At 66.5% G+C, this 57671-nt stretch carries 48 protein-coding genes and 1 other RNA gene (2 of these 49 running past the window's edge); 19 read left to right on the top strand and 30 right to left on the bottom strand.

Going from position 1 to position 57671, the window contains the following annotated elements; genetic code table 11:
- The 23 genes from AC5Y7V_RS11590 to hisN form a co-directional block, all read right to left on the bottom strand.
- Positions 1-2372 carry the 5' portion of an NADH-quinone oxidoreductase subunit G gene (locus AC5Y7V_RS11590; RefSeq protein WP_499880151.1) on the bottom strand. It extends 49 nt beyond the left edge of the window, so only the first 2372 of its 2421 coding nucleotides appear in the window; it begins with the start codon at positions 2370-2372; its stop codon lies beyond the left edge, outside the window.
- A 6-nt stretch (positions 2373-2378) separates the two neighbouring features.
- Positions 2379-3695 (bottom strand): NADH-quinone oxidoreductase subunit NuoF, encoded by a 1317-nt coding sequence (gene nuoF / locus AC5Y7V_RS11585; protein WP_499880150.1) that lies wholly within the window; start codon positions 3693-3695, stop codon positions 2379-2381.
- The gene (nuoE, locus tag AC5Y7V_RS11580) at positions 3692-4447 is read right to left on the bottom strand and encodes an NADH-quinone oxidoreductase subunit NuoE (RefSeq protein ID WP_499880149.1); all 756 of its coding nucleotides are present in this window, start codon (positions 4445-4447) and stop codon (positions 3692-3694) included. Before nuoE ends, nuoF begins: the two co-directional genes overlap by 4 nt.
- Positions 4444-5742: an NADH dehydrogenase (quinone) subunit D gene (nuoD, locus tag AC5Y7V_RS11575; protein ID WP_499880148.1), complete on the bottom strand. Its 1299-nt coding sequence runs from the start codon at positions 5740-5742 to the stop codon at positions 4444-4446. Before nuoD ends, nuoE begins: the two co-directional genes overlap by 4 nt.
- Positions 5742-6470 (bottom strand): NADH-quinone oxidoreductase subunit C, encoded by a 729-nt coding sequence (locus AC5Y7V_RS11570; RefSeq protein WP_499880147.1) that lies wholly within the window; start codon positions 6468-6470, stop codon positions 5742-5744. Before AC5Y7V_RS11570 ends, nuoD begins: the two co-directional genes overlap by 1 nt.
- Positions 6467-7021, bottom strand: a complete 555-nt coding sequence (locus tag AC5Y7V_RS11565; protein WP_499880146.1) for a NuoB/complex I 20 kDa subunit family protein — start codon at positions 7019-7021, stop codon at positions 6467-6469. Before AC5Y7V_RS11565 ends, AC5Y7V_RS11570 begins: the two co-directional genes overlap by 4 nt.
- Before the next feature lie 7 nt (positions 7022-7028).
- Complete coding sequence (locus AC5Y7V_RS11560) at positions 7029-7406, bottom strand: NADH-quinone oxidoreductase subunit A (RefSeq protein ID WP_499880145.1); 378 nt, start codon at positions 7404-7406, stop codon at positions 7029-7031.
- Between the two features lie 263 nt (positions 7407-7669).
- A complete protein-coding gene (locus AC5Y7V_RS11555; protein ID WP_499880144.1) occupies positions 7670-8071 on the bottom strand; it encodes an Rv3143 family two-component system response regulator in 402 nt (133 codons plus the stop codon).
- 29 nt (positions 8072-8100) lie between these two features.
- Entirely contained in the window at positions 8101-8637 is a 537-nt protein-coding gene (locus tag AC5Y7V_RS11550; RefSeq protein ID WP_499880143.1) for a YceI family protein, read from the bottom strand.
- A gap of 34 nt (positions 8638-8671) precedes the next feature.
- Positions 8672-9073: a nuclear transport factor 2 family protein gene (locus tag AC5Y7V_RS11545; RefSeq protein WP_499880142.1), complete on the bottom strand. Its 402-nt coding sequence runs from the start codon at positions 9071-9073 to the stop codon at positions 8672-8674.
- Between the two features lie 2 nt (positions 9074-9075).
- Positions 9076-9432 carry a DUF6285 domain-containing protein gene (locus AC5Y7V_RS11540; RefSeq protein ID WP_499880141.1) on the bottom strand — a complete coding sequence of 119 codons (357 nt, stop codon included), beginning with the start codon at positions 9430-9432 and terminating at the stop codon, positions 9076-9078.
- Positions 9429-10424, bottom strand: a complete 996-nt coding sequence (locus AC5Y7V_RS11535; protein WP_499880140.1) for a phosphotransferase family protein — start codon at positions 10422-10424, stop codon at positions 9429-9431. Before AC5Y7V_RS11535 ends, AC5Y7V_RS11540 begins: the two co-directional genes overlap by 4 nt.
- Positions 10421-11659 carry an acyl-CoA dehydrogenase family protein gene (locus AC5Y7V_RS11530; protein WP_499880139.1) on the bottom strand — a complete coding sequence of 413 codons (1239 nt, stop codon included), beginning with the start codon at positions 11657-11659 and terminating at the stop codon, positions 10421-10423. The genes AC5Y7V_RS11535 and AC5Y7V_RS11530 overlap by 4 nt, the downstream gene beginning before the upstream one ends.
- Before the next feature lie 9 nt (positions 11660-11668).
- Positions 11669-12280, bottom strand: a complete 612-nt coding sequence (locus AC5Y7V_RS11525) for a TetR/AcrR family transcriptional regulator (RefSeq protein WP_499880138.1) — start codon at positions 12278-12280, stop codon at positions 11669-11671.
- Positions 12280-13173, bottom strand: coding sequence for a hydroxymethylglutaryl-CoA lyase (locus tag AC5Y7V_RS11520; RefSeq protein ID WP_499880137.1), 894 nt, complete (start codon positions 13171-13173; stop codon positions 12280-12282). The genes AC5Y7V_RS11525 and AC5Y7V_RS11520 overlap by 1 nt, the downstream gene beginning before the upstream one ends.
- Positions 13170-14375 carry a CaiB/BaiF CoA transferase family protein gene (locus tag AC5Y7V_RS11515; protein WP_499880136.1) on the bottom strand — a complete coding sequence of 402 codons (1206 nt, stop codon included), beginning with the start codon at positions 14373-14375 and terminating at the stop codon, positions 13170-13172. Before AC5Y7V_RS11515 ends, AC5Y7V_RS11520 begins: the two co-directional genes overlap by 4 nt.
- Entirely contained in the window at positions 14372-15547 is a 1176-nt protein-coding gene (locus AC5Y7V_RS11510; RefSeq protein ID WP_499880135.1) for an alpha/beta hydrolase, read from the bottom strand. Before AC5Y7V_RS11510 ends, AC5Y7V_RS11515 begins: the two co-directional genes overlap by 4 nt.
- A complete protein-coding gene (locus AC5Y7V_RS11505) occupies positions 15547-16650 on the bottom strand; it encodes a homogentisate 1,2-dioxygenase (protein WP_499880134.1) in 1104 nt (367 codons plus the stop codon). Before AC5Y7V_RS11505 ends, AC5Y7V_RS11510 begins: the two co-directional genes overlap by 1 nt.
- An 80-nt stretch (positions 16651-16730) precedes the next feature.
- Positions 16731-17702 carry an NADPH:quinone oxidoreductase family protein gene (locus AC5Y7V_RS11500; protein ID WP_499880133.1) on the bottom strand — a complete coding sequence of 324 codons (972 nt, stop codon included), beginning with the start codon at positions 17700-17702 and terminating at the stop codon, positions 16731-16733.
- Between the two features lie 22 nt (positions 17703-17724).
- Positions 17725-18723 (bottom strand): acrylyl-CoA reductase family protein, encoded by a 999-nt coding sequence (locus AC5Y7V_RS11495; RefSeq protein ID WP_499880132.1) that lies wholly within the window; start codon positions 18721-18723, stop codon positions 17725-17727.
- A gap of 81 nt (positions 18724-18804) precedes the next feature.
- A complete protein-coding gene (locus AC5Y7V_RS11490) occupies positions 18805-20010 on the bottom strand; it encodes an acyl-CoA dehydrogenase family protein (protein WP_499880131.1) in 1206 nt (401 codons plus the stop codon).
- 32 nt (positions 20011-20042) lie between these two features.
- Positions 20043-21464: an acyl-CoA dehydrogenase family protein gene (locus AC5Y7V_RS11485; RefSeq protein ID WP_499880130.1), complete on the bottom strand. Its 1422-nt coding sequence runs from the start codon at positions 21462-21464 to the stop codon at positions 20043-20045.
- Between the two features lie 88 nt (positions 21465-21552).
- A complete protein-coding gene (gene hisN, locus AC5Y7V_RS11480; protein WP_499880129.1) occupies positions 21553-22332 on the bottom strand; it encodes a histidinol-phosphatase in 780 nt (259 codons plus the stop codon).
- A gap of 23 nt (positions 22333-22355) precedes the next feature.
- Between hisN and AC5Y7V_RS11475 the strand changes: the two genes are divergently transcribed.
- Positions 22356-22685 carry a hypothetical protein gene (locus tag AC5Y7V_RS11475; protein WP_499880128.1) on the top strand — a complete coding sequence of 110 codons (330 nt, stop codon included), beginning with the start codon at positions 22356-22358 and terminating at the stop codon, positions 22683-22685.
- Here the strand turns inward: AC5Y7V_RS11475 and AC5Y7V_RS11470 are convergent.
- Entirely contained in the window at positions 22682-23851 is a 1170-nt protein-coding gene (locus tag AC5Y7V_RS11470) for a PPE family protein (protein WP_499880127.1), read from the bottom strand. The genes AC5Y7V_RS11475 and AC5Y7V_RS11470 overlap by 4 nt on opposite strands.
- A gap of 361 nt (positions 23852-24212) precedes the next feature.
- On the opposite strand from AC5Y7V_RS11470, the gene AC5Y7V_RS11465 reads away from it, so the two are divergent.
- Positions 24213-25004 carry a universal stress protein gene (locus AC5Y7V_RS11465; RefSeq protein WP_499880126.1) on the top strand — a complete coding sequence of 264 codons (792 nt, stop codon included), beginning with the start codon at positions 24213-24215 and terminating at the stop codon, positions 25002-25004.
- Between the two features lie 42 nt (positions 25005-25046).
- Entirely contained in the window at positions 25047-25664 is a 618-nt protein-coding gene (locus AC5Y7V_RS11460) for a response regulator transcription factor (protein WP_499880197.1), read from the top strand.
- Positions 25665-25673: 9 nt separating this feature from the next.
- On the opposite strand, the gene AC5Y7V_RS11455 is transcribed toward AC5Y7V_RS11460, so the two are convergent.
- The gene (locus tag AC5Y7V_RS11455; RefSeq protein WP_499880125.1) at positions 25674-27044 is read right to left on the bottom strand and encodes an FAD-dependent oxidoreductase; all 1371 of its coding nucleotides are present in this window, start codon (positions 27042-27044) and stop codon (positions 25674-25676) included.
- A gap of 142 nt (positions 27045-27186) precedes the next feature.
- Between AC5Y7V_RS11455 and prfB the strand changes: the two genes are divergently transcribed.
- The 10 genes from prfB (at position 27187) to AC5Y7V_RS11405 (ending at position 35245) form a co-directional block, all read left to right on the top strand.
- Positions 27187-28293 carry a peptide chain release factor 2 gene (gene prfB / locus AC5Y7V_RS11450; protein ID WP_499880124.1) on the top strand — a complete coding sequence of 369 codons (1107 nt, stop codon included), beginning with the start codon at positions 27187-27189 and terminating at the stop codon, positions 28291-28293.
- Entirely contained in the window at positions 28283-29281 is a 999-nt protein-coding gene (locus AC5Y7V_RS11445; RefSeq protein WP_499880123.1) for a mechanosensitive ion channel family protein, read from the top strand. The genes prfB and AC5Y7V_RS11445 overlap by 11 nt, the downstream gene beginning before the upstream one ends.
- Entirely contained in the window at positions 29278-29757 is a 480-nt protein-coding gene (locus AC5Y7V_RS11440) for an Rv3103c family proline-rich protein (protein ID WP_499880122.1), read from the top strand. The genes AC5Y7V_RS11445 and AC5Y7V_RS11440 overlap by 4 nt, the downstream gene beginning before the upstream one ends.
- A 43-nt stretch (positions 29758-29800) precedes the next feature.
- The gene (gene ftsE / locus AC5Y7V_RS11435; RefSeq protein ID WP_499880196.1) at positions 29801-30490 is read left to right on the top strand and encodes a cell division ATP-binding protein FtsE; all 690 of its coding nucleotides are present in this window, start codon (positions 29801-29803) and stop codon (positions 30488-30490) included.
- Entirely contained in the window at positions 30491-31384 is an 894-nt protein-coding gene (gene ftsX / locus AC5Y7V_RS11430) for a permease-like cell division protein FtsX (protein ID WP_499880121.1), read from the top strand. It abuts the gene before it with no gap.
- A 2-nt stretch (positions 31385-31386) separates the two neighbouring features.
- On the top strand, positions 31387-31896 hold the full coding sequence (gene smpB / locus AC5Y7V_RS11425; protein WP_499880120.1) for an SsrA-binding protein SmpB: 510 nt from the start codon (positions 31387-31389) through the stop codon (positions 31894-31896).
- Positions 31893-32738: an EamA family transporter gene (locus AC5Y7V_RS11420; protein WP_499880195.1), complete on the top strand. Its 846-nt coding sequence runs from the start codon at positions 31893-31895 to the stop codon at positions 32736-32738. The genes smpB and AC5Y7V_RS11420 overlap by 4 nt, the downstream gene beginning before the upstream one ends.
- Positions 32739-32771: 33 nt before the next feature.
- Positions 32772-33617: a maleylpyruvate isomerase family mycothiol-dependent enzyme gene (locus AC5Y7V_RS11415; RefSeq protein WP_499880119.1), complete on the top strand. Its 846-nt coding sequence runs from the start codon at positions 32772-32774 to the stop codon at positions 33615-33617.
- 103 nt (positions 33618-33720) lie between these two features.
- Positions 33721-34088, top strand: a transfer-messenger RNA (tmRNA) gene (ssrA, locus tag AC5Y7V_RS11410).
- Positions 34089-34753: 665 nt separating this feature from the next.
- A complete protein-coding gene (locus tag AC5Y7V_RS11405; RefSeq protein WP_499880118.1) occupies positions 34754-35245 on the top strand; it encodes a hypothetical protein in 492 nt (163 codons plus the stop codon).
- A 1293-nt stretch (positions 35246-36538) separates the two neighbouring features.
- Here the strand turns inward: AC5Y7V_RS11405 and AC5Y7V_RS11400 are convergent.
- From AC5Y7V_RS11400 to AC5Y7V_RS11390, 3 genes are all read right to left on the bottom strand, one after another.
- Positions 36539-37732 carry a peptidoglycan-binding domain-containing protein gene (locus AC5Y7V_RS11400; RefSeq protein ID WP_499880117.1) on the bottom strand — a complete coding sequence of 398 codons (1194 nt, stop codon included), beginning with the start codon at positions 37730-37732 and terminating at the stop codon, positions 36539-36541.
- A gap of 240 nt (positions 37733-37972) precedes the next feature.
- The gene (locus AC5Y7V_RS11395; protein ID WP_499880116.1) at positions 37973-39577 is read right to left on the bottom strand and encodes a hypothetical protein; all 1605 of its coding nucleotides are present in this window, start codon (positions 39575-39577) and stop codon (positions 37973-37975) included.
- On the bottom strand, positions 39574-44739 hold the full coding sequence (locus AC5Y7V_RS11390; protein ID WP_499880115.1) for a cadherin-like domain-containing protein: 5166 nt from the start codon (positions 44737-44739) through the stop codon (positions 39574-39576). The genes AC5Y7V_RS11395 and AC5Y7V_RS11390 overlap by 4 nt, the downstream gene beginning before the upstream one ends.
- Before the next feature lie 822 nt (positions 44740-45561).
- On the opposite strand from AC5Y7V_RS11390, the gene AC5Y7V_RS11385 reads away from it, so the two are divergent.
- The gene (locus AC5Y7V_RS11385) at positions 45562-48801 is read left to right on the top strand and encodes a tetratricopeptide repeat protein (protein ID WP_499880114.1); all 3240 of its coding nucleotides are present in this window, start codon (positions 45562-45564) and stop codon (positions 48799-48801) included.
- A 228-nt stretch (positions 48802-49029) separates the two neighbouring features.
- Here AC5Y7V_RS11385 and AC5Y7V_RS11380 read toward each other — a convergent pair whose 3' ends face one another.
- A complete protein-coding gene (locus AC5Y7V_RS11380; RefSeq protein WP_499880113.1) occupies positions 49030-52173 on the bottom strand; it encodes a patatin-like protein in 3144 nt (1047 codons plus the stop codon).
- Positions 52174-52822: 649 nt separating this feature from the next.
- Here AC5Y7V_RS11380 and AC5Y7V_RS11375 point away from each other — a divergent pair.
- The gene (locus tag AC5Y7V_RS11375; protein ID WP_499880112.1) at positions 52823-53089 is read left to right on the top strand and encodes a PE family protein; all 267 of its coding nucleotides are present in this window, start codon (positions 52823-52825) and stop codon (positions 53087-53089) included.
- Between the two features lie 206 nt (positions 53090-53295).
- Here AC5Y7V_RS11375 and AC5Y7V_RS11370 read toward each other — a convergent pair whose 3' ends face one another.
- Entirely contained in the window at positions 53296-54297 is a 1002-nt protein-coding gene (locus tag AC5Y7V_RS11370; protein ID WP_499880111.1) for an NADPH:quinone oxidoreductase family protein, read from the bottom strand.
- A gap of 82 nt (positions 54298-54379) precedes the next feature.
- Here AC5Y7V_RS11370 and AC5Y7V_RS11365 point away from each other — a divergent pair, with 82 nt between their 5' ends.
- The 4 genes in view from AC5Y7V_RS11365 to AC5Y7V_RS11350 are tightly spaced (each overlapping or abutting the next) and all read left to right on the top strand, a layout consistent with a single transcriptional unit that may run on beyond the window.
- A complete protein-coding gene (locus AC5Y7V_RS11365; protein WP_499880110.1) occupies positions 54380-55681 on the top strand; it encodes an acyl-CoA dehydrogenase family protein in 1302 nt (433 codons plus the stop codon).
- Positions 55671-56261, top strand: a complete 591-nt coding sequence (locus tag AC5Y7V_RS11360; RefSeq protein ID WP_499880109.1) for a TetR family transcriptional regulator — start codon at positions 55671-55673, stop codon at positions 56259-56261. Before AC5Y7V_RS11365 ends, AC5Y7V_RS11360 begins: the two co-directional genes overlap by 11 nt.
- The gene (locus tag AC5Y7V_RS11355) at positions 56258-57289 is read left to right on the top strand and encodes a phosphotransferase family protein (RefSeq protein ID WP_499880108.1); all 1032 of its coding nucleotides are present in this window, start codon (positions 56258-56260) and stop codon (positions 57287-57289) included. Before AC5Y7V_RS11360 ends, AC5Y7V_RS11355 begins: the two co-directional genes overlap by 4 nt.
- Positions 57286-57671, top strand: the 5' portion of a protein-coding gene (locus AC5Y7V_RS11350) for a glucose 1-dehydrogenase (RefSeq protein WP_499880107.1). Its footprint extends 379 nt past the window's final position; the window shows 386 of its 765 coding nt (coding positions 1-386); it begins with the start codon at positions 57286-57288; its stop codon lies beyond the right edge, outside the window. The genes AC5Y7V_RS11355 and AC5Y7V_RS11350 overlap by 4 nt, the downstream gene beginning before the upstream one ends.

The raw sequence follows: 57671 nt of genomic DNA, 5'->3' as shown, positions 1-57671 counted from the left end.
TTCCGGTGCACCGCCGAACCCGGCGAGTTCAACGGAAGCCACACCACCCGGTCGGGCATGTCCGTGATGGCCAGCGGCAGCATGATCGAGCCGCGCGGCGTGCTGACCGTGACGTTGTCGCCGTCGGCGGCGCCGATCTCGGCGGCGGTTTCGGCCGACAGCCGGACGACGGGCTTGCGCGCGGTGCCCGCCAAATGCGGTTCACCGTCCTGCATTCGGCCCTCGTCGAGCAGCAACCGCCATCCGGCCAGCACGGCCTGTCCCTGCTCGGGGGTGGCCGGTTCCGGCGCAGCGACCTGCGGGTCGGCGGCGTGTCCGCCATCCCAGGTGCCGAGGGCGGCGAGTTCCTCGCGGGCGGACTCGACGGTGCCGGTGTTCAGGTAGATACCCATCTCGTCGGCCAGCGTGTCGAGCACCTTGTGGTCGGACTGGCCGGCCTCCCCGCTGGTGCCGCGCAGCGCGGGCGCGAACGCGCGGTAGCGGCCTTCCCAGTTGACGAAGGCGCCGGACTTCTGCGTCGTCGGCGCGACCGGGAACACCACGTCGGCGCGCTCGGTGACGGGGCTGTGCCGCAGCTCGAGGCTGACGACGAAGCCGGCGGCGTCCAGCGCGGCCAGCACCGCCTCCGGATCGGCGAAGTCGTTGGGTTCGATGCCGCCGACCAGCAGCGCCCCGAGGGACCCGTCCGCGGCGGCGGCCAGGATGCCGTCGGCGTCCCGCCCAGGCGTGGAAGGCAATTCGTCGACGTTCCACGCCGCGGCGACCTGTGCGCGGGCGGAGTCGTCGGCGACCGGGCGGCCACCCGGCAGCAGCGTCGGGAGCGCGCCGGCTTCCAGCGCGCCGCGCTCGCCGGCGCGGCGCGGCACCCACGCCAGCCGGGCGCCGGTGGCGTCGGCCAGGCGCGCCGCGGCGGACAACCCGCCGGGCACCGTGGCCAGGCGCTCGCCGACCATGATGACCGCGCCCGGTTTCGCGAGCAGTTCACCGGCCTCGCCGGTGGCCAGCCCGTCCAGCGCGGCGGCTTCGGCGCCGGGAACGGTCTTGACCAACCGGCCCGACATCTTCGTCAGCGCCCGGGTGGCGAACGGCGCGATCGCGTACACCGGCAACCGGTGCTTGCGGGCGGCCTTGCGCAACCGCAGGAACACGATGGGCGACTCGTCCTCCGGCTCGAAGCCGACCAGCACCACCACGGGCGCCGACTCCAGGTCGGAGTAGCTCACGGTCACCGGCCGGCCCGCGACGCGGGCGGCCAGGAAGTCGGCCTCCTCCGCGGAGTGCGGGCGGGCGCGGAAGTCGATGTCGTTGGTGTCCAACGTGATTCGGGCGAACTTGCCGTACGCGTAGGCGTCTTCCCAGGTCACCCGGCCCCCGACCAGCACGCCGGTGCGCCCGCGGGCAGCCTCGAGTCCCTGGGTCGCCGCCGCGATCGCGTGCGACCACGACACCGGCTGCAGCGTCCCGTCGGCGTCGCGGAGCAGGGGAGTGGTGATGACGTCCTGCTGGGTCGCGTAGTTGAACGCCCACCGGCCCTTGTCGCAGTTCCACTCCTCGTTGACCTCGGGGTCGTCGCCGGCCAGCCGGCGCAGCACCTTGCCGCGGCGGTGGTCGGTGCGCTGCGCGCAGCCCGAGGCGCAGTGCTCGCAGACGCTCGGGCTGGACACCAGGTCGAAGGGCCGGGCCCGGAAGCGGTACGCGGTCCCGGTGAGCGCGCCCACCGGGCAGATCTGCACCGCGTTGCCCGAAAAGTACGAGTCGAACGGCTCGTTGGCGTAGATGCCGACCTGCTGCAGGGCGCCGCGCTCCTGCATGTCGATGAAGGGGTCGCCGGCGATCTGCTCGGAGAACCGCGTGCAGCGGGCACACAGGATGCAGCGCTCGCGATCCAGCAGCACCTGCGAGGAGATGTTGATCGGCTTGGCGAACGTGCGCTTGACATCGGCGAAGCGGGAATCGGCCCGCCCGTTGGACATTGCCTGGTTCTGCAGCGGACATTCGCCGCCCTTGTCGCACATCGGGCAGTCCAGCGGGTGGTTGATCAGCAACAGCTCCATCACGCCGTGCTGGGCCTTGTCCGCCGCCTCGGAGGTGAGCTGGGTGCGCACCACCATGTCTTCGGTGCACACGATGGTGCACGACGCCATCGGCTTGCGTTGTCCCTCGACCTCGACCATGCACTGCCGGCACGCGCCGACCGGGTCGAGCAGCGGGTGGTCACAGAACCGCGGGATCTGGATGCCCATCAGCTCGGCTGCGCGGATCACCAGAGTTCCCTTGGGAACCGAGATCTGGTTGCCGTCGATGGTCAGGGTCACCATGTCAGGCGGCGTCGCCTCGCCGTCACCGGTCTGGGTCTTGGCCGCACTAGTCATACGACGTCACGCCTCTCCGTTCGCGTTCAGCACCGAGTCGCGCGGGTCGAACGGGCAGCCGCCCCCCTCGACGTGGGCGACGTATTCGTCGCGGAAGTACTTGATCGACGACATCACCGGGCTGGCGGCGCCATCGCCCAACGCGCAGAACGACTTTCCGAGGATCGCGTCGGAGATGTCGAGCAACTTGTCGAGATCCTCGTGAGTGCCCTTGCCGGTCTCGAGCCGGGTGTAGATCTGGTCCAGCCAGAACGTGCCCTCGCGACACGGGGTGCACTTCCCGCACGACTCGTGCTTGTAGAAGTACGTCCAGCGCTGCACGGCGCGCACCACGCAGGTGGTCTCGTCGAAGATCTCCAGCGCCTTGGTGCCCAGCATCGAGCCGGCGGCACCGACGCCCTCGTAATCCAGTGGCACGTCCAGATGTTCGTCGGTGAGCAGCGGCGTCGACGACCCGCCCGGGGTCCAGAACTTCAGGCGATGCCCGGCGCGGACCCCGCCGGCGTAGTCGAGCAATTCGCGCAGCGTGATACCGAGCGGGGCCTCGTATTGGCCCGGGCGGGTGACATGTCCGGACAGCGAATACAGCGTGAAGCCAGGCGATTTCTCGCTGCCCATCGATCGGAACCATTCGACGCCGTTGAGAATGATTGGCGGCACGCTGGCGATCGTCTCGACGTTGTTGATCACCGTGGGGCAACCGTAAAGCCCGGCCACGGCGGGGAACGGTGGCCGCAGCCGGGGCTGGCCGCGCCGGCCCTCCAGACCCTCCAGCAGCGCGGTTTCCTCGCCGCAGATGTAAGCGCCCGCACCGGCGTGCACCACCAGCTCCAGGTCGTAGCCGGATCCTTCGATGTCGCGGCCCAGATAGCCGGCGGCGTAAGCCTCGGCGACCGCGTTCTGCAGCCGGCGTATTACCGGCACCACTTCACCGCGCACGTAGATGAAGGCATGGCTGGCCCGGATCGCGTAGGAGGCGATGATGGCGCCCTCCACCAACAGGTGGGGCGTCGCCAGCATCAGCGGAATGTCTTTGCACGTACCGGGTTCGGATTCGTCAGCATTGACTACCAGGTAGTGCGGCTTGGCGGCCGGACCCGAGTCGCCCTGCGGGATGAACGACCACTTGGTTCCGGTCGAGAAGCCGGCGCCGCCGCGACCGCGCAGACCCGAGTCCTTCACGGCCCCAATCACCGCGTCGGGCTCCATCTTCAGGGCCTTCTTCAGCGCCTGGTAACCGTCGTGGCGCTGGTAGGTCTCCAGCGTGAACGACTTCGGGTCGTCCCAGTAGGCGCTGATGACCGGGGTCAGCGGGGTGGTCATGACTCGCCTCCGGGAGCCGGCGGGGCTTCCATGCCCTTCTCCTTCGCCACCTGCAGCCCGGCCAAAGTGGCTGCACCGGCGCCGCCCTGGCCTTCGTCGGGGCGCTCGTCGGGCAGGCCGGCCAGGATGCGCGAGGTTTCGCGGAACTTGCACAGCGCACCGCGGGTGGGAGCCTTGGGATTTCCGGACCGCAGCGAGTCGACGAGTTCGCGTGCCGACTCCGGGGTCTGGTTGTCGTAGAACTCCCAGTTGACCATCACCACCGGGGCGAAGTCGCACGCCGCGTTGCACTCGATGTGCTGCAACGTGACCGAGCCGTCGTCGGTGGTCTCATCATTGCCGATGCCGAGATGTTCTTTGAGCGCGTCGAATACCGCGTCGCCGCCCATGACCGCACACAGCGTGTTGGTGCAGACGCCGACCAGGTAATCGCCGGTGGGGCCGCGGCGGTACATCGTGTAGAAGCTGCCGACCGCCGACACCTCGGCACCGGTCAATCCGATTTGCTCGCCGCAGAATTCGAGTCCCGCCGGTGTCAGGTAGGAATCCTCGGCTTGGACCAGGTGCAGCAGCGGCAGCAGCGCCGAGCGCTTGTCGGGGTAGCGGCCGATGATCTCCTTGGCGTCGACCTCGAGACGGGCCCGCACCTCGGGCGAATACGACTGTGGCGCACCCTCGGTCACAAACGCGTTGGGTTCCTCGGGCGGCGGTCCGAGCCGGATGAACACCGGCTGACCCTGCGGCCCGGTCATCGGTCCACCCCGCCCATCACCGGGTCGATGCTGGCGACCGCGGCGATCAGGTCCGCGACCATGCCGCCCTCGCACATCGCGGCGACGGACTGCAGGTTGGTGAAGGAAGGGTCCCGGTAGTGCACGCGGTAGGGCCGGGTGCCGCCGTCGCTGACCATGTGCACGCCGAGCTCACCGCGGGGCGATTCCACCGCCGTGTAAACCTGGCCGGCCGGAACGCGAATGCCCTCGGTGACCAGCTTGAAGTGGTGGATCAGCGCCTCCATCGAGCTGCCCATGATCTTCGCGATGTGCTCGGGCGAGTTGCCCATGCCGTCCGGGCCGACCTTCAGGTCGGCGGGCCAGGCGATCTTGCGGTTCTCGACCATCGTCGGCCCCGGCCGCAACTTGTCCAGACACTGCTCCACGATCTTGATCGACTCCCACATCTCCTTGACGCGAATGATGTAGCGCCCGTACGCATCACAGCCGTCGTCGGTGATCACGTCGAACTCGTAGTTCTCGTAGCCGCAGTAGGGTTCGCTCTTGCGCAGGTCGTGCGGCAGCCCGGTGGAACGCAGGATCGGCCCGGTGATGCCCAGCGCCATGCAGCCGGTCAGGTCCAGGTAGCCCACGCCCTCGGTGCGCGCCTTCCAGATGGCGTTTTCGTTGAGCAGCTCGCCCATTTCGCGCAGCGGCTGCTTCAGTTCTTTGAGGGCGTCGGCGATCTCGGTTTCCGCGTTGGGCGGCAGGTCCTGCGCGACGCCGCCCGGCCGGATGTAGGCGCTGTTCATCCGCAGGCCCGTGATCGATTCGAACAGCTTCAGGACGATCTCGCGCCCGCGGAAGCCGACGAACATCGGGGTCATCGCGCCCAGTTCCATGCCGCCGGTCGCGAGCGCGACCAGGTGCGACGAGATGCGGTTGAGCTCCATCATCATCACCCGGATGACGTTCACCCGCTCCGGGATCTCGTCGGTGATGCCGAGCAGCTTCTCCACGCCCAGGCAGTAGGCGGTCTCGTTGAAAAACGGTGACAGGTAGTCCATTCGGGTCACGAAGGTGACGCCCTGGGTCCAGTAACGGTATTCGAGGTTCTTCTCGATCCCGGTGTGCAGGTAGCCGATTCCGCACCGGGCCTGCGTGACCGTCTCGCCCTCGATCTCGAGGATCAGCCGCAGCACGCCGTGCGTGGACGGGTGCTGGGGGCCCATGTTGACGACGATGCGCTCGCCGGGGTCCGCGTTGCGGGCGGCGTCGACGATCTGGTCCCAGTCCTGACCGCCGGCGACCAGGACCGTTTCAGCTTGAGTCATTAGTTGTAACCCCTGCGTTCGTCGGGCGGAGGTATCTGCGCGCCCTTGTACTCGACCGGGATGCCGCCCAGCGGATAGTCCTTGCGTTGCGGGTGACCGTGCCAGTCGTCGGGCATCTCGATCCTGGTGAGCGACGGGTGCCCGTCGAAGATGATCCCGAAGAAGTCGTAGGTCTCGCGCTCGTGCCAGTCGTTGGTCGGGTAGACGCCGTACAGCGACGGGATGTGCGGATCACTGTCCGGCGCAGCCACTTCCAGCCGCAGCCGACGGTTGTGGGTGATCGACTGCAGCGGGTAGACGGCGTGCAGCTCCCGTCCCGTTTCGTGCGGGTAGTGCACCCCGTTGACGCCCAGGCACATCTCGAAGCGCAGCTCGGGTTCGTCGCGAAGCCGCTGCGCGACCTGCGGCAGCAGATCGCGGCGCACGTGCAGGGTCAGCTCGTCGCGGTCGACGACGATCTTCTCGATCGCATCGTCGAATTCGATGTCGTTGCGGCCCAGCGCTTCCGCCAGCCGGTCGGCGATGTCGTCGAAGTAGCCACCGTAGGGCCGGGGGCTGCCGCCGGGCAGCGTGATCTCGCGCACCAGCCGTCCGTAGCCGGAGGTGTCGCCGCTGCCGCGCACCCCGAACATGCCGCGGCGAACGTCGATGACTTCTTCGTCGGCGGTGGGGACGGAGCCCCCCACTTCGCTGGCCGCCACCGTCGGGTCGTGGTCGGGAGAGCTCATCGCAGCAGTCCGCGCATCTCGATGGTGGGCGTGGCGGCCAGCGCCGCCTGCTCGGCCTCGGCGATGGCTTCTTCGCGGTTGACGCCCAGCGGCATTTCCTGAATCTTCTCGTGCAGCTTGAGGATTGCGTGCAGCAGCATCTCGGGGCGGGGCGGGCAGCCGGGCAGGTAGATGTCGACCGGCACGACGTGGTCGACACCCTGCACGATCGCGTAGTTGTTGAACATCCCGCCCGACGACGCGCACACGCCCATGGCAAGCACCCATTTCGGCTCGCCCATCTGGTCGTAGATCTGGCGCAGCACCGGGGCCATCTTCTGGCTGACCCGCCCGGCCACGATCATCAGGTCGGCCTGCCGGGGCGTCGCCGAGAACCGCTCCATGCCGAAGCGCGCGATGTCGAACCTCGGTCCGGCGGTTGCCATCATCTCGATCGCGCAGCACGCCAGCCCGAACGTCGCCGGCCACAGCGAGTTCTTGCGCACGTAGCCGGCCACCTTCTCGACGGTGGACAGCAGGATGCCACCGGGCAGCTGTTCTTCCAGGCCCACTTCTACCTCAATCCCATGTCAGGCCGCCGCGGCGCCACACGTAGGCGTAGGCCACGAACACCGTCAGCATGAACACCACCATCTCGACCAACGCGAAGGTTCCCAGCGCGTCGTAGCTAACGGCCCAGGGATACAAGAACACGATTTCGATGTCGAAGACGATAAACAGCATTGCGGTCAGGTAATACTTCACCGGGAATCGCTGCCCGGCCGTCGCGTGCGGGCCGCTCACCGGGGTTTCCGTGGGTTCGATGCCGCATTCGTAAGCCGCCAGTTTCGACTTGTTGTAGCGCTTCGGGCCGGCGATGCTCGCGATCGCGACCGAACCTACGGCAAACGCGGCGGCTATCCCGCCGAGCACCAGGATGGGTATGTAGACGTTCAACTCGCTCCATGATCCGTCGTAATGTGGCCGCCTTCTCGATTGAGCGGGCGGCCAGGCGGTGACCGGGCTGCTGTGACGAACCGGGTCTGTGGCCCGTCACAGTGACTTTCAACATAGCGTCGTTGGCGTCGGCGCACGTGCTCGGGGTGGTGCTATTTGCCCGGTTTTAACGTCCCCGCATCCGGGCGAGTCGCCGCGGGGGTGCTGAGCACCCGCCCACACGGTCTACGTTTCCGTGTCGGCGCAGGTGAGCGGGGTAATCGCTAGTGAGTGGGGGCGCGGAGCAACCCGAGCACCGTGCGGCCCAGCACGATCGGGTCCAGGGGATGCGGCACGGCCGCGTCGGCGCGCGACCAACTGGCCAGCCACTCGTCGTCGCGGCGGCCGGTGAGCACCAGGATCGGCGGGCAGGTCTCGAGTTCGTCCCGGAGCTGTTTCGCGATGCCCATGCCGCCGGTGGGGGTCGCCTCGCCGTCGAGGATGGCCAAGTCGATGCCGCCCTCGTCCATCGTGCGGATCACCATGGGGCCGGTCGCCACCTCGACGTAGGTCAACTCGGGTAGGTCCGGGTGCAGGTGCTTGCCCAATGCGCGCATCACCCGTTCGCGGGTTTCGACGTTGCTGCTGTAGACAAGGATCCGCAGGGCGCTGCTGGAGTCGGGCACGCTCAGATGGTACTGGTGGCGCGCAAACCCTACCGGGTCGACCGAACGAAGACCGCTTGCGCGGCCGCCGTCGCCGTCCGGCCGATCATGCCGAACCTGTTCCAGCCCAGGTCGAATCGGGCGAGATCGACCTTGGTTTCGCCGGAGATCCGAATCGAGCCGTCGTCCAGCTCGGTGATCGTGACGGGCAGGGGCAGCGGCGCGGTGACGCCCTTGATGGTGAAGCTGGCCCGAAGGTCGGCGGCGCTGCCTGTGGTCGGGTTTACCGCGGTGACGACGACGCTGATCTCACCGAAACGCTCGACGTCGAAGAAGTCGGCCGAGCGCAGGTGCTTGTCGCGACGGCCGATGCCGGTGGACAGCGACGCGGCGCGGATGTCGACGCGGCCGAAGATCGCGCCCTTGCCGGTGAGTTGCCCGTCGCCGCTGAACTCGCCGAAGCGGCCCTTGACATTGAGCAGGCCCCAGAAGTTTCTGACCTTGAAGGTGATGGCCGAGCGATCGGGAACCAGGTTCCACACGCCGGCCAGATCGGGATCGCTCAGCAGTATTTCCAGAGTCGTCATCGTCCTCCCCAGTGACTCGTGGCGAATCTAGCCGTTAGGCGAGCAACGGCGCGATCTCGGCGGGGTCGAAGTATTCGTCGATCCGATCGATGAACCCGTCGGCGCCCACCCTGATCACGATGCAGACCCGCATGGAGATCGATTGGCCGGCCTGGCCGGTGGCGTGCAGGACGTGTTGCTGGACGAAGCCCGCGACGGAGCCATCGTCGAAGAGGCGCCGGTCGAGGATCTCGTAGCGACGCTCGGTGGTGGCGGTGATGAACCAGTCGATGACCCGCATCGCGCGCGACTTATCGTCGTCGCGGCGTGCGCCCGTGCGCCAGACCGCGATGTCGTTGCTCCACAGCCGGTTGACCGCCGTCGCGTCGCCGTTCTCGATCGCCGTGAACAGGCGGTCGGCCAAGTCGACGATGGTCTGGGCGGTGGCAGCGCGCATCGTCACCCTCCTGTCTGATTGTCGGGTTCCTCGTATCCCGGATGGGCGATGGCCAGGCGACGCCGGACCAGCGTGCGCAGGCAGGCCGTGACGTCGTTGGCGCGGCCGTCCAGTTCGCCGGCCCGGATCGCGGCGGCGAGCTCTTCCTCGTCGGCGAACCCCAGGCCGGCCAGCGCCGTGCCCGCTTCCGCTTCGCTTTCGTCGAGCAGTTCACGCTCGACGATGCGCAACGCGTTGGCGGCCACCCTGGCGTGGAAGTTGACCTGCCCGCTGGTCGCCGCGCGGACATCGGTTTCGAGGAACTCGGCCACCGCGGCCACGAGTTCGGCCGCGAGCGGGCGCCCGTACGCGCCGATCACGCGCCCAGCTCCAGCAGGTCGAGCAGGTCCCACTCGGTCTCGCAGACGCGGCGGCCAATGGTCGCCAACTCGACCGAGCGGAACTCGCCGCTGAGGTGCCGCTCCGCCTGGTAGCGGCAGATGACACCCCAGCGCAGCGTGGCCAGCACCAGCCACCAGTGAAACGCCACCCGGTCGACGCTAGTTGCGCCGGCGTCCTCGTAGGCCCGGATGAAGGCTTCGGTGCTCCCGAGGCCGCCGGCCGCCAGGCCGGCCGGGGCGCCGAAGCGCCAGGCCCGGATGCAGAACCAGGCCAGGTCCTCGTACGCCTCGCCGAGGTGGACCAGCTCCCAGTCGAGGACGGCCGCCAGGTTGGAGCCGTCGACGATGAGGTTCCCCATCCGGTAGTCCCCGTGCACCAGGACGGGGGACGACGGCGCGGACGCTCGCGGGCGGTTGCGCTCGAGCCAGCGAAACGCCCACTCGAAGGTGGCGGTGGTGTCGCCCATGGCGTCGAGCCGCTCGCGCCAGTGCGCGAGTTGGTCCTCCGCCTCCAGCCCGGGAATCTTGGCGTCGGCGCGGTGGATGGCGGCCAGCGCTTGCGCGCACTGGTGCAGCAGCCGTGTGCGGCCCGCGTGCCCGTCGCCGGCGTCGAGCTGACGCTGGATGCGCCGGACGATGGTCTCGCCCTTGATCTCGTCGCAGATCAGGAACGGATTGCCCAGTGCGGCAACCGAATCCTCGGCCACCAGGACGTGGGGGACCGGAGCGCCGGCCGCGGCGGCCGCGGCCTGCGCGCGCGCCTCCAGCCCCATGCCGGCGTGCACGTCGTCGGGCGGGCCGGTGCGCAGGATCAGCGAACGGCGCTGCTCGCCCGTGACGGCGTCGAACGCCCACGTGGTGCGGCTGGCGCCGCCGGTCAGCGCCCGCAGGTTCTCGATCGCGGGGGTCGCACCCAGCGCCGGCGCCAGCACCCGTGCCAGCTTGCCGGCCAGCGCCTCGGTGTCGGTCACTTGTGGCCAAACTTGAACAGCCGCTGCGCCACCCGGCGGATCTGGATCTCCTCGGCGCCCTCGGTGATCCGGTAGCGGCGGTGATGGCGGTAGATGTGCTCGAACTGCTCGTGGCGGCTGTAGCCGAGGCCGCCATAGACCTGCATGGCCCGGTCGGCCGCGTCGCAGACCAGCCGGTTGGCGCGGTAGTTGGCCATCGACACCTTGTCGGAGACCTCCATGTGGTGGTTGCGGTCCAGGTGCCAGGCCGCGTACTGCACCAGCAGCCGCACCATCTGGGCCTCGGTCTGCAACTCGGCCAGCGGCCACTGCACGGCCTGGTTGACCGACAGCGGCTTGCCGAACACCGTGCGCCTGCCGGCGTATTCGGCGGCGCGGTCGATGCAGTATTGGGCGGCGCCCAGGCTGCTCGCCGCCTGCCGGATCCGGTTCTCGTGCAGGAAGGTCTGCGCGACCTCCAGTCCGCGGTCCACTTCGCCGAGCACCCCGTCGGCGGGTACCCGGACGTCGGTCAACTCGACCTCGCCGTGGTCGGTGGGCATGTTGAACGTCCACCAGTAGTAGGGGACGCGGAATCCGGGCGCATCGGTGGGGACGAGGAACGCGGTGATGCCTAGCGCGGCCCCCGGTTCGCCGGAGGTGCGCGCGAAGACCAGGTCGTGCGTGGCCCGGTGCACCCCGGTGTTGAATCGCTTGGAGCCGTTGAGCACCCAGCCGTCTCCGTCGCGTTCGGCGCGGGTTTCCAGCCATGTCGCGTCGGAGCCGTGCCGCGGCTCGGTCAGCCCGAACGCCATCGACCGTTCCCCGGTGATCAACGCCTCCGACCAGTCGCGGCGCTGCTCGTCGGTGCCGAAGCGCTCCATCATGATCACCTGCGGGAAGTTCCCGACGATCGACGACTCGTTTTGCAAATCGTTGTGCAGGCCAAGTCCCTTGTGCGCCAAGTGTTCCCGAATGACGGCCATGTCGAGGTTGGTGCCATCGCGGCCACCCAGCGACGTCGGCAGGCCGTAGCGCAGCCAGCCCGCCTTATCGGCCCGCCTGCGCATCTCGGCGAGCAGGTCCTCCCACTCGCGCGTCGGGATGCCGTCGTTGTCCCAATCGGTGCGGGCATGCTCGCGGCGATGGTCGAAGTACTGGATGTGGTCGCGTTCCAGCGGCTTGATCTCCGAGTCGATGAACGCGTCCATCTCGGCGAGCAATCCCGGAAGATGTTCTGGCAGAGTGAAATCCATGTGAACTCCTTACGCGCCGTAGAGGGTTTTCTTCCAGACCGTGGATAGGGTGGCGATGGCGTCCTGGTCGCTGATCTGAAGGCCCAGGCCGGACGGGCCGGCGAAGACGGTGGTGAAGTTCTCGAACAGCAGCGCGATCGCGGCCGCCGTGTGCTGGGGGTTGAGCTCGGTTCCGTAGCCCTGCTCCTGCGCGCGGCGCACCGACGCGGCCACGATGTCCATGCCGAAGCGCCGGAATTCGTTCTGTACGCTCGCGAAGCGCCGCTGGGTGGCGGCCAGCTGCGCCACGGCGATCATGATGCCGATGTTCTGCTTGAACATGTTCCAGTACCCGGTGACCACCGACGTGAAGAACGCGTCGTCATCCGGGGAGGTGGGTAGCTCGAGGCGCAGCCCGGGCGGCGCCACCACCTCGTGCAGAAACGACTCCGCCAGCGCGGCCAGCAGGTCTTCCTTGTCGGCGAAATACCGGTAGAACACCGCCGGCGACTTGCCCGCGGCCGACGTGATGTCGGCCAGCGTGGTGCCGTGAAAGCCGCGTTCGGCGAACAGTTTCCGCGCGGCCTGCTCGATGGCCTGCCTGGTCTGGCGGCCCTTTGCGGTAAGCGCTTCGGTCGGCATCAGTTCCGGATTCGGTCGCCGGCGCGCAGCAGGGCGCTCGGCAAATCATGGCCGACAAGGGATTTGGCGACCCCGGCCGCGGCGATCGCGGCCCGCAGGTCGACGTCGACGCCGACGCCGCTGTCGGTCAGCAGGTAGACGAGGTCCTCGGTGGCGATGTTGCCGGTGGCCCCCGGCGCGAAGGGGCAGCCGCCCAGCCCGCCGACCGACGCGTCCAATCGGGTGACCCCGGATTCGACGGCCGCGTAGGCGCTGGCCAGCCCGGTGCCGCGGGTGTTGTGGAAATGCCCGCCCAGCGGCGTGTCGCCGATCACCGGGCGCAGCTGGGCGACGAGCGAACTCACTCGGCGCGGCGAGGTGGTGCCGATGGTGTCGGCGATCGAGAACCGGTCGACGCGTTGATCTTTCGCGGCCGCGGCGATCTCGAGCACCCGCTCGGGCGGGGTCGGCCCGTCGAACGGGCAGTCCCACGCGGTGGCGACGATGACCTCGACGGTGACGCCGGCGTCGTGCGCGATGGCGACGATCTCCTCGATCTGCCTGGTGGCCTCGGCGCTGTCGCGCCCCACGTTGGCCTCGCTGAATGCGTCGCTGGCGGCCACCACGTATTCGACGGAGCGCAGCCCCGCGGCGACGGCGCGCCGGGCGCCGTTGGGGCTGGCCACCAGGGCGGAGAACTCGATGTCCGGGTAGTCGTGCAGGTGCGCGGCGAGTTCGGCGGCGTCGGCCATCGAGGGCACCTTCGACGGCGACACGAACGCGGTGGCCTCGACCTCCCGCACCCCGGTTGCCGCCACCGCCGCCAGCAGTTCCAGCTTGGCGGCCAACGGGATCGGCTTTTCGATCTGGAGGCCGTCGCGCAGGGCCACCTCGCGAATATTCACGTGGGTCATAACACCCCCTCAGCCCTCAGCTCGTCGAGCTCCTCGGCCGTCCTGCCGAGCAGCCCGATGTACACGTCGTCGTTGTGTTGTCCGGGGCGCGCGGGGCCGGCGGTGCGGACTCCGCCGGGGGACTCCGAGAGCACCGGGACGACGCCCGGCCCCAGCACGTTGCGGCCGACCCGTTCGTCGTAGTGCTCGACCAGCATGCCGCGCGCCCGCAGCTGCGGGTCGTCGACCACCTCGGCGACGGTGTTGATCGGGCCCGCGATCACGCCGACGGCGGAAAGGGTTTCGATGATGTCGCCGGGTCGCCGGTCGGCGGCCCACGCGCCGATGATCTCGTCGAGCTCGTCCTGGTTGCGGCCGCGGGCGCCGTGGGTGGCGAAGCGGTCGTCGGTGGCCAGTTCCGGGCGCCCCATCACCTTGCACAGCCGCGCGAACACGGTGTCCTGGTTGGCGGCGATCACAACCCAGGAGCCGTCGGCGCTGCGGTAGATGTTCGACGGCGCGATGCCCTCCAGCCGGGTGCCCGAGGGGCCGCGCACCACGCCACCTACGTCATAGTCGGGGATCGTGGATTCCTGCACGGCCAAGCAGGATTCGGTCAGCGCGACGTCGACCACCTGTCCGCGCCCGGTAACGGAGCGGCGATACAGCGCGGCCAGCGCGCCCTGGGCGCCGAACATGCCGGCCAGGCTGTCGCCGAGGGACAGCGCCAGGCGGGGCGGCGGGCCGCCCGGAAAGCCGTTGAGGTGCCGCAGCCCGCTGGCGGCCTCGGCCACCGACGCGTAGCCGGCCTTGTGCGCCTCGGGCCCGGTCTGGCCGTAGCCGGAGACCCGGACCAGGATGATGCCCGGGTTGCGCTCGGACAGCACGTCGTAGCCCAGCTCCCATTTCTCCAGCGTGCCCGGGCGGAAGTTCTCGACGATGACGTCGGACTCGCCGACGAGGTCGAGGAAAAGCCGGCGGCCGTGCGGCTTTCGCAGGTCGAGCGTGATCGCCCGCTTGTTGCGCGCATGCACCGTCCAGAAGACGTGGTGCCCGTCCAGTTCGGCCTGGCCCCAGGTGCGCAGCGGGTCCGGGGCGCCGGGGGGTTCCACCTTGATGACGTCGGCGCCCATGTCGCCGAGCAGCCGGCCGGCGAACGGCCCGGCGATCAGGGTGCCGAGCTCGAGCACCCGGATGCCGTCCAGGGGGCCGGTGACGCTCATTCTTTGCTCGCGAAATCGTGCCGGACCAGCCAGTCGGTGACGACGTCGACGGCGTGGCGCAGCTTGTCCCGCTGGTCGGGACCCGCGTAATAGTGCGTGGCGCCGGGAATTTCGTGCATCTCCTTGTCGGGGTGCCCGATCGCCTCGTAGAGCCGTCGGGTGTGGCTGGGCGTGCAGGCGTCATCGGCCAGGTTACCGATCACCAGCGCCGGGACCGCGAGATCGCGCCCGCAGGCCATCCCGTCGCCGCGGGCGTCGTCGTAACTCCATTGCGACAGCCAGCCGCGCAGTGTCGAGAACCGGGCCAGCCCGACCGGGCTCATGTTCACCACCCGGGGATCGCCCAGGTAGCACGTCCCGGGGGTGCGTTCGTTGGGATCGACGCTCGGGTCGAGCCAGCGCGGGTCGGCCATGGTGCCGTGCACCACGAAGCAGAACTCCTCGTCCGGCCGCCCGGCCGCCTTCAGCGCGGCCAGCTTTTCCTTGACCCACGCGGTGATTCGCCGGTTGCGCTCGATCTGCGCTTGGCGGTACCGCGCCAGAAATTCCGGGGTGTAGGGCGGTTGGTTGGGGTTGTCCGGGCTGTAGAGGTCGAGCTCGGGATCGCGCTTGGTGGGGTCGGATTCGTCGAGGATCGACGCGTCCAGCCATTCGGTGAGCGTGCCGTGCCGGCTGATGTGCGCCGCGAGCAGCATGACGCCGTCGGCCGCGGGCAGGTCGAGCCGCGTCAGGTCGGGGCCGTCCCCGGACGGACTCGACGTGATGGTCGCGTGCTGGGCCTGCTGCTGGTAGAACAGCGACAGCGAGCCGCCGCCGCTCCATCCCGCCAGCACCACCCTGGCGTAGCCCAGCCGGTTCTTGGCGTCCTTGATGCACTCGCCGAGGTCCTCGACCACCTTCTCCATCAGCAGCGCCGAATCCGTGCCCCGGAACCGGCTGTTGCAGTAGATGACGTGGTGGCCGGCGCGGGCCAGCGCATTGATCATCGGCAGGTAGGCGCCGCCGCCGATGGGATGCATGAACACCAGCACGGTGTCGGACGGCTTGTCCCGGGGCTTGAGCAGATAGCTCTCCAGCACGGTGATCTCCGCCAGCCCGCCGTACACGTCGCGGACCCCGGAATTATTCTGAAACGCAACAAGATACGGGATGCGGTCGTATTCGTGTTTCATCAGTGCTGCCCGAGGTCGTGCGCCAGCACCTCTGCGGAGGGTGTCAGCCGCCGCCGGGTGTCGACCGCGATGACCTGCCAGTCCACCCGCGAATGCTCCTCGAACTTGCGGCGCGCCCGTTCCCGCGCCTTCTCGGGCGCGCCGTGGTGAACCCCTTGCGGCGCATGGGTGATCAGGCCCGGCGGCATCGGGATGCCGTAGAGCGACCCGCCGTGGAAAAAGGCGATCTCGTCGTAGTCGACGTTGCGGTGATACCAGGGCGTGCGCTCGGTGCCGGGCACGCCTTCGGCCGGCTTGGGCAGGAAGTTCATCACGTAGACGCCAGTGGCCTGCATGAACAGATGGACTGTCGGCGGCAGGTGAATGCTGTCCGACGTGACCACGTTGTAGTCGGCGATGTTGAAGGTGAAAGCGAAGTTGTCGCCGCGCCAGCCCTCGACGTCCAGCGGATTATGTTGGTAGTAAAGGGTTGTCGGGCCGCCTTGCAAAATATCCCGGTGCACGAGTCGCACCTCGTACTCCTCGCGGTCGTCGTCGGCGATCAGCTCCGGCTCCGGAATGGTGGCCTGCGACGGGTCGAACGGGAAGTGGCGGCCCAGCGCGCCGGGCGGCGGCACCCGGAACTCGTCGCTGGCCTCGATCATCAACAGCGTGGTCTCGCTGTCGGGCGCCTGACGCCAGGTGCACGCCTTCGGGAGGTAGACCCAGTCGCCCTCCCGGTAGCGCAGCGGCCCGAACTCGGTCTCCAGCAGGCCCGCGCCGCGATGCACGAAGCACAGCAGATCCCCGTCGACGTGCCGGGTGTAGAAGGGCATCGCCTCGTGGCGGCGGCTCAAGAGGATTCGGCAGTCGTCGTTGCTGAACATGAGCAGCGGCCCGCCGCCGGCGTCGGTCGCGTCGCTGGGCTTCAGCTCGCCGGCGAGCACGTCGACCGGGCGCAGCGGGCCGACCGCCCGATAGGCGGTGGGGTCGTGGCGCCGGTACATGTTGGCGGTCCGGCCGGTGAACCCGCCCCGGCCCAGCTCGTCGTCCTTGAGCCCGTCGAGATCGGCGTGAAGCCGACGCGGCGTCTTGCCTTTTCGCAAGTGAACGAAGGATTCCATGGCTGACTCCCGGGCTCTGGCGATCGGCAGAAAACTGAAAGTGACATTACTTTTTGTTTTCGCCGCGCACAAGGGGGTCCTCAATCGCGGACGCGCACCACGACTTTCCCCTTGGCGGTGCGGTTCTCGAGCGAGGCGACCGCCGCGCCCGCCTGCTCCAGCGGGTAGACCTCGGGCGTCGGGGCCGCCAGCCGGCCGGAGCTGAGCAGGGCCTCCAGGCCCGCCCACTGCTCGGCCAGCGCGTCCGGGTGTGTCGCCGTCCAGGCTCCCCAGCCAACGCCGACGACGTCAATGTTGTTGAGCAGCAACCGGTTCACCTTGACGGTGGGAATCTCCCCGCCGGTGAACCCGATGACCAGCAGCCGCCCGCCGGGGGCGAGCGAGCGCAGCGAATCGGTGAACCGGTCGCCGCCGACCGGGTCCACCACCACGTCGACGCCGCGGCCGCCGGTGAGCTCCTTGACCGTGTCCTTGAACCCCTCGGCGAGCACCACGTCGGTGGCCCCGGCCGCGGTCGCGACCTCGGCCTTGTCTTCGGTGCTGACGACCGCGATGGTGCGAGACGCCCCGAGCAGCGACGCCAGCCGCAGCGTCGAGGTCCCGATCCCGCCGGCCGCGCCGTGCACCAGCACGGTCTCGCCGGCGGACAGGCGGCCACGCACGGTCAGCGCGAAGTACACCGTCAGGTCGTTGAAGAGCAGGCCGGCGCCCGCCTCGAAGCTCACGTTGTCAGGCAGCTTGAACACCCGGTCCGGCTGCACGACGGCCACCTCGGCCATGCCGCCGGACAGCATCGTCAACGCGACGACCCGGTCGCCGGCTTTCACATGGGCCCCGTTCGGCGCCGACCGCACCACGCCGGCGATCTCGGCGCCGAGCACGAACGGCGGCTCGGGCCGGTACTGATACAGACCACGGGTCAGCAGCGCGTCGGGGAAGGCCGCGCCGGCGGCGTGCACCTCGACCACCACACCGTCGCCGGAGGGTTCGTCGACCTCCGCCACCTCGATCGCATCCGGACCATCTAGCCGAGTCACCCGTGCCGCCCGCATGGTCGGTCAGCCTAACGCCGACTCAGAACCCGCCGGCGACCCGCACCACCGCCCGGCCGGTGAAGGCGCCCGCGCGCAGCTGGTCGAGCACGCCAACCACGTCTTTGACGTCGACGTCGCTGGTGAGCGAATCGAGGTGACGCGGCCGCAAGGAGTCGCCCAGCAGCGCCCACAGCTTGCGGCGCGGGCCGATCGGCAGCAGCACCGAGTCCATGCCGAGCAGCGCGATGCCGCGCAGGATGAACGGCATCACCGTGGTGTGCAGCGCCGGACCTCCGGTCAGCCCGCTACAGGCCACCGCCCCGCCGTAGTCCACGGCGCTGAGCACGTCGGCCAGTGTGGCGCCTCCGACGCAATCCACCCCGGCCGCCCAGCGCGCCTTGGCCAACGGCCGCGGCTTGGCCTCGGGGTCTTCCGGCAGCCGCCCGATAACCTCCGCGGCGCCAAGCCCTTTCAGTAGGTCGGTCGCCTTCTCCTTGCCGGTCGAGGCCACCACCCGGTAGCCGGCGGCCGCCAACAGGTCCACGCTGACCGAGCCGACGCCGCCTGAGGCGCCGGTGACGACCACCGACCCCGCGCCGGGTTCGACACCCCAGTCGATCAGGGCCTGCACGCTCATGGCGGCGGTGAAGCCGGCGGTCCCGATCGCGGCGCCCTCGTACGGGCTCAAGTTGCCTAGGGCCACCACCTGGTCGGCCGGCAGCCGGGCGTACTCGGCGTAGCCGCCGTGGTGGCCGGTGCCGATCGCATAACCGTGAGCCAGCACCTTGTCGCCGACGGCGAAGTCGGGGGACTGCGACTCGACGACCTCGCCGGTCAGGTCAATGCCCGGGACGACCGGGTAGTTGCGCACCACGCCGCCACCGGGCGTCACTGCCAGCGCGTCCTTGAAATTGACGCTCGAATACTCCACGCGGATCGTCACCTCGCCGGGCGGCAGGTCGGACGCGCTCAGCGTCTCGACCGACGTGGTTATCTTCTCACCGTCTTGGCGCGCCACCAGCGCTTGAAACGTTTCCATACCGACGACGCTAACCGCACCGGATGGAATCCTTTCCACTCGGTGGCTTTTCCGTTGCCCGCGCGGGGCTGAACGCCGTCGCTACTTGAGCTCCGCCGACGACAGGCCCAACAGGCGGCGGGCGACCACCAGCTGCTGGATCTGCTGGGTGCCCTCGAAGATGTCCAGGATCTTGGAGTCGCGCGCCCACTTTTCCAGCATGGACTGCTCGGAAAACCCTGCGGTGCCGGCCAATTCGACGGACTTCAGGGTGACGTCGCTGGCCATCCGGCCGGCCTTGGCCTTGCTCATCGACGCCTCTTTGGAGTTGGGGATCTTGTTGTCGGCCTGCCACGCCGCCCGCAGCGACAACAGGTAGCTGGCCTCCCAGTCGGCCTCCATCCGCAGGAACTCGGCCGCGGCGGCGCTCTGGGCGTGGGACGGCCGGTCGTAGCAGATCTCGACCCCGGCCTCGGTGAGGATCTTGCGGATTTCCTCCAGCGCGGCGCGGCCGACCCCGATGGCCATGGCGGCGACGATTGGGCGGGTGTTGTCGAAGGTCTCCATCACCCCCGAAAAGCCCTTGCCGACTTCGATTTCGGGATTGCCCAGCAGGTTGTCCTTGGGAATCCGGACGTTGTCGAACCGGATCGCCGCGGTGTCCGAGCCTTTGATGCCGAGCTTGTGCTCGAGGCGTTCGACGGTGACGCCGGGATGTTCGCGCGGCACGATGAAGGACTTGATCGCGGCGCGGCCCTGTGATTTGTCCAGCGTGGCCCACACCACGATGTGGGTGGCGCGCGAGCCCGCCGTGACGAAGATCTTCTCGCCGTTGATGACGTACTCGTCGCCGTCGAGCTTGGCGGTGGTGGACACCGCCGCCGAGTCGGACCCGAAGCCGGGTTCGGTGATGGCCATCGCCGCCCATACCTTGCCCAGTCGTTCCAGTTGTTCGTCGGTGGCGACCGCGGAGATGGCGGCGTTACCCAGCCCCTGGTAGGGGACCGACAGCATCATCGCGACGTCGCCCCAGCAGGCTTCCATGGTCTGCAGCAGCGCGGCCATGTTGGCGCCGTTGTGGTTTCGGTCCCGGTCCTCGTCCTCGTCGCGAAGCGCGTCGGCCCCGGCGAATGCCACCGATTCGGACGCCCCCTCGAAAAGACTGATCAGGGTGTCGAGCTCGACCGGGTAGGCGTGCTCCTTGAGGTCGTACTTGCGCGCGATCGGCCGCATCATCTCGGCGGCGCCCTGATGGGTCTTGACGATCACCGACTGCAGCTTGCGGGGCAGTTCCAGATTGATTGCCATGATTGGTCTTTCGGCTCGGGTTAGATGACGACCTAGATAACGACGACGCCCTCGGCGACGCCGATGGCCCGCAGGTCGCGGTACCAGCGCTCGACCGGGTGCTCCTTGGTGAAGCCGTGGCCGCCGAGCAGCTGCACGCCGTCCAGGCCGATCTGCATGCCCTTGTCGGCGCCGAGCCGCTTGGCGAGCGCCGCCTCGCGGGTGAACGGCAGGCCCTGCTCGGCGCGGGCCGCGCCGCGCCACGTGATCAGCCGCAGCCCGTCCAGCTCGATGGCGATGTTGGCGCACATGAAGGCGACGGCCTGGCGATGCGCGATCGGTTCGCCAAAGGCCTGGCGGTCCTTGACGTATGGGACGACGTAGTCGAGCACCGCGTGCGAGGTGCCGACGGCGAGCGCCGCCCAACCGAGCCGGGACAGCGCGATCGCCTCGGAGTAGGCCGCGTCATGTTCGCCAGGGGCCGCGTCTGGTTCGCCCAGCCGGGCGCTCAGCGGCACCGACACCCCGGACAACTCGACCTGGCCTAGGGCGGCGGCGCGGATTCCCATGCTCGGATCCGCTTTGACGGTAAGGCCTTTGGCGGACGACTCGACGATGAACAGTGCCGGCTTCCCGTTCAGCTGGGCGCCGACGACGAACAGCTCGGCCTCGGCCGCGGCCGGAACCAGCGACTTCACGCCGTCGAGCCGGTAGCCGCTCGGGGTGCGCACCGCCGTGGTCTTCAACCGGGTGGGGTCGAACAGGGGTTGCGGTTCGGCGATCGCCACGCAGGCCTGCGGGACGTTCTCGCCGGCGAACTCGTGAAGGTAGGTGGCCTGCTGGTCGGCGCTGCCCCAATGCGTCAGCGCCGCGGCCACGCCGCCCGGCGCCAGGATCGGCAGCGCCAGGCCCATGTCGCCGTAGGCGAGCGCCTCGGCCGCTAGCACGTTGGTCACGCTGGAGCGGTGGGCGGCGATGCCGTCGAAATCCTCGGGGATGTTGATCGCGGTGATGCCCAGTTCGGCGGCCTTCGCGATCAGATCGGGAGGGTAGGTCGCGGCCTCGTCGGCGTCGTGCGCCGCGGGACGCAGGACCTCCGCGGCGAACTCGTCGAGGGTCTCGACGATCATCTTCTGCTCGTCGTCGGGGGTGAGGTCGAAGTAGTCCTTGCCGCTGGACTTCAGGCGGGTCGGTCCGCCGCGCAGGTTTTGAACCCGCGTGAACTGGCGGGACGTGGCGGCGGCGGTGGAGAAGATGGTCTTCGTGCCGTAGCGCAGGCCCCGGTTGAGCGGGTCACGCAGATGGTATTTGTCCAGAAACTCCTGGCCGACCAGCGGGGTGAGCAGCGCCAGGGTGATGTCGATGCCGGTCCGCTTGTGCGGCTGCAGCCCGACGCCGGTCTTGCGGCCGCGCCGTTTGACGCGTGAGCGGGTGTTTTCTGAAGTCTGTTTTGAACCGGAACGGGTGTCGGTCATTTCAGCCTCTGTCGATGGGCGTCGCGGACGGAACCTATCTTACTCCGGAGTAAGATAGATGGGAACGCGTGTTAACTAATTCACAAGACTAGGCCCGCAGGCGCGAAAGCACCTGCTCATGCAGCAGACCGTTGGTCGCCACGGCGCTGCCGGCGTGCGGGCCCGCGGTCCCGTCCAGGCCGGTGAACGTTCCGCCCGCCTCGCGCACCAGGACGTCGAGCGCCGCCAGATCCCACACCGACACCTCCGGTTCGGCGGCGATGTCGACCGCGCCCTCGGCGACCAGGCAATACGACAGGAAGTCGCCGTAGGCTCGCACCCGCCACACCGCATCCGTCAGGCCGACGAAGCGATCGCGCAGTCCGCGTTGCGCCCATCCCGACAGGCTGGAGAACGACAGGCTCGCCGAATCCAGTTGTCCCACTGAGGAAACGGATAGTGATCGCGGGGGGCCGCCGTCGACGGAGGCGAACGCACCGCGGCCCCGCGCCGCCCACCAGCGGCGGTGCAGCGCCGGCGAGCTAACGACGCCGACCGACGAAACGCCGTCCTCGAGCAACGCGATCAAAGTGGCCCACACCGGCACCCCGCGCACAAAGTTCTTGGTGCCGTCGATCGGATCGATGATCCATTGCCGCCCGCTGAAGGTGGCGGTCCCGCCGAACTCCTCGCCGACGACGCCGTCCTCGGGCCGTTCGCGCCCCAGCGCGCCGCGCAGTTCGGTTTCGACCGCGCGATCGGCGTCGGTGACCGGCGTCAGATCGGGTTTGGTCTCGATGCGCAGGTCAATCGCGCCGAACCGCGCGGAGGTCAGCGTGTCGGCGCGGTCGGCCAGGGCCAGCGCCAGCGCCAGATCGTCGCGACTCATGGAGCAAGTCCTACCATGGCCGGGTGTGGGAATACGGTGTCCTGATTCTGCTCGTGGCGGTCCTGGGGGTGGCGCTTGCCCAGCGGTTCGCCCCGCGCGGCCCCCGCGGTGAGCTCGCGAGCGGCACCCTGCTGGTGACCGGCGTCAGCCCGCGGCCGGACGCCGCCGGCGAGCAATACGTCACCGTCGCCGGCGTCATCAACGGACCCACGGTCAACGAGCACGAGGTGTACCAGCGCATGGCGGTCGACGTCGACCATTGGCCGACCGTGGGTCAGCTGCTCCCGGTGGTGTATTCGCCGAAGAACCCGGACAATTGGCGGTTCGCCCCGGCCCAGCCGCCGGCCGCCTAGCCCCCCGCGGGCGGGCGCGTCATCACGGTGAGCCGGGTCCCGTAGCGCGGCAGGACGCCCGAGGCCCGGGCCAGCGTCCCCGCCGGCATCCCGGGAACACCCGGATAGCCGGAACCGGCCAACTCGTCGGTGCCCGCAAGAGTGGTCAGGCCGGCCGGCTGCAGCGCCGAGATGCTGCTGGTCGACGGCGCGGACCAGCTGGCCGGCACCGACATCGGGCCGATCGCGTTCGCGCGGGCCAGGCTCGCCGTGACCGCGTTGGGCAGACCGCCAAGTCCCGATCCGGGCATCCCGCCGCCGAGCCCTATTGGCCCGAGCGCGGGCGCGGGCCCGCCGAGGCCGGCCAGGTACGCCATATTTGCTTGGATGCCGAATAGATTGGCCGTGTTGCCGCTGAGCGATGCCGGGATCCCGGCCATGGTTCCGGTCCCCGAGATCGCCGTGTTGGCGAGCTGGATGGAGTCGAGCAGGTTCAGGCTGTCCAGCCCGTTGGCGGTGATGGGAATGGGGCTGAGCTTGAGCAAGGCGTTCAGGTTGTCGTAAATCTGATCGCTCCACGCCTGCAGCGTCGAGTACAAATCGGAAAACGGGTTGCCCGCAGCCTGATTGGCCGCGGCGGTCTGCTCGTTCACGCCGTCGGGGTTGGTGGTCTGCTGCGGGGACGCAAAGGACGTCAACCGGGAAGCGGCCGCCGAGCTGACGGCGTAGCCGTTCATCGCGGTGGCGTCCTGGGCCCACATCTCGGCGTACTGGGCCTCGGTGGCGGCGATCGCCGCGGTGTTCTGGCCGAAGAAGTTCGTCGCGATCAGTGCCTGCAACTGCGCCCGGTTGATCGCTATCACCGGCGGCGGCACCGTCATGGCGAAGGCCTGATCGAAAGCCGCCGCCGCGGCCCTGGCTTGCATGGCCGTCTGTTTCGTCTGCTGGGCGGTCGTGCTCAGCCATTCCACGTACGGGGTCGCCGCGGCGGTCATCGCCGCCGACGCCGGGCCATGCCAGTGCAGGGTGGTCAGGGCCGAGAGCACAGAGCCGTAGGTCTCGGCCGTGGTGCCCAATTCGGCCGACAACGAGTCCCAGCTTCCCGCCGCGGCCATCAGTGAACCGGAACCGGGGCCGCTGTAGATCCTGGCGGAATTGATTTCGGGCGGAAAAAAGGCGTAATCCATCGTCAGATCTCCCTTAAGGGTGTGCCTGGTGAACCGTGCCGAGCCCGAATCGGCACCTTTTCCTCCGCCGTCCCATTGGCGGTGGTCATAAGAATGTAGGCGCGAATCCGCGTTTGTACTGGAGTTTTAGGACGAAAAGGCAAGTGGGTCATGGCGATAACGGCCGTCCCGATTTCCAATGCCTGAAAACGGCCAAATTCGCCTATGCTCCCGGGCGTCCGCCACGTGAGCGGCATCGCGATGAAGGTGACCGTGCACGCCGTCGTCGGTAGGGACCAATGGCCCCGATTTGTGAACCGAATGCCCCTGGGTGGCGCCGGTCCCCGCTCAATAGCTTCGAGGGGGACGAATAGGAGACCGCATGCTTCAGCCAGCCCCGACGGTCGTCGTCGGTGTCGACGGCTCCAAAGCCGCCACCGATGCGGCGCGCTGGGCGGTCGACGAGGCGGTCAGCCGCGACATCCCGTTGCGACTGGTGTATGTGGTCGCCCGGCCGGATCCTCAGCCGCGCTGGGCTCACGACCGCCGACTGACCGCCGCCCGCGCCGTGTTGCACGACGCCCGCCGGGTGGTCGAGGCGACCGGGGAACAGGTGAAGATCGAAACCGAAATCCTTTGGGGCAGCCCACTTGCCAAGCTGATGGAAGAGTCGAGGTCGGCGGCGATGATCTGTGTCGGCTCCATCGGGCTCAACCACGCCGCGCATGGGGTCGGATCCACTTCGGCGAGCCTGGCCGCGTCGGCGCTCTGTCCGGTGGCCGTGGTCCGGCGCCCGGCGGGCGGACCGGTGACCGCCAAGGTCAGTCGTGTCATCGTGCAGGCGGACAGCGCGGTAGCGCTGGGGCACGCCTTCGAGGAGGCGACACTGCGACAGGCGCCGCTGCTGGCGATCGTGGTGGCCACCGGGGACGGCGATGCCGACACGAAACGTTCGGCGGGAGCCCAACTGAGGCGACGCCTCGCGCGCTGGACCCGCCTGTATCCCGCCGTGCGCGTCGAGTCCGCGGTCGTTCGCGGGACCCTCGAGGAATACCTGGCCGCCGACACCGAGCGGGACCAGCTGCTGGTCACCGACGCGCGCGCCTGTCACGACCTGTGCGGCGCGCACAACCCGGGTACCTCCGTCCTCGCCACGCGTTCGAGCAACCTGTAGGCCGCGCGGGTGGGCAGTTTGTTGGGCTCCGGCGGGGCAACGTTGAGGGTGTTTCTGGTCGACGATCACGAGCCGGTGCGGCGCGGCCTTGTCGATTTGCTTTGTGCGGACCCCGAACTCGACTGCGTCGGTGAGGCCGGATCCGTCGCCGAAGCGATGAGCACGATTCCCGCGATCGGCCCGGACGTCGCGGTGCTCGACGACTGGTTGCCGGACGGCAACGGCGTCGAACTGTGCCGCGAACTGTTGTCGTGCATGCTGGATCTGCGCTGCTTGATCCTGACGTCGCACACCTCCGACGAGGCGATGCTGAACGCGATCCTGGCCGGCGCCAGCGGCTACGTCGTCAAAGACGTCAAGGGCATGGAATTGGCTTCCGCCATCAAGGAAGTGGGAGCCGGACGCTCGCTGCTCGACACCCACGCCGCGGCGGCACTGATGGCGAGACTGTGGTGGACCATCGAGAACAGTGACGGGCTGTGGGCCTTCAACGACCGGGAACGAACGTTGTTGGGATTGCTCGGCGACGGCCTGACCAACCGGCAAATCGCCGACCGGACGTTGCTGGCCGAGGACGCCGTCAAGAACCACGTGTCGCGCCTGCTGGTCAAATTGGGTCTGGCGCGCCAGCCCAATCGCACTCACCGCCAATGGTTTTGAGGCGCCCCGTCAGCCGTGGCTGATTCGTAGCATCTCGGCCACGCTCGGCAGCTTGACGCGCGGGCGCCCGTGCGGCTCGCCGGCCGCTCGCTCGTGGCGATCGATGACCGCCCAGTGGGCGGACGTCACCACTTTCGGCTGCCGGGACGCCAGCCATTCGGCCAGCGTATCGGCGTGGTCGTCGGGGAACTCCGCGAGCGCCTCTTGTTGCTTGGAGCCGGCTAGGTCGTTCAGCAGGGTGTCGACGGTGTCCTGGGAGTCCTTTTTGTTGGTACCGATCACACCAGTCGGCCCGCGCTTGATCCACCCGACGACGTACTCGTTGCGGCTGCCGTGCACGCGGCCGTCGGTGTTGGGGATCGTTGCGCTGGACTCGTCGAAAGGCAGCCCCGCCGTGGGCATGCCGCGGTATCCGACGGACCGCACGACCAACTGGGCCGGCAGTTCCTCGCGCTCGCCGGTGTCCTTGGCCGCCACCCGCCCGCTCTCGTCAGTGACCAATTCGTTGCGGCCCAGCACGATGCTCTCGACCTTGCCGTCGCCCTTGATCTCGATCGGCGACGTCAGGAAGCGGAAGACGATGCGACGGTGCCCGGGCCGCGGCTCACGCGCGGCGTAGTCGCGCAACACCTTGATGTTCTGCTTAGTCGTCTTGCCCGCCGCGGCGGCATCCTCCTCGCTGATGCCGTCGAAGTGCGCCGGGTCGACGATCACGTCGACGCCTTCGAGGTCCGCCAGCTCGCGCAACTCCAGCGTGGTGAACGCCGTCTGCAGCGGCCCCCGCCGGCCGACGACCACCACCTCGTCGACGCCGCACGGGCGCAGCGACTCCAGGGCGTGGTCGGCGATGTCGGTGCGGGCGAGCGCGTCGGGGTCGGTCACCAGGATGCGGGCGACGTCGAGCGCGACGTTGCCGTTGCCGATGACCACGGCCCGGGCCCCCGAAAGATCCGGGGTCGCCTGCTCGAAGTGCGGGTGTGCGTTGTACCAGCCCACGAATTCGACGGCGGCCATGCTGCCCGGCAGGTCCTCGCCGGGGATCTTCAACGACCGATCCGACTGCGCCCCGATGGCATAGATCACCGCGTGATAGCGCTCGGCGAGTTCGGCGGCGCTCACGTGCTCACCGACCACCACGTTGCCGAAGAACCGCAGCCGGGGGTCTTCGGCGGTCTTCTCGAATTGTTTGCTGATCGACTTGATCTTCGGGTGGTCGGGCGCGACGCCGGAGCGGACCAGCCCCCAGGGCGTCGGCAGCATTTCGAGCACGTCGACGGCCACGTCGATGTCCTCCGCCGCGTCGGCCGCCTTGAGCAGGGACGCCGCTGCGAAGAATCCCGACGGCCCGGAGCCGACGATCGCTATGTGGTATGGCCGCATGCTTCAGCCTTCTGGGTCGTGCCGGGCCGCGCGCGAAGGGGGCTGAGCGTCGCGGTCCGGGCTGCACGTACTGGTCACCTGATGCTAAACGCTGCGGCCCGGACGACGAGCTGTGCATTCGTCGCCGGTAACGTGGGCGGCTGTGGAACCCGACCGTCAAGCCGATATCGCCGCCCTGGACTCCGCCCTGACCACGGTGGAGCGGGTGCTCGATGTGGAGGGTCTGCGCAGCCGCATCCAAAAGCTGGAGCACGAGGCGTCCGATCCCAAACTGTGGGATGACCAGGCCAACGCGCAGCGGGTGACCAGCCAGTTATCGCACACCCAGGGGGAGCTGCGCCGCATCGAAGAACTGCGCCAACGCCTCGATGATCTCCCGATCATGTACGAGCTGGCGGCCGAGGAGGACGCGGCGGACGCCCTGGCCGAGGCCGACGCGGAACTCAAGGCGCTGCGCGCCGATATAGAGGCCGCCGAGGTGCGCACGCTGCTGTCGGGCGAGTACGACGAGCGCGAGGCGCTGGTCACCATCCGCTCCGGCGCCGGCGGGGTGGATGCGGCCGACTGGGCCGAGATGCTGATGCGGATGTACATCCGCTGGGCCGAGCAACACAAGTACGGCGTCGAGGTGTTCGACACCTCCTACGCCGAAGAGGCCGGGATCAAGAGCGCGACGTTCGCGGTGCACGCGCCATACGCATACGGCACCCTGTCCGTCGAACAGGGCACGCACCGGCTGGTCCGGATCAGCCCGTTCGACAACCAGAGCCGGCGCCAGACGTCGTTCGCCGAAGTCGAGGTGCTTCCGGTGGTGGAGACCACCGACCATATCGACATCCCCGACGGCGACGTGCGGGTGGACGTCTACCGTTCCAGCGGTCCGGGCGGTCAGTCGGTGAACACCACCGACTCGGCGGTTCGTTTAACCCACATCCCAACGGGTATCGTCGTGACTTGCCAGAACGAAAAATCGCAACTGCAGAACAAGATCTCGGCAATGCGAGTGCTTCAGGCAAAGCTGTTGGAGCGCAAGCGATTAGAAGAGCGCGCTGAGCTGGATGCGTTGAAGGGTGAAGGCGGCAGCTCCTGGGGTAACCAGATGCGCTCCTACGTACTGCACCCGTATCAGATGGTCAAGGATTTGCGAACCGAATACGAGGTGGGCAATCCGGCCGCCGTACTGGACGGAGACATCGACGGGTTCCTGGAAGCGGGAATCCGGTGGCGCAACCGAAAAGATGACGACTAACACAACTGTTCTTGCATCGACCGCTTCGATAAAGGCGCTGGGCTGGCACGACTTCTGGCGCGGCGAAGCCGGGCAATGGATCATCACCCGCGGCCTGCGCATCGTCATGGTGCTGATCGCCGCGGTGCTGATGGCCCGGTTCGTCAACTGGGTGGCACAACAGGTGACCCGTCAGCTCACCGAGGGCTTCGCTGAAAGCGACGCGCTGGTGCGCTCGGAAACGTCCAAGCACCGTCAGGCGCTGGCCTCGGTGATCTCCTGGGTGTCGGTCGTCATCATCGGCATCTGGGTCATCATGCAGATCGCCAACGTGCTGCAGTTCTCCGTAGGGGGACTGGTCGCGCCCGCCACCGTGGTCGGCGCCGCGCTGGGTTTCGGCGCCCAGCAGTTGGTGCGGGATCTGCTGTCCGGCTTCTTCATCCTGGTGGAGAAGCAGTATGGGTTCGGTGATCTGGTCACCCTGACCGTCGTCTCCGCAACCGAGGCCACCGGCACCGTGGAGAACGTGACATTGCGGGTGACGCGACTGCGCTCGCCGGATGGCGAGGTGCTGACCATTCCCAACGGGCAGATCGTCAAGGTGGTCAACCTGTCCAAGGATTGGGCGCGCGCGGTGGTGGACATCCCGGTGTCGACCAGCGCCGACCTGAACCGGGTCAACGAGGTCTTGCACCAGGAGTGCGACCGCGCGATGGAGAACCCGGTGCTCGGGGAATTGCTGCTGGACCCGCCGACCGTGATGGGCGTGGAAAGCATCGAGGTCGACACCGTCACCCTTCGTGTGGTGGCGCGCACGCTGCCCGGCAAACAGTTCGAGGTCGGCCGGCAGCTGCGTGTCCTGGTCATTCGGGCGCTGGCCCGGGTGGGCATCGTGACCGCGGCGGACGCGACGATAGGCCTGGTTGAGGACGACCCCTCCGTGCCGGCCGCGCAGGCCGCCGAGAAGTCGACCGACGGCAAAGCCGAAGACGCGGTGCAACGGCGGTGAAGTTCACCGTGAGCATCTTCGAGAGGCGCAGCGAAGACAGGCAACGACGACGCTGGAGCCACCTCTTCGGCGGCCGCATGCGCACGTCCACGCTGATATTGATCGTCGCGTTCTTCGCGGTGTGGTGGGTCTACGACACCTACCGTCCGGAAACGGCTCCGAAGCCGCCGGCCCCGCAGGTGGTGCCGCCGGGCTTCGTGCCCGACCCCAACTACACCTGGGTACCGCGAAGCAAAGTGCAGCAGCCTCCGCCAACGGTCACGGTCACCCCGACGCCGACCACCACGCCGAGCACCACCGTGCCGCCCCCCGTCACGACGACGACCACCACGCCGCCGCCGTTCCAGCTGCCGACGCCGCCGTGCCTGCTGCCGCCGCCGTTCTGCCCGCCCAGCACCAGCGCGACGCCACCGCCGCCGCAGCTACCCCAGCCGGGCCCGGGTCCGGTGCCGAGTTCCCCGCCACCGGCCAGCTGACTTGGCTCGCCAGCGAAATTCACGGCTACACTGGCGTGCCGTGATGATCACCCTTGACAACGTCAGCAAGAAGTACAAAGCGTCGGCCCGGCCGGCGCTGGACGACATCAACGTCAAAATCGACAAGGGTGAATTCGTCTTCCTGATCGGCCCTTCGGGCTCCGGCAAGTCGACGTTCATGCGGCTGCTGCTGGCCGAGGAGAGCCCGAACACCGGCGACATTAGGGTCTCGAAGTTTCACGTCAACAAGCTCGCGGGGCGCCACGTCCCGAAGCTGCGTCAGGTCATCGGCTGCGTGTTTCAGGACTTCCGGCTGCTGCAGCAAAAGACCGTGTACGAAAACGTCGCTTTCGCGCTGGAGGTCATCGGCAAGCGACGGGAGGCGATCAACCGGACCGTGCCCGAGGTGCTCGAAACGGTCGGCCTGTCCGGCAAGGCCAGCCGGCTGCCCGGCGAGTTATCGGGCGGCGAGCAGCAACGGGTCGCCATCGCCCGCGCGTTCGTCAACCGCCCGCTGGTGCTGCTGGCCGACGAGCCGACCGGCAACCTCGACCCGGACACCAGTAAGGACATCATGGATTTGTTGGAGCGGATCAACCGCACGGGCACCACGGTGCTGATGGCCACGCACGACCACCACATCGTCGACTCCATGCGGCAGCGGGTCGTCGAGCTGTCGCTGGGCCGGCTCGTTCGCGACGAGCAGCGCGGCATCTACGGGATGGATCGCTAAGTGCGCTTCGGCTTCCTGCTCAACGAGGTCCTGACCGGCCTTCGTCGCAACGTCACCATGACGACCGCGATGATCCTGACCACCGCGATTTCGATCGGCCTGTTCGGCGGTGGACTGCTGGTGGTCCTGTTGGCCGACCACTCGCGGGCCATCTACCTCGACCGGGTCGAGACGCAGGTCTTCCTCACCGAGGACGTCTCCGCCAACGACCCGTCCTGCGGCACCAACCCGTGCAAGGCGTTGCGCGAAAAGATCGAAGCCCGACAGGACGTCAAATCCGTGCGGTTCCTCAACCGCCAGGACGCCTACGACGACGCCATCCGGAAGTTCCCGCAGTACAAGGACGTTGCCGGAAAGGATTCCTTCCCAGCCTCGTTCATCGTCAAGTTGGACAATCCCGAACAGCACAAGGACTTTGACTCCGCTATGCAGGGTCAGCCCGGGGTGCTCTCCGTGCTCAACCAGAAGGACCTGATCGACCGGCTGTTCGCGGTGCTCGACGGCCTGAGCAAGGCCGCGTTCGCCGTCGCCCTGGTGCAGGCCGTCGGCGCGATCCTGTTGATCGCCAACATGGTCCAGGTGGCGGCGTATACGCGCCGCACGGAGATCGGGATCATGCGCCTGGTCGGTGCCAGCCGCTGGTACACCCAATTGCCGTTCCTGGTCGAGGCGATGGTCGCCGCGGCGGTCGGTGTCGCCATCGCGGTCGCCGGGTTAATCCTGGTGCGGGCAACGTTTTTGGACAACGCGCTGAACCAGTTCTACCAAGCCAACCTGATCGCCCGGGTCGACTACGCCGACATCATCTACATCTCGCCATGGCTGTTCCTGCTCGGCGTGTCGATGGCCGCGTTGACCGCCTACGTGACGTTGCGCCTGTACGTACGGCGGTAGCTGTGGCCAACGACTCCAGCCGGGCCAAGGCGGCGGGCGGCAAGCGCGGCAGCAAACAGATCGTGGCCACCAATCGCAAAGCGCGGCACAATTATTCGATCCTCGAGCTTTTCGAGGCGGGCGTGGCTTTGCAGGGCACCGAAGTGAAGAGCCTGCGCGAGGGCCACGCGTCTCTGGCCGACGCCTTCGCAACCGTCGACGACGGCGAAGTGTGGTTGCGTAACTTGCACATTCCGGAGTACGAGCACGGTAGCTGGACCAATCATGAGCCACGTCGCAATCGAAAGTTGTTGTTACATAGGCAACAAATCGACAGACTGGTCGGCAAGATACGTGATGGTAACCTCGCCCTCGTGCCGTTGTCTCTGTATTTCACCGAAGGAAAGGTCAAGGTCGAGCTCGCGCTTGCGCGCGGCAAGCGAGCCTACGACAAGCGTCAGGACGTGGCCCGCCGCGATGCCCAGCGCGAGGTAAGTCGCGAACTGGGCCGGCGAGCCAAGGGCATGAGCTGATCGGGGCGGCTTACGCCCAGCTGTCTGCCGTTACGTACGGCGTCAGCGATTTCGTGGGCGGTGTGGCCGCCCGACGGGTAGCGGCGCTGCGGGTGATGCTCGTGGCCTACCCGATCGAGGCGGTGTTGCTGGGTCTGCTGGCCGTCGTGGTGGGCGGGCCCATTCAGTCCGGCGCGGTCATTTGGGGCGGCCTGTACGGCATCGGGATGGCGTTCGGCATGTGGGCGTTCTTCGCCGCGCTGGGCGCCGGGCCGATATCGGTGGTCTCGCCCTTGGCGGCCGTGCTCAACGCGGCGGTGCCGGTGGCGGTCGGTGTGGCGCTGGGGGAGCGGCCTGGCCAGGCGGCCTCGTTGGGCGTCGTGCTGGCCCTGGTCGCGGTGATGCTGGTCAGCCGCGAGGCCACCGTCGAGGGCACCACGCCCTATCGATTCACGCCGAAGGTCGCCTGGCTCACGGTCGTGGCGGGCTCGGCGATGGGGCTGAACCTGGTGTTCCTTCATCAGGCACCGCACGAGACCAAACTGTGGCCGCTGGTGTTCGCCCGGCTGTCCGCCACCGCCGTGGTGTTCGCCATGTCCGCGATGAGCAAGAACCTCAAGATGCCGCGAGGCAAGCCGCTCAAGCTGGCCCTGGGCGTGGCCGTGCTGGACATCTGCGCCAACGTGACCATGCTGCTGGCGCTGCACACCTGGCTGCTCTCCCTGGCCAGCATCCTGATCTCGCTGTATCCGGCGGCGACGGTCGTGCTGGCGATGGTGGTGCTGCGGGAGCGGGTGAGCCGTTGCCAGGGTGTCGGCATGGTGATGGCCATGGGTTCCGTGGCGATGATCGCCGCAAGCTAACGGATCGGCGCGCGATCGGCTTACTATCCGACCATGGCCGACCGCCCCGTCACGCTGCTGGATAAATCCGACGTCCTCTCCGGGCTCTTCGCCGTGTGGGACTCCATCGACGCGCTGCTCGCCGGGCTGCCCGAGGGCGATTGGCTGGCGCCGACGCCGCTGCCCGGGTGGGACGTCAAGGCCGTGGTCTCGCACATCATCGGCACCGAGTCGTTCCTGGCCGGCATCGCCGCCCCGCAGCCCGACATCGACGTCTCGGCGCTCGAGCACGTCCGCAACGACATCGGCGCGATGAACGAGTGCTGGGTGCGCCACCTCAGCGGGCAGTCCGGCGCCGAAGTGCTGGCGCGGTTCAGGGACATCACCGCCGACCGACGCAAGGCGCTGACCAGCATGTCGGACGAGGAGTGGAACGCGGTGACGGTGACGCCGGTGGGCCCGGAAAGCTACGGCCGGTTCATGCGGGTGCGCGCGTTCGACTGCTGGATGCACGAGCAGGACATCCGGGAGGCGTTGGCGCGGCCGTCGTCCGAATCCGAGCTCGACACGATGGCGGCCGAACTGTCGCTTGACGAGATCGCGGCCACCATCGGTTACGTGGTGGGCAAGCGTGGCAAGGCGCCCGACGGCTCCCGCATCCTGTTCGAGCTGACCGGCCCGGTGGCCCGCGACATCCGCGTCGGCGTGGACGGTCGGGCGCAGCTGGTCGACGACTTCGGCGGCCAGGAACCGACGGCGACGATCCGGCTGGACGGGCTGCAGTTCACCAGGCTGTCGGGCGGGCGGCCCATGTGCCCCGCGCGCGCCCAGGACGTCGAGGTCGGCGGCGATCAAGACGTGGCCAACCGGGTCGTCGAGAATCTGAATTTCGTGATCTGACCGCCGCCTGGCCGGGAACATAATTCCGTTGCCGCTCGTTGAGAGCGGCGTACCATTGATAGTCCTGCCGAAAGTCGGCGGGGATGCTCGAAAAGATAGACAAGGGGCTGAACGGCTTCGACTTCGCGCATCGAATCAAGGGAAGCGTGCCGGTGCAGGCAAGAGACCACCGTAAGCGTCGTTGCAACCATATAAGCGCCGATTCACATCAGCGCGACTACGCTCTCGCTGCCTAAGCGACAGCTAGTCCGTCAGACCGGGAACGCCCTCGACCCGGAGCCTGGCGTCAGCTAGAGGGATCCACCGGTGAGTCCGGTCGCGGGACTCATCGGGACATACACAGCGACTGGGATCGTCATCCTGGCTGGTTCGCGTGACCGGGAGATCCGAGTAGAGGCATAGCGAACTGCGCACGGAGAAGCCTTGAGGGAATGCCGTAGGACCCGGGTTCGATTCCCGGCAGCTCCACAAAGGGAATAAGCAGGTCAGGGAGCATTTCCGCCCTGGCCTGGTTCCTTTCTGAGCACATTTTGGGCACACCCTGATACCAGGTCGTCCATCTTGTCGGCCACGTCGCCAAGGTCATCAGGGAACAAGTGGCCGTATTGATCGAGTGTCATCGTCGGCGTCTTGTGGCCCAACTGGGGCCTGCACCGTCTTGACGTTGGCCCCCGAAGCGATCATCAGCGAGGCGGCAGCGTGCCTTAGCTCCCGAAGCGCGGCCATCTCGCCCCACCCAGGCCGGGTCGTCGCGAGCAGCACCACGATGTCGGGGTGCTTGGACTCGTCGGCCGAACTGGATACCTGAGCGGCGGTCAGGTATTTGCGCGCCGTGGTGGTCTTATGGGGGGCTTGACGCCCCTCGCGGGGTTCGTGGCGAGACGGCGGTCGGCCACAGCATCGTCCAGGATTCCCGCCAGCACGGTATGGGCGTGGGCCACGGAAGATGCCGAAAGCTTCAGCGCGGCAACCCACTTTTGGACCTCAGTCGGACAAATGTCCGAGCTTGTATCACGTGTTGATTGGTGGTACCGATTAAAGGCCAGCATGCGCCGCGGGGTGTCGTACGACATCTTGACGCCTGACGGGTCGCAAACCTACCCGACCTTGAACACTGGCACCCAAGGAGATTAGCTGTGTCGCGGAGCGGGATAACTGGCGGGTCTGTTCAGGGTGCGGTCGCGGTTTTGTCTGTTGTTCTTGCCGGAGCCGCTCTTGCCGTGTCGATCAACTCTTACCGGGTTGCGAAAGCCGGTCAAGCTCGGTTGGACCGCCAGGACATGCAGACGTACGCGTCCAAGGTATTCCTCAGCGAAGGCCCAAGCAGCATGGCTGATCCGGATACGAACCGGGCAAACAACTGGGTCTACAACGCAAGCGGCAGCCCAATTTTCGGTGTCTGGGTGCAGGGAACTGATAACCGAGTTACTCGGATCTATACAATTGCACCGTGCGAAATGTACGAGCTGCAGCCAAATTTCCCGGCGCGCACATTATATTTCAAAGATCCGAACGGCGGATGGCATAGGGATGAAGCCAACCAACAGCTCGGGTCAGGCTATAAAGAAATCCCTGAGCAGACCACAGATCATACGCTCCGCACCAAGCGGATCGAAGGCTGCACATAGCCGCCACTGCGGCTTCGACCGTTCGCGCAGCAACCGCAGCTGCTTTCTGTCGGAGTACCCCACATGCCGTTGGGCGCGGACGCTGGTGGCCTACGAGCCGGTCGGCTGGCTTGCATCACCGCCAAATCCGTTTAAGCCGGCTAAGCTAGCGTTTTAATGGGTCCGGCCAGGGAGGCCACAAGACCTAACGGGTGGCGTCGACGTATGAGCGTCTCAAGGCTCTGGTACTGGAATCGCTGCCCCAGTCCAGTACCCGGCCGTAGCCCAAGTGCTGAACAGCTTAGAGGGGACCCGCTGCGTCGACGGCCGAGGTGGGCACGCTGGTTCAAAATCAGTCCGGAGGAGTACTTGTCTGCCACCCCAACTGTTCTGTCGCCCAAAGCCAACTGTCGGCTTGGTGGGAAGGATGGGTTTTCAAGAAGGATCCCCAGCAGTTGCCCATTGTCCTTCCCGGGGATAGCACGGACGCGTGGGCGGCCGCTGATGGAGGCATCCCGGCAATTGGCAACAACGTCAAAGTGGATGTGCAGGGGCGCAACAAACACATGGTTATCGTCGACAGCATCTCGGTGAACGTGGTCTCCCACACAGACCCGCAACAGAGTACGTGGGCGAGCACCTGGGCACGGTGCGGACCTACCCAAGGTATGGCTTCCAGGCAAACCTGGACACGACACCCGTTGCCGTTGCTCCTGTCCCCGCGGAATCGGCCGTTGCCGCCGGCCAGGAGGACCGCCTTCCGGGTAACTTGCCCCCCACGGTCAGCGATGGGGCACCAGAAGTCTGCTATCTGACAGCGATTACGACTACTCGCACCTGCGAATGGACCGCAACTCTGAACTGGACGTCAGAGGATAAGTAGGGTCACACCGACATCACCAACAACGGTCATCCCTTCCGGGTCGCAGCCGTCACCCGCTCCATCCGTGTGTTGCCCGGTGACAATCAATGGATGATAGTCAGACCGCAGAGGTATAACGGCTGTCTGCCGCAATCGATGCAGCCTCGATATAGCCCGACGGCGCATCGCATAACCGGCAGCATGACGCCCCGAAAACCGAAAGGTCCGTGCGCAGCATCGCTGAGTATGGGATGGCAGCGGTTATTACGGCCCGGGACTCATCGAGGCTCCGCTGTAGCCAACGGGCAAGCAAGTCGTATGTGGCAGCACGGATGCTTCAATGGCATTGCGCCGAAAGCCATTTCGGTCCGGCATCCGCCTCGCTGTGGGAGCGACGGGCTAGTGGTGGATTGTCGGGCGCCGATCACCACTCGTTCGGGGGCAGCTTGTGTTTAGGCAGCGACGGGCGCAACCCGCGTCGCCCAGTCGCGTACGTGCTGAATTGCGAGCCCAAGATACGTCTGGCCCGGCCACACCTCATCAATTGGGTAGCGGATGTGCGGACCGGTGCCGGCGGCCAGGAATGTCAAGCCGATTCGTGCCGCCGCGGCCGCGGCGGCGGTGCCGGTCAAGGTGTCGGGGTTGCCGAAACCGATTAGCCCGGTCAACCCGGCCAGCAGCAGCGGGATCATGTACTGCGCGATGCCGCCAACCCCGCCGGCGACCGCCTTTAGGGCGTCGGGCACTTCGATGCCGGAATCCTCGGCGATCTCAGGAATGGCTTTCACGATCGCCTGTGCGGCGTAGACGGGGTCGCGGAAGCTGAAGTTGGTCACCATGTCGTAGGCGTCCTGCATGATTTCGCCAGTCTTGCCCCGTGGCACCCGGGCGTACATGTCGCCGGGTGCACTGATGTTGGTTAGCCAGCAGTGCCGCGCATCGCGTATGTCGCCGTACTGCCACGAGGCGATGCCCTGGCCGCCGGGATCCCATCCGTCGTAGGGGTAGAAACATCCCCCCGGGGGGCGTGTCGGATCGCCCATTGAAAAGCTGCACAAGTAGTTGTCGGCGTGAGTCTCGGTCATCCACTTGCGTAGCCGTGCGGTGACCTCGGCGCCGGCGGAATAGCCGCCGAGGATAATTTTCCGCTTGGGGTTGGCCTCCAGGGCGCTCGTAATCATGTTCTGGGCAGCGGCGAGTGCTTCGGCCACCGCCGCGTTCATCGATGGGTCTGCGGGGTTGCCGGCGGTGCCGACCGGGATCCCGCCCATTGTTGCCGCCCACGTTGGATTCTGCTCTTCGACCAGATCAGATACGGCCTGGCAGACTCGACTGACCGGGTCCTCGCCGATGATGCCGCCGGTGCCGCGATGCACTACTGCTAAATGACGCGGGCCTTCTGCTCTGAGGGCCGGTGGCGGTGTGCCGAGGGGAGCGGTATAGCCGGCCCGGGCCGCGGTCACCACATCGAACTCACCAGTCTGCGGTAGCCCCAGGCGGCGCTGCATCTCTTTGACCGCGACCACTTCGTCGTTGCCGTAGGCGCCATCGGCCGACGGCGCATAGGAGGGGTACCACCGCTGAAACCAGCTCTGCCAGTGGATGATCTCTGGTCCATTCGATCCGAGTCGGTAGGGCAAAGGCATCAGGATTCACTTTCTGTCCGACCCGCGACGTCCTACCACGCCGCAGGTACTGAGGTCGTTGGTTTGGCTCCATCCTTCAATTCGGCATAGTTACAACCTGGGGGCCTCGATATGCAGACTGTGGCGATCATGGGGTCAGAGGCGTGACCCGTTCTGGGCTGCCACCGTGCTGTTGTCCAACCTCATAGGCCCATTCGCTTCACCATCGGGCGCAACGTGTCTTGGATCATCGGGCATCTCTCACGCATTCCTCGAATTTCGTTTCCCGGCAACCACTTTTCTCGCTGACGGGGTACGGTTTGCGCCATCCGCTGCGGGTGCGATCGTCTTGACGGGCGCCGCGGTTTTTGCGGGCGGAATTGTCTTGACGGGTGCCGCGTCTTTTGCGGTCGGTTTTGGTCTACGGGGCACCGACTTTTTGGGAGGCGCCGCGGCTTGGGTGAGCAGTGCGTCCAGTGCGGGCTTGTATTTGGCTAGGAAGTCCACAAGGGTCAGGTCGGCGCCGCTGGCGTCGGAGCCGAGCTTTGGCCAGCCGTGCCCGTATCCATCCGAACCCACCGGTCCAGCCAGCTGCTCGTAGACGAGCCGTAGGTAGTCCGGGGGCGCCTGGGGAATCACGACCGGACCTGGCAGTGCGTTCTCGATGATCGGGCCGGGTAGATACCAGAAATCTGTCCAACTCGAATCATCAATCGGAGTAGCCGCTGTAGGAGGCTCAACGATGTCACCGTTGCCGCCCGATTCCATTAGGACGCCGTCGACTTCGCAAACTATGTGGCTGTTCATCCCGCCACCGCCGTGCAGGATCGACACCTTTACGACCGCGTTGGCCGGCCACTGCGGCGGCTGCCCACCAATGCAAATAGTGTTGAAAGGCCCCACTGTGCCGGGTGGGCTTCCAGGCGGCCAACTCTCAGTGGTGACCGTACGCTGCCAGATCATATTGGTCGGCCCCCACAACACCGCCTTGAGTGCCCAGTCGACCAACCCCGAACAGTCGGTGCCCTGCTTGACGTTCACAGGGTCGAAGTAACCCCCGTAGTTATAGCGGTCACCGATTCGGGCATTAAAACCTTGCTTGCAGAAGTCGATGTTGGCGCGTAGGAGGCCAGTCTTCGGCAGCGCAACCCCGTCAGGAAGTCGCCATCCCTGATTAATGACTGCGTCCCACTCTCCTTGATAGACATTGCCCGTCACATGCCAACCGTGGGACTGCTGACAGACGATCGCCGCGGCCCTGGTTGTGTCATCGAATTTTCCACTGGCCGGAATGCCTAACGCAGTCTGCCAGCGCGTGAGCCCGTCGTGAGAAGACTGGGGCTCAGACCCATCCAGGTTTGACCAGGCATTGTCCGGGCCCTGCTGCGGTCCCCAGTAAACGCCAGGCGGCAGCGGCCAAGCATTTGGGTCCACGGGCGTGACCAATCGATTATAAAGTGCGACAGCATCATTCCATCTTTTGTCGTACGCATCAGGAACTGCGGAGCGTTGCACAAGCTGCGCGTAGGAACCGGGACTTTGAGCATCCGAATTGTAATTAAAGGCTCTCAATCCTTTGATTGAGCCACCCACGCCGTCGTAAAACTGCCCCGCCGAACACGCGGCGTCCATGCGGCATTCAACTGTGCCCCACCAAGGTTGTTGTTGAAACAGCCCCACAGATTGATGATCACAGCCGACAGCGTCGTGTGGAAACTTCATGCTTGGCGGATCAGCCTCGTTCGCATACATCTTCAAGTTTGATTCGACAAGCGCTGTGGCCAAGGCGATTTGGATCCCCTTCGGTGTGATCCCTCGCCGTTGACCTTCGGCAATGATGGCTTTTGCGTAATCATCGGATTTCATTGGTGTACCTCCTGTGAGATCACCGACACGGCGTTGCCGGCCCAGTTGGCGACATACACGACGCTGCCGTTGGGGCTGACCGCCAGCCCGCTCGCAGATTGGCCGATAGGGACGGCATTACCAATGACGGTGTTGGTGGTCGTGTCGATCACCGATACCGTGGCGGCGTTGAAGTCACCGCCGGTGACGTAGGCGAGGCTTCCGTCGGGGCTGACCGCTACAACCCCCGCGCCGTCGATGGTGATGGTGGCGGTGACGGTGTTGGTGCTGGTGTCGATGACTGATACCGTGTCGAGCTCGTTGTTGGTTGCATAAGCGTGGGCGCCGTCAGGGCTGACCGCCACCCCGTACACGTTCGGGACCAGGTGGACAGTCGCGATGACGGTGTTCGTAGCGGTGTCAATTACTGACGCCGAGCCGGCGGCGTTGGCGACATAGACACGACTGCCGTCGCGGTTCACGGCAACTTCGCGTGGGCCACCACCGACCGGGATGGTGCTAAGGCTGTTGCTGGAGGTGTCGATCACCGACACGGAGTCGGACTCGTGGTTGGTGACATAGGCACAACTCCCGTCAGGGCTAAACGCCACCCCCCAAGGGGTTCTCCCAACCGCGATGGTTGCGGTCACGGTCTGGGCGCTGGTGTCGATCACCGACACCGAATTTGCCCCCACGCCAAGGTTGGCAACGTAGACCAGTCCGCCGCCAGGGCTGACCGCCACTCCCTGCGGTTGGCTGCCGACCGGGATCCGATTGCCGATCACGGTGTTGGTGGCCGTGTCGATCACCGACACTGAGCCTGCGGCGTAGTCGGCGACGTAGGCGCGAGTTCCGTCGGGGCTAAACGCCACACGAGATGGCCCGGAGTAGTCACCGACCGGGATGGTGGTGGTAACGGTGGCCTGTGTTGGTGCGATCGGGATGTCGGTGACAGTGACGTGGGTGATGCCGCCGTGGCCATCGTTCGCGGCGACCGTGAAACCGTCGGTGTCAGTTTCCGGAGTCAGGCCGGCACGCAGACGGCCAGCTTGGGTGGGGGTGTAGATGTACGTGCCGTTGGTGTCGATGGTGAGCGTCCCGCTAACGGGTGCAGCCGTGACCGTGTAGGTGAGGAGATCACCGTCGGGGTCGGTGAAGCCGAGCGTGCCGGTCACCACGCCAGTCGCCGGGTTGGCGCTATCGATCGTGGGCGTGCCCGCGACCGGGGCATGGTTCATACCGGGCGCGGCGAGGGAGATGACCGACACTGAGTTGTCGCCGGTGCCGACGTTGCTGACGTAGACGGCGCCGTCGGGGCTGACCGCCACCCCCCACGGCGAGATGCCCACGGGCACGGTGGTGATGACGGTGTTGTAGGCGGCACTGGTGGGGTCGCTGTCGATGACCGCCACCGCGTTGCTGCTCTCGATGGCGACGTAGACTAGGGTGCCGTCCGGGCTGAATGCCACCTGGCTGGGGAAGTTGCCGGCGCCAACGGTGGCGATGACAGTGTTGCTGGCGGTGTCGATCACCGACACCGTGTTGCTGTTGGAGCTAGCGACATACACCCGGGTGCCGTCGGGGCTGATCGCCACGCCGTGCGAGTAGTAGTCGACGCTGACGGTGGCGGTGACGGTGTTGTAGGTGGGGCTGGCGGTGTCGGTGTCGATCACCGAAACTGAGCTGCCGAAGGTGTTGACGACGTAGGCGCGGGTGCCGTTGGGGCTGATCGCAATCCCCCACGGGCTGGAGCCGACGGGAATGGTGGTGGCGACGGTGTTGGTGGTGGTGTCGATCACCGTCACCGAACCGGGGCCATGCCAGTTGAAGTTGTTGACGTAGGCGCGGGTGCCGTCCGGGGTGACCGCCACCCCCTGCGGACCGGTGCCAACGCCGACGGCGGCAGTCACAGTGTTGTAGGTGGGGCTGTCGGGATTGGTGTCGATAACTGACACGGAGTTGCCGCCGGCGTTGGTGACATAGGCGTGGCTGCCGTCAGGGCTGACCGCCACGAACGTCGGAACGCCGCCGACGGGAACGGTGGCGGTGGCGGTGTTGGTGGCGGTGTCGATCACCGACACCGTGCCGGTGGCCTGGGCGGCGACGTAGGCGCGATGGCCGTCGGGACTGAAGGCCACCCCGTAAGGGCTGCTGCCGACGGGAATGGTGCCGGTGACGGTGGCCTGCGCCGGCGAGACGGGCACGCTGACCAACACGGGGGCGGAGCCGCCGTGGCCGTCGGCGATGGTCACGGTGAAGCGATCCGTTTCGGTTTCGGGCGTTTGGCCGGCATGCAGGCGGGCGGCGTCGGTGGGGACGTAGGTGAATGAGCCGTCCGGGTCGACGGTGACGGCGCCCTGCGACGGCGCAGCGCTGACGGTGTAGGTCAGCATGTCGCCGTCCGCATCGGTGACGGCGACCGAGCCGGCTACGACGCCAGTGACGAGATCAGGGGCACCGATGCTCGCCGAGCCAGCGGGCGCGACGTTGGTGGGGCTGATGGGAACGCTGACCGGCACACTAACCATGCCGCCGCGGCCGTCGCTGACCACGGCGGTGAAGGAGTCCTGCTTCTCGTCGACGGTGGCGTCGTCGGCGGAGGCGGCGTGGCGGGCGATGCCGATCGGCGTGTAAGCGAACGAACCGTGGGTGTTGATGACCGCATTGCCGCCCTTGTCGGTGGCGATCGGGCTCGCGTAGCTGAGTGTGTCGCCGTCGGGGTCGGTGACATGCAGTGCGCCCTCGACGCTGCCGGTGCCCGGATCCACGGTCGTGATCGTGTACGCGGGGTCGGCGGCCACCGGCGCGTGGTTCTGCCTGGTGACGAACGAGATGACAGAAACGGTGTTGGCGTTTTGGTTGGTGACGTAAGCGTGGATGCCGTCGGGGCTGACCGCGACATCGATTGGGGTGCTGCCGACCGGGATGGGGCCGTCGATCACGGTGTTGATGGTCGTGTCAAGGACGGTCACGGTGCCGGTGTTGCTGGTGACGTAGGCGAGGCTGCCGTCGGGGCTGACCGCGACCCCGACGGGAGCGGTGCCGACCGCGATGGGGTCGCCGATCACGGTGTGCGTGGTGGTGTCGATCACCGACACGGTGTTGCCGAGGGCGTTGGCGACGTAGGCGCGAGTGCCGTCGGGGCTGAGCGCCACCCCGATGGGAGCGGTGCCGACGGGGATGGAGGCGGTGACGGTGTTGGTGGTGGTGTCGATCACCGACACGGTGTTGCTGTAGCCGTTGGTGACGTAGGCGCGGGTGCCATCGGGGCTGATCGCCGCTCCATCCGGGAAGTTGCCGACCGCGATGGGGTTGCCGATCACCGTGTTATAGGTCGGACTTTGCGAGTTGGTGTCGATCACTGACACGGTGTTGCCGTTGGCGTTGGTGATGTAGGCGCGGGTGCCGTCGCGGCTGATTGCCAACGCGATCGGGTTGGTACCGACGGGGATCGGGTTGCCGATCACGCTGTTGGTGGCGGTGTCGATCACCGAGACGGTGCTGGTGTTGTAGTTGGTGGCGTAGACGCGGATGCCGTCGCGGCTGACCGCCAGCCGGGTCGGGATCGTGCCGGCACCGACGGGGATGGTGGCGGTGACGGTGTTGGTGGCGGTATCGATCACCGAGACGGTGCAGGTGTTGACGTTGGCGATGTAGGCGTGGCTTCCGTTGGGGCTGACCGCCACCCCGTAGGGCCCGCTGGCGACCGGGATCGTGGCAGTGACGTTGGCGTGCGCCGGTGAGACAGGCACGTTGATGTGCACGGGGGTGGTGCCGCCGTGGGCGTCGTCGGCGGCGATGGTGAAGCTGTCGGTGTCGGTTTCGGGGGTCAGGCCAGCGTGTAGGCGAGCAGCTTGGGTGGGGGTGTAGGTGTAGGCGCCGGTGGCGCAGTTCACCGTTGCCTGACCGCTTGCCGGTGTAGCTGTGAGGGTGTAGGTGAGTGGGTCGCCGTCGGGGTCGGTGGCGGCGATGGTGCCGGCGACGATGCCGGTGTCGGGGTTGGGGTCACCGACGGTGGCGGTGGCGGTGGGTGCGGTGTTGGCCGGGGTGATGGGAACGCTGACCGCGACCGTGGCGGTGCCGCCGTGGCCGTCGCTGACGGTCACGACGAAGGAGTCTTGTTGGTCCGCGGGGGTGGCGTCCTCGGCGGACGCAGCGTGGCGAGCCGCGAGGGTGGGCGTGTAGGCGAATGAGGCGTCCGGGTTGATGACCGCATTGCCGCCCTTGTCGGTGGTGATCGGGCTGGCATAGCTCAGGGTGTCGCCGTCGGGGTCGGTGACATGCAACGTGCCATCCACCGCGCCGCCGTCGGCATGCACGAGCCCGATGGTGTAGGCCGGATCCGCTACTACCGGCGGGGTGTTGGGGGGAGGTGGGGCCCCTTGGGTATCGATCACCGATACGGTGTTCGCGCCGTAGTTGGCGACGTAAAGGTGCTTGGCGCGGACCGCCATCGCGATCGGGTTGTTGCCGACGGTGATCGTGCTCATCACAGTGTTCTTGCTGGTGTTGATGACCGTCACGGTGCCGTCGAAGAAATTGGTGACGTAGAGTCGCTGGCCACTGCCGACCACCCCGATCGGATGATTGCCGACCGCGATGGTGGCGGTGACTTTATTGGTGGTGGTGTCGATCACCGTCACCGTGTTGCTGTCGGCGTTGCCGACATAGAGGCGGTGCCCGCTCAGCACCGCCACTCCGTGCGGACTATTGCCGACGGCGATGGTGGCGATGACGGTGTTCTTCTTCGTGTCGATCACCGAGACCGTGTTGCTGCCGTAGTTGGTGACATAAAGGCGGTCCGCGCTGAATACGGCATTGAGGGGACGGCTTCCCACGGTGATGGTGGCGATGACGCTCTTCTTCTTGGTGTTGATCACCGTCACGGCACCGTTCATGTGGTTGGTGACGTACGCGCGTTCACCGTGGACCACCACCGCGGCGGGTTGGCCGCCGACGGTAATCGGTTCGCCCTCAACGGTATTGGTCTTTGTATTGATCACCGTCACGGTTCCGTCGTTGAAGTTGGTGACGTAACTACGGTTACCGGCAACCGCTATACCGCCCGGAGAGTTGCCGACGACGATTGGTGCGCCGCTGAGAGTGTCCGTCTTGGTGTTGATCACCATCACGGTGTTGTCGAGGTTGTTGGTGACGTAGAGGTCGTCACCTTTGATCGCCAACCCAGTCGGCCCATGGCCGACGGCGATTGTGTTGACAACGTTGCCTGTCTTCGCTGGCGCACGGAACGCGACCGCCTTGAGGTCGCGATTGATGATGCCAACGGATCCAGAATGCTTCGCTGAACGCATTTTTGCCCCACCTTGATTCGCCAACTCGATTGCCAGAGGCTTCTTTTGGCTGCGACCGACGCTAACCGCTCCAACGGTGTGCCACTAGTGACCAAAGTCACCGGGGGAGAGGCGGTGGACATAAGACGCGGCCGGCCCGGTTGTGGGGGCCCGCAGCCTTGACGACCGGCGAACAGATCGAGGAAGCTCTACGCGAGACGTTGCGCGAATCTGTACTAGCCGGCCTTCGCATTGGGCACTGCAAGGAAGCGACCTCGGGTGGCTAATCGCAAGCGGCGGGGAACCATCCGCGCCGGACGAGGATCAGGACCTAAGCCTCTTCTGAAGGGCGTTCGGGTCTGCGAGGCTAGGGCAAACCAAATGCGGCCAATTGCCCGACCGCTTGACTGACATGAAGGCGAATCGGGGTAACGGCCATGATTCGAACACCGGAATATGTGGCAGCGGCCAGCCATAACTCGATGTTTTCAACAGCCTCGGTTCAGTCTGCGGTGCACTTGCGCGAATGCGAAAGCAGTTGTCCTGCAAGGTTATTACTCGCCGGCGGCGGAGCGGGATATAGGTTCGCATCACGTATGGATGGGCGGCATGACTGCAGTCCACGTGGGTCCTGACCAATCACCGGAGATGACGAATCGGCGCCGGCCACCTCGGCTGTCGACGGTTGTCCTCCCCGCTCTGACACTGCTCGGCGTGCTGCTGATCGTCGCGCTCGCGCTGGCTTCATACCTCGCCGCCCGCAGGCTGCCGTTGCCGCCCACTGGCCCCGCCCCACTAGTCGAGGGCTCCGTCAAATCTGGCACCAGTGCAATTCGTGAACTGCCCGTCGGGTTGCCGCCCGGCCATAGGATAGCGAGTGTTCAGGATGTCTACCCTTACGCGGTGGCCGCCCTCGGCGTTCCGGGCGCGCAAGCGCTGATGGGTGTGGTGTCGTCAGCGGCCGAGCTTGCACCAGACACGTCGTCTCATCCCAAACCGCATGGCTTCTTCGACTATCCGTACCATTACCCGGCGTTTGAGCCGATCCTGGCCGACGCGCCCGAGGCCTCACTTCGCCGCAATGCGACCGCGCTGGCGGCGGCGCTGACCGAGCTCGCCGGGCAACCGCAAAGCCAACCGCAAGCCGGCTACATCATGCGAGGGGCGGCGTCCGCGGCTTATGCCTTGCTCGACCGGACACGCACCTCGGGCGGCTGCGACGCGCAACTCGACCTACTGTTGCTCGTGGCCGGCGACTCGTATACCTCCGCGGAGATCCTGGCGGGGGAGTACCGGAGCAGCTCGGCCGCATGTCCGAATGACCCGACGCCGGGCTGGATCACGGGGCAGGCCATGATGCGCAGACTCGGGCATGTCGAGGAGCAGCTTCCCATTCGTATCGACGACTATGAGCGCACCGATCTCGCCGCGGCGCTTGCGACCTTCCAGGGTTTGGTAGACCGGTTTCCCCGAGACACGTCGGTGGTCACCGGGCTCGGTGACGCCTACCTGCGAGCGGGTCTGCTCCTGCTGTCGAGCAATCCGTTCACCGCGCGCGACGACCTTCGGCTGGCTGTGGCGCAATACGACAGGGCTGCTGAACGAGGTGATCGCCACAGTGCAGATCTGGGGCGCGCCCGCGCTCTTATCAGTCTGGAAGATCCCGAGCGAGCGATGCCGCTTGCGACGCGCGCCGTTGCTGATTCGCCTCATCCCGGTGCCGCACTTGAGGTTCTGCTGGCCGCCGAGCAGGCTGCCCACCATTTCGACGCTGCACAGGAAGTCGCTCACCGCCTCGAGCGGTTGGGGTCAGCCGCGTATCCCGACGCTGCGGTGTTCTACCCAGCGCCAAGTACATCCGAGCGGGGCGAGCGGTTCGATGGAACACTGCCCCTGTCCGTGGGGGCAGACACTCTTGCTCCTTTGGACGTCGACTTGACGCCGGCGGGCGGTCGTGGCGGTGGGCTGGTCGAGGATTTAGGGTTTATTCCCCAGTACCGTGACGCCCGTCCGATGACCTCTACGCTCACCGATTGTCCATCGCTGGCGTGGCGGCGAGACGCGATTATCGCCGGGCAGGCCGCGTCGGCGCTGGTCGACTGGCCGGCCGAGTTGCCGGCCAGTCGGCCTAACCTGGTGCAATACGGGTGCGGCGACTTAACAGATACTCTCCGCTCGATCGCCGAGTTGGCCGCTCACCAGCCACTCACCGGACACTCCTCTCTCGGTAGAAATGAGCTCACCGACGAATGGCAGAACATGTTGCGCTGGGCGGGAGATCTACCCGGCGCCAGAACCGTGGTAGCGGCTTGGGATGACCTCAAAAGAGACGATAGCCCGCTGCCGGCTCTACGCCTGGGTGAAGTGGCGTTCCGCCAAGGCGCTTACAACGAGGCGGCTGCCCAGTTCGGCGTAGCCGCGCACCGGGCGCATGTGCGGCCATCGCACGACGACGACCTCAACGCGGGACGGGCCGAGCTTGACCGCGGGGCCGCGTTGTTGAAGGCCAACCGGAGCGCAGAGGCACTCGCCCTGCTGCGCCCACTCGAAGTGGTCGGCACGCGAGGCTACGCAATACTTCAGAACTCGAACATGAGCCGCGATTCGAGGCCTGACGCAGCGGCGCAGTGGGCGACCTTGTCCTACTACGCTGCCATTCAGCTCGGCGACTACGAGAGCGCGACCGGTGATCTACACGGTGCGATCGACGACTACAACTTGGCGGCGAGTTGGGCGGATAAGCTGCGGCAATACCATAGCGTCCGGCCCGAGGTCGTGTACAACAATCTCGCTTTGGCGTACCTCGGCGCTGGAGCGACCGGCTTGGCAGCAGCCAACGCGGACAAAGCAATTCAAGCCGACCCCATGGATCCGGTGTTTCTGATGACTGCCGGATCCATCGCGGACCGCGCGTGCAACACAGGGCAGGCGGCCGATTACGACCGACGTGCCTTACACAGCGACCCGGGTGCGTTCCCTGCCGCCAATGATCTGGGCGTCGAACTTGCGCGTAAGCGCGACTACGCCGCTGCGGAAATCGCGTTGCGCCAAGCAGTGGGAGCCAAGCCCGACTACGCCCTCGGCTGGTTCAACCTCGGTGTACTCGAAGCCCATAGGGGCCCAATGTATTTGCTGGCTTCCCAGGGGGCGTTTGCGAAGGCATTCGCGCTCGACCAGACGCTGAAGGATCGACGTCATGAACTGACAATCGACGGCGAGGTGTACCGAACGGCCCTTGACCTGTCCCAGCCGATACCACCGCGCTGGAGCTTCGCGCAAACCCAGAAGACAGCGCCGGTCGCCCCGGCCGGCGTGCTGACCGTCGCACTTCTGGCCGTCGGGCTGGCCCGGGTATCGAGCCAGCGCGGGCGCGACTTCGGCAAGCGCTGGTTCGATCCAATCAGCAATCGACTGGACAACATTCGCGGCCCGGCATGGCTGCGGCCACCCATTTGGGCTGTCGCCGCGACCGTCGTTTCTTTCGCCGCGGCCTATCTGCGTCATGTCGGCAGCCCGACCGAGATGGTCGCCTATTCGTTAGGGATCATGCTCCTGGCCGGTGCGACGATGTATGCGCGGATGGCCGTGGCGGCACGAGCCAAAGTGTCGGCGGCGCAGATGTCTTGGGTTCCCGGGTTACTGTTCGGGCTAGTCACCAGTGCTCTCGGTACTCCGTGGGCACCGCTTCCGGTGACCAAGGCCGACCCGCAGTCCCACCGCGTGCACCTCGCCGCGCCGGTCACACTGGCAGTGCTCGCCGTCATCCTCTTCGTCGAGTCAGCCTGGCTGAATGTGCCGCTCAGTGAATCGTTCGCGGTCGCAGCACTCATAATGGCCGGATCGATGCTCGTTCCGGTCAGGCCCCTGGACGGAGCCAACGTCGGCAAGGCGGGTGTAGTCGCGGCCGCCGGGGTGGTCGGAGGCGCCCTTCTCGTCACCCTTGGCATCGTCTGATTGTCATATCGGACCGAGATGCGCCCAATCACCACCCGCATCACCCCGCAGTGGGTGACGTAGAGGTTGTCACCTTTGATCCTGAACCCGGTCGGTCTGTGGCCGCCGGCGAAGGCATCGATAACGATGGCTACTCTTGCCTCGGCACGGGCGGATCAAGTCAGATCACGACTCGACGGTTGTTGACATCACCGGTGTTTGTTGACGTGATCGCGCAAAGGGCGGCCCTCATCCTCGGCGCGGCTTGGCAGCTGCGATCACGGTGATGGCCAAAGCGATCGCCCCGACGACGACGAGAGGGTGCCACCATTCTGCGCCCAGCCAGTACACATGGGCGATGACTATGCCGTGATCACCGAACAGCCAACCCCGTACGACACACGTGGTGAGGGAAAGCGTTGCGCCGACTAGGGTTAGCGAGAGTAGTGCGAATAGCAGCCGGCTAGAGAGCTGCCAGGTCCCCAGGGCGATGAGATAGCCGCCAGTCCCGGCCATGATTAGGCCGGTGACCCCAAACAGCGTGCCGGATTGAATCGCGGCTGCAGCACCCAGCACGAGGAGCACGGCCCCGACGATGATGATCGACCTAGCAACGCCTTTGGTCACCGACACAACGTGATATCCACCGAGCGTCAGTGTTCGCAGGGTAGTCAGCGCAGGCTTGAGGGCGCCAGGCAGCTGTCGCACGGAGCCAGCCGCCCCGGATACCGCCGCGGCGGCTTTCGTGATGGTCTGTGCCATCAGGGGTGAGCCCTTGTCGGTGGCGAACGTCTCGCATGCGACCGGATCTTCGTTCAGGAGAGCGTATTTGGCGTCTCCTGGGCTAGCGGCCAAGACCTTCTTGGCCCATGTTCGGGAACGCGTGGGGCTCCAATCCGGTTTCTGTCCTGGTTGTGGGTCGATCACCGAGTTGGCCAGCCCGTCCAATTCCTCGTCGAGGACTCGTTGCTGCCATGCTTGCGCCAGCCACAGCGATGTCTTCGGAATGCTACGCGGTATCGCCGTCGATGGGTCGTCGAGGAACGCAAGTTCGTTTAGCAGCATGTCCTCGGTCAGATACTGGCAGCGTCCACCGCCGGCATCTGGCAGGCGGTAGCCCGAACTCGGAAACTGAGGTGCCCCAAGTGTTTTGAGTCTTCGCAAAAACCATTGCGCTCCGGTCTCGTCCCCGTCGGCGCTCTTCTTGCGCTCATGGACATGAGCCTGGGTAGTCCGCAGCACACGGCGCGGGTCAAGCAGTACGTGGACGAGCCATCCTGCGCCGTCGAGGCGACCCCACATCCAGTCGTTGGCGCGCCATGACCGTTTGTAGAAGGCGCCGAAATGATGGAACTGCATGCCGGTGAGCTTTTGCTGGGCTGTCTGCCAGTCAGGTGCGAGCAAATTGCGCGTATCGGCGCTGAGTTGCACGAGGTCTAGGGATTGCTCGACGTCTGCGTCGGCCCGAAGCATCGCGCGCTGAGAGGCGGCCAGGTCGAACAATTTCGTTGCCACGGTCCGCGGGTTGCTCGCAGGTCTCAGATAATCGAGGTATGTAGCGAGCTGGCTGGCTGCAACATGGTCCTGTGCGAGCAGGGAATCTGCCTGGGCGCCAGCGGTGGACGATGCGCTTGCGGCAAGTCGCTTCAAGGACGGGTAGCCATCGACGAAGACCCCGCCAAGCCTTTCCCATGCTTCCTCTTTCACCGCGGATTGTTCGAGATACTCCGCAGCGAGCAGGCTGGCCGCGTTCTGAAGTGACTCTTGTCGGACCGCGGGGTTGGTGCACACCTTGCGAACGAGCTCACCAAGATCGAACGGTTTGGGTGGTTGGCAAGCTCTGAAGATTCCTTGGATGATTTCCGCAACGGCAGCGGTCTCGGCGTCGGACTTTGCGAGCTGGTATGCCGCCTGGGCGACGGTGATTGCCAATGCTTTCACTAGGTCACATGCAGGTTGGCCATACCGAGCAAGATCGGCTGCAGTCTCGGGGAGTGGGCGGTTGGGCGGCTGCGACCAACCACCCAGGATCGAATCTGTGATCTGTCGTCGGCACAGTGTCTCGGGGTCGCCTCCGACGGCTAGGTCGTCCTTCCAGGTCTCGGGAATGCTTTCGGTGGACTCGCTCGGCGCTGGAGGCCAGGTACCGAGCTGGCGCAGCAGAGCGTGGGTAATGGCGTGAGCCTGTCTGGTCGCCTCGCGGGTTTGGTAGTCGGTCAGGAGGGCCGTGGTGAGAAGGCGCGATCCTTCAGGCAGTCTTGCCGCTAGCTCGGCCAGGCGCAGTCGGGTGTCGGTTCGCGCTTGCATGCGGTCTTGTTGGGCTCGAATTGCCCTCAAGTCCGCCGCGATCGACTGTGTCGTGATCGCGGCCAAGTCCTTGAGGAGCCCGTCAACAAGCCCAAAAGGCTTGCTGACGTCATCCGATGGAGGTTCTTGCACCAGGTCGGGTGCTGGACCAGAAGAAGGCACCACGAAGAGAAGCAGCCGGCGTACCGACCTGGAGGCTGGACGATCGAAGATCCGCTGGAGTAGCACGTCGATGGGCCGGTTGTCGAGCAGGCCACCATCGGTAACCCAGTGCGGGCGGGTGAGATTGGTGAAGGGCGCCATCGCCGGCCGGGCTGGAGCGGCCCCCTTCTTCGCGGTTCCGGCTGTGAAGGGGATGAACGAGGGTTCGAACGCGACGGGGAACGACGCAGAGCTGCGAGCGGCCAATGCGAGTGCCGGGAAGGTGCCGTTCTTTGCGAGGTCGGTCTCGGTGAAGGTGAAGAGACCGCGGCGGTCGACGTCTTGCACGAGCGTGCCGAATGAGTCTGTGAACCTGCTAGTTTCGCCGGTCAGCAGTGTCGTCGTGATATAGAGCGTGGTGGAAGGGGTGCAGGCACCCCCCGGAAAGGCCGAGGGCGGGAATGGCCCGATCTCGAGCTTCGGAATCTCCGTCGCCAGCGCGGCAAACATGCGTTCGTCGCCGTACAGCAGGGACGGTGTGTTCTTGTCTCTCGGGTCTCGAATGAGATCAGTCAAAGCCCCGAGGTCTAGCCAGAGGTCACGAAGCCCGCCGAGGTCCGACCCCTGGACTCGCGACGACGCAAGCACAGCCGCGTTGATGCCACCTGCGCTTGTCCCAGACAGGACATCGACGTCGACGACCATGTCGAGCAGGTCGATGAGTTCGGCGTAGAGCTTCAGGCAATCGGCCGATTCTTTGGAGAGATTGCTGCGCGTCGGGAACGGTTTCCCGACCCTGCGCCATTGTGACGCCTGCGAAAGCAAGTTGATCTCCCGCGCAACGCCTGCCATCCAGATCGCGAGACTGACACCGCCTGTCATCGTCGTGGCGAGTCGGAGTTCCTGCGTCGACTCCGTCACGGGTGATGGCTCATAAAGTGCCATCGCACTCCTCGATGTACCAAGTTTCGAGTTACCCCGACCGGACGAGAGCTTCCGAACCTAGATTGCCATGATCCCGACGACCTGCACGAGTGAATGACGCAATATGGTCGCGCTCCCGCGAAGGCGGCGAAAATTCAAGAAACGCTGACTTGGCCCACAAGGCCTCGCCGGTGATTGAGGATCGCGCCCAAACTGGCTAACGCGATGTGCTGCGCGAAGTCGCGGGCCCCTACGGCGCGCCTCGACTGCTCTTGACGCCGTCAAGACTCGAAAGCGAAACCGCTGGCAACGAGCGGGACTGAACTGGGCCGAAATGGAACGAACGGGCAGATCAGAACCCAAAATGCCTGGTAGAGCATCGGGTTCGATTCCCGGCAGCTCCACTTAGAACATGCCTGCTCACCCACGCCGCGAGCCATCGGGTTCATGCTGACGGGTAGCGAGATCGCAAGTCGCGATGAAAGGCAGCTGCGACGGCGGCGATGATCCGCTAGCTGACCGATCGGTGCCATTTAGCATGACGTTCTCTCAAGAGCATTACACATCTCCACTTAGATAGTCCCTGCAAATTTCTACCTGACCCGGCGGGGCGGGCATAAGCTCTGGCTGTCCGGCGATCGCAGAGATAATGGGAGAGGCGCGGTGTCGCATGTTTCTGGCGTTGCCGGAGATGATGTCGGCCGAGGCCGCGCGCGTGGCCTCGATTGGTTCGGCGGTCAGGACGGCGAGCCAGGGCGTGGCGGGCGCCACCACCGGTATATCGGCCGCCGCTGCGGCCGAGGTGTCCGCTGTGATCGCCGAGTTGTTGTCCGTCCACGGCAGGCTCTACCAAGCTCTCGGCTCACAGCCGGTGGCTTTTTCGCGGGCGGTTTGTGCAGGCATCGACCGGCGCGGCCGGTGCGTATGCCGCCGCTGAGGCGACCAACGCTTCGCCTCTGGCGACCTTGAGCAGGCGGTGCTCGGTGTTCAGCAGGAAATCCAGCAGCTCCCCACGACACTCGCGACCGGATTGAACCGGGAACTCGACTGTCTAATTATTGAGCCAGGTTCACCGCTCTTAGCTGTACCGAGACCGGAATAGTCGCGCCAGCGTTGCGACCGGTGGCGCCTGCCTGGATGCACTCAGCCGCCGATTTCAACAACGCATTTCCCTAGCGTCGTTCGGGCCGCGACCCGCGTCAGCGCCTCGGGGACCTCACCGAAAGGCACCGTCTCTAGGATCGTTCGGCGAAGTTCGCCGCGGTTCACCAGGGCCGTCAGGCCGTGCAGAATGCCCTCAACGTGCTCGCGCGAATAGCCGGCGGCGAGGACTCCGACCAGTGACGTGTTGGTCAGCGTCATCATCGCGACGTTGACGGTGGGCCATGTGCCGCTTGCGAATCCGACGGCGAGGTGTTTGCCGTCGCGGGCGAGTGCGCCCATCGCGTTTGTTCCTTGCGCGCCGCCGACGGGGTCGAAAATCATGTCGACACCGTGCCAATCGGTGAGCTCGCGTAGTACCTGGGCGAGCGGCCGTCCATCGGCGGCGGTGTCGCCCCTGCACACCACCGCATGGTCGGCACCGTATGACCGGCAGAATTCGGCCCGGGACTCGTCGCCCGCGACCGCGACGACCTCGGCGCCGAGGGCCTTGCCCAGCTGAACGGCGGCGATTCCACTGCCCCCGGCGGCACCGAGGACCACGAGCCGTTGGCCTGCCCGAAGCTGACCGCGGTCGACCAGCCCGATCCACGCGGTCATGTTGGGGATCCAAAAGCCTGCGGCGGCACAATCATCCATCCCGTCGGGGGCGGGGAGGACGGTGTCTGCCGCGGCGAGCGCCTCGCCGGCGAAGGAGCCGTTGCCGTTCATGAAGTCGCTGACACCCATGACCCGGGTGCCGAGGGACAAGTCGACGCCGGAACCGACCGCGACAACCGTGCCGGCCAGTTCCTGTCCGGGCGTGAACGGCACGGGGGGCGTCAGCGGGTAGGTGCCGCGGCACATCAGGACGTCCGGCAACCCGATTCCGGCCGCGGATACCTGGATCTTCACCTGGCCCGGCCCCGGATCGGGGAGCTGCCGCTCCACCATCCGCATGACGTCGGCGGGCTCGCCGGCCCCATCCACCTGCCACGCCTTCATCGGAGTCCTCCGGTCGACGGTATTGCCAATAACGATCACACCATGATTACACTGTGATTTCATCGATTGGAAGGGGTCGGGAATGGCGTGGGACTTCGAGACCGACCCCGAGTTCGACGAGAAGCTTGCGTGGATGCGCGAATTCATCGACACGGAAGTCATCCCTCTCGAACCCATCCTGTCGGAGCTGCCGACCGCGGAATGGGCGGCGGTCAAGCGCATGCTGCAGGACCGAGTGAAGGCCCAGGGACTATGGGGGATGTTCCTCGACCCCAGCCTCGGCGGTTCGGGTTCCGGTCAGCTCAAACTCGCGCTGATGTCAGAGATCATCGGCCGCTGCATGGTCTCGATGGAGTTGTTCGGCGTGCAGGCACCCGACAGCGGCAACATGGAGTTGCTCGCCCATGGCGCCGACGAAGCCCAGAAGCAACGGTGGCTGTATCCGAACCTGCGCGGGGAGATCTCCAGCGCGTTCGCGTTGACCGAGCCCTTCCTCGCTGGCGCCGATCCGACGGTGATCGACACCACGGCGGTGTTCGACGGCAACGACTGGGTTATCAACGGGCACAAGTGGTTCACCACCAATGCCTCGTGCGCCGACATCATTTTGGTTGTCGCCGAGACCGATCCGGCCGGTCGTCCGCATCGGCACGCCTCGATCTTCGTGGTGCCGGCGGGTACGCCCGGGTTGCAGATCCTGCGCGAGATTCCCACGATGGCCCACCCGGATCCCGACTTCGGCCGTCGCGGCAACCACGCCGAGGTGGTGTTCGACGATTGCCGCGTGCCCGGCGATCATCTGATCGGGGCCCGCGGCGAGGGGTTCCGGCTGGCGCAACAGCGACTTGGCGGCGGCCGCATTCATCATGCGATGCGCTGGCTCGGTCAAGCCCAGCGTGCCCTTGACATCATGGGGGAGCGGGCGGTGTCTCGGCGATCGCACGGCCGGCTGCTCGGCGAGCACCAGATGGTGCAGGACTATATCGCCCTATCGCACATGGAGATTCAAGCCGCACGCCTGCTGACATTCCAGACGGCGTGGAAGATGGATCGGGACGGGGCCGGCGCGGTGCGCGCCGAGCTGGGCATGGTCAAGGCGCATGTGTCCAAGGTGGTGCTGGCGGTGCTCGACCGGGCAATCCAGGTATGCGGAGCGTTGGGATATTCCGGCGATCTGCCCGTCGAGCAGTGGTACCGCATGACCCGTTTCGGTTCGATCGGTGACGGCCCGGACGAGTTGCACAAGTCCGTGCTGGCGCGTCACGTCCTCAAGAAGTACCGACCCGTCGAGGGGTGGCCAACCGAGCACCTGCCCTCGCGTCGACCTGCCGCACAACGGAAATGGTCCGAATTGTGCGAGGCAGCAGGTGTACGTGCCCAATGAGATAGAGCTCGACGCGGAGCAAATCGTGGCCGCCGCGGTCGACATCCTCCGCGAGGGCGGCCTCGATGCGGTCAGCATGCGCAGCGTCGCCGGGCGCTTGGGGGTGACCCCGCCTCCGGTGTACGCGCGGATCGGCAACAAGGACGCCCTATTGGATGCGATCGCCGAGCACTTCCTCTCCGACGCCGCGCCTGCCGTGCAGCCCGACGAACCCTGGCCGGACTACGCCCGACGGTGGACGCAGCAGATACGCCAGCGCCTCACCGCGGCCGCCGACAGCAGGCTATTTCTGCAGGTGAAGCGGCCGACGTATCTGGAGGCGACCAGACCGCTGTTGAAATGCATGCGCCGCGACGGAATGTCGCGGGACGCGGCGGTTCGCGCGTGCCGCCTGCTGACGTGGGCGACCGTGGGCTTCGTCGCGATGGATCACCCGCCGTCGGCCGCATCGTCTCGACGCCGGAACCGGCTGGCCGGCAGTGACCCGGAGGGAGTGACTGCCGAAGAGATCGGCGAATTGTTCACGTCCCACATCGACTACCTCATCGAGGGCATCGCACGCGAGGAAGGCATGCGATGAGCTGGGCTGCGGTCGATTTCGACGTGCGGCACTTCGCCGCATGGTTGGCTGAGAAAACCGGCGAAGATGCCGACCTCGAGGTGAGCGCGATTCGCGGCGGCGGTAGCTGCGAGATGTTCCGCGTCGACCGGCTCGGTGAATCGTGGGTGGTGCGGCGCGCCCCGCGGACCGCGGTGTCCGATACGGCCCACCAAGTCGTTCGCGAGGCGCGCATCATGAAGTCCCTGGCGGCACAGCGGGTTTCGGTGCCTCACGTGCTGGCGTGGTCCCAAGACGTCAGCGTCCTCGGGGCTCCGTTCTTCGTGATGTCTTTCGTCGACGGTGGCGTCATCCGCCGAAACGGATTGCCAGCGCAACTGCGCGACGACCCCGGCTCGCAGAGTCTGATCGGTGAGCAGCTCATCGACACGCTCGTCGATCTCCATGCGGTGGACTGGACCAAGACCGTGCTTACCGAGATATCGCGCCCGGCGGGCTTTTTGGACCGGCAGGTCGATCGTTGGATGACTCAACTCAACAGCTACCGGGTCCGCGACCTCGCCGGCGTCGACGACATCGCGCGCTGGCTGAAGACGAACATGCCCGAGCACGGCGAACTGACCGTCATGCACGGCGACTACAAGGTGGACAACCTGATCTGGGCGCCGGCCGCGCCACCGAGGGTCGCCTGCGTCGTCGACTTCGAGATGACCACCGTCGGCGACCCGCTCATCGACCTGGCGTGGGCCATGATCTTCTGGCCCGAAGAGGGCAACTCCATCGCCCTGGCCGCCCCGGGCACGCCCAACGGCATGGCGTCCGAATCCTGCCAGCCGCCTTCGGAATTGGTGAACCGCTACGCGGATGCCACGGGACGCGACCTGTCCCGATTCGGGTGGTATCAGGCGTTCAGCGCATGGAAGCTCGCCATCGTGCTCGAAGGCTCCTACGCAACGTTCCTTCGCGGTGAATCCCGCAACCCACTGCACGAGGTTTTCGGGCCTATTGCCGACCAACTCCTCCTGCGCGCCGGAAGGTTCGCGCGATGACCGATCCACTGTTCGACGTCAGCGATCGCGTGGTCCTGATCACCGGTGGCAGCCGGGGCCTCGGCGCGGCGATGAGCCTCGGCCTCGCGCAGCGCGGGGCGCGGGTGATCGTCGCCAGTCGAAAGCTGTCTGCGTGCCAGGAACTCGCCGCCCGGATCACCGATGCGGGCGGTCAAGCTCATCCGCTGGCCTGCCATGTCGGTCACTGGGACACGCTGGACGCCGTCGTCGATGCCGCCGCCGCGCTGTGGGGTCGGCTCGACGGCCTGGTGAACAATGCCGGGATGAGTCCATTGGCTCCGTCGCTGCTGGAGACCTCAGAGACGTTGTTCGACAAGGTGATCGGCGTCAACCTCAAGGGGCCGACGCGCCTGACGGCGCT

The sequence above is a fragment of the Mycobacterium sp. NGS34 genome (assembly GCF_059812845.1).
The sequence above is the reverse complement of the archived record's forward strand: the minus strand, read 5'-3'. Positions and strand labels throughout refer to the sequence as shown.

What these genes read in the sequence shown, in the direction of transcription:
- AC5Y7V_RS11550 (WP_499880143.1), bottom strand. Translation starts at nt 8,637, where the DNA reads ATGACGACTCTGGAAATACTGCTGAGCGATCCCGATCTGGCCGGCGTG.
- AC5Y7V_RS11485 (WP_499880130.1), bottom strand. Translation starts at nt 21,464, where the DNA reads ATGACCGACACCCGTTCCGGTTCAAAACAGACTTCAGAAAACACCCGC.
- AC5Y7V_RS11355 (WP_499880108.1), top strand. Translation starts at nt 56,258, where the DNA reads ATGAGCTGGGCTGCGGTCGATTTCGACGTGCGGCACTTCGCCGCATGG.
- AC5Y7V_RS11470 (WP_499880127.1), bottom strand. Translation starts at nt 23,851, where the DNA reads ATGGATTACGCCTTTTTTCCGCCCGAAATCAATTCCGCCAGGATCTAC.
- AC5Y7V_RS11445 (WP_499880123.1), top strand. Translation starts at nt 28,283, where the DNA reads ATGACGACTAACACAACTGTTCTTGCATCGACCGCTTCGATAAAGGCG.
- AC5Y7V_RS11465 (WP_499880126.1), top strand. Translation starts at nt 24,213, where the DNA reads ATGCTTCAGCCAGCCCCGACGGTCGTCGTCGGTGTCGACGGCTCCAAA.
- AC5Y7V_RS11515 (WP_499880136.1), bottom strand. Translation starts at nt 14,375, where the DNA reads ATGAGCGTCACCGGCCCCCTGGACGGCATCCGGGTGCTCGAGCTCGGC.
- nuoF (WP_499880150.1), bottom strand. Translation starts at nt 3,695, where the DNA reads ATGACCACCCCGCTGACCCCGGTCATCAGCGCCTACTGGGACGACCCG.
- AC5Y7V_RS11505 (WP_499880134.1), bottom strand. Translation starts at nt 16,650, where the DNA reads ATGGAATCCTTCGTTCACTTGCGAAAAGGCAAGACGCCGCGTCGGCTT.
- AC5Y7V_RS11545 (WP_499880142.1), bottom strand. Translation starts at nt 9,073, where the DNA reads ATGCGCGCTGCCACCGCCCAGACCATCGTCGACTTGGCCGACCGCCTG.
- AC5Y7V_RS11400 (WP_499880117.1), bottom strand. Translation starts at nt 37,732, where the DNA reads ATGCCTTTGCCCTACCGACTCGGATCGAATGGACCAGAGATCATCCAC.
- AC5Y7V_RS11370 (WP_499880111.1), bottom strand. Translation starts at nt 54,297, where the DNA reads ATGAAGGCGTGGCAGGTGGATGGGGCCGGCGAGCCCGCCGACGTCATG.
- hisN (WP_499880129.1), bottom strand. Translation starts at nt 22,332, where the DNA reads ATGAGTCGCGACGATCTGGCGCTGGCGCTGGCCCTGGCCGACCGCGCC.
- AC5Y7V_RS11380 (WP_499880113.1), bottom strand. Translation starts at nt 52,173, where the DNA reads ATGGCACTTTATGAGCCATCACCCGTGACGGAGTCGACGCAGGAACTC.
- AC5Y7V_RS11455 (WP_499880125.1), bottom strand. Translation starts at nt 27,044, where the DNA reads ATGCGGCCATACCACATAGCGATCGTCGGCTCCGGGCCGTCGGGATTC.
- AC5Y7V_RS11415 (WP_499880119.1), top strand. Translation starts at nt 32,772, where the DNA reads ATGGCCGACCGCCCCGTCACGCTGCTGGATAAATCCGACGTCCTCTCC.
- AC5Y7V_RS11570 (WP_499880147.1), bottom strand. Translation starts at nt 6,470, where the DNA reads ATGAGCTCTCCCGACCACGACCCGACGGTGGCGGCCAGCGAAGTGGGG.
- AC5Y7V_RS11525 (WP_499880138.1), bottom strand. Translation starts at nt 12,280, where the DNA reads ATGCCGACCGAAGCGCTTACCGCAAAGGGCCGCCAGACCAGGCAGGCC.
- AC5Y7V_RS11365 (WP_499880110.1), top strand. Translation starts at nt 54,380, where the DNA reads ATGGCGTGGGACTTCGAGACCGACCCCGAGTTCGACGAGAAGCTTGCG.
- nuoE (WP_499880149.1), bottom strand. Translation starts at nt 4,447, where the DNA reads ATGACCGGGCCGCAGGGTCAGCCGGTGTTCATCCGGCTCGGACCGCCG.
- nuoD (WP_499880148.1), bottom strand. Translation starts at nt 5,742, where the DNA reads ATGACTCAAGCTGAAACGGTCCTGGTCGCCGGCGGTCAGGACTGGGAC.
- AC5Y7V_RS11530 (WP_499880139.1), bottom strand. Translation starts at nt 11,659, where the DNA reads ATGGATTTCACTCTGCCAGAACATCTTCCGGGATTGCTCGCCGAGATG.
- AC5Y7V_RS11520 (WP_499880137.1), bottom strand. Translation starts at nt 13,173, where the DNA reads ATGACCCACGTGAATATTCGCGAGGTGGCCCTGCGCGACGGCCTCCAG.
- AC5Y7V_RS11510 (WP_499880135.1), bottom strand. Translation starts at nt 15,547, where the DNA reads ATGAAACACGAATACGACCGCATCCCGTATCTTGTTGCGTTTCAGAAT.
- ftsE (WP_499880196.1), top strand. Translation starts at nt 29,801, where the DNA reads ATGATCACCCTTGACAACGTCAGCAAGAAGTACAAAGCGTCGGCCCGG.
- AC5Y7V_RS11375 (WP_499880112.1), top strand. Translation starts at nt 52,823, where the DNA reads ATGTTTCTGGCGTTGCCGGAGATGATGTCGGCCGAGGCCGCGCGCGTG.
- AC5Y7V_RS11395 (WP_499880116.1), bottom strand. Translation starts at nt 39,577, where the DNA reads ATGAAATCCGATGATTACGCAAAAGCCATCATTGCCGAAGGTCAACGG.
- AC5Y7V_RS11495 (WP_499880132.1), bottom strand. Translation starts at nt 18,723, where the DNA reads ATGGAAACGTTTCAAGCGCTGGTGGCGCGCCAAGACGGTGAGAAGATA.
- AC5Y7V_RS11500 (WP_499880133.1), bottom strand. Translation starts at nt 17,702, where the DNA reads ATGCGGGCGGCACGGGTGACTCGGCTAGATGGTCCGGATGCGATCGAG.
- AC5Y7V_RS11490 (WP_499880131.1), bottom strand. Translation starts at nt 20,010, where the DNA reads ATGGCAATCAATCTGGAACTGCCCCGCAAGCTGCAGTCGGTGATCGTC.